42 protein-coding genes (1 of these 42 only partly in view) are annotated in these 49,478 nt (G+C 37.1%); 12 read left to right on the forward strand and 30 right to left on the reverse strand.

Annotation, left to right across the window (positions count from 1 at the left end; all coding sequences use genetic code 11):
- The 6 genes from pepN to BZK16_RS10400 all read left to right on the forward strand — a co-directional run.
- Positions 1 to 1,826 carry the 3' portion of an aminopeptidase N gene (gene pepN / locus BZK16_RS10375; RefSeq protein WP_077928817.1) on the forward strand. 706 nt of this gene lie to the left of the window's left edge, so only the last 1,826 of its 2,532 coding nucleotides appear in the window; the start codon falls outside the window, past its left edge; its stop codon occupies positions 1,824 to 1,826.
- On the forward strand, positions 1,823 to 2,368 hold the full coding sequence (locus BZK16_RS10380; RefSeq protein ID WP_077928818.1) for a nitroreductase family protein: 546 nt from the start codon (positions 1,823 to 1,825) through the stop codon (positions 2,366 to 2,368). Before pepN ends, BZK16_RS10380 begins: the two co-directional genes overlap by 4 nt.
- A gap of 2 nt (positions 2,369 to 2,370) precedes the next feature.
- The gene (locus BZK16_RS10385; RefSeq protein ID WP_077928819.1) at positions 2,371 to 3,144 is read left to right on the forward strand and encodes a TSUP family transporter; all 774 of its coding nucleotides are present in this window, start codon (positions 2,371 to 2,373) and stop codon (positions 3,142 to 3,144) included.
- A gap of 10 nt (positions 3,145 to 3,154) precedes the next feature.
- Positions 3,155 to 3,646 (forward strand): acyl-CoA thioesterase, encoded by a 492-nt coding sequence (locus BZK16_RS10390; protein ID WP_077928820.1) that lies wholly within the window; start codon positions 3,155 to 3,157, stop codon positions 3,644 to 3,646.
- A gap of 281 nt (positions 3,647 to 3,927) precedes the next feature.
- Positions 3,928 to 4,977, forward strand: coding sequence for a YeeE/YedE family protein (locus BZK16_RS10395; protein ID WP_077928821.1), 1,050 nt, complete (start codon positions 3,928 to 3,930; stop codon positions 4,975 to 4,977).
- A gap of 9 nt (positions 4,978 to 4,986) precedes the next feature.
- The gene (locus tag BZK16_RS10400) at positions 4,987 to 5,217 is read left to right on the forward strand and encodes a sulfurtransferase TusA family protein (RefSeq protein WP_077928822.1); all 231 of its coding nucleotides are present in this window, start codon (positions 4,987 to 4,989) and stop codon (positions 5,215 to 5,217) included.
- Between the two features lie 183 nt (positions 5,218 to 5,400).
- On the opposite strand, the gene BZK16_RS10405 is transcribed toward BZK16_RS10400, so the two are convergent.
- From BZK16_RS10405 to BZK16_RS10425, 5 genes are all read right to left on the reverse strand, one after another.
- Positions 5,401 to 5,946 (reverse strand): NADPH-dependent FMN reductase, encoded by a 546-nt coding sequence (locus tag BZK16_RS10405; protein ID WP_077928823.1) that lies wholly within the window; start codon positions 5,944 to 5,946, stop codon positions 5,401 to 5,403.
- Positions 5,947 to 6,099: 153 nt separating this feature from the next.
- On the reverse strand, positions 6,100 to 7,374 hold the full coding sequence (locus tag BZK16_RS10410) for an O-acetylhomoserine aminocarboxypropyltransferase/cysteine synthase family protein (protein WP_077928824.1): 1,275 nt from the start codon (positions 7,372 to 7,374) through the stop codon (positions 6,100 to 6,102).
- Positions 7,375 to 7,640: 266 nt separating this feature from the next.
- A complete protein-coding gene (gene hemW, locus BZK16_RS10415; RefSeq protein WP_077928825.1) occupies positions 7,641 to 8,774 on the reverse strand; it encodes a radical SAM family heme chaperone HemW in 1,134 nt (377 codons plus the stop codon).
- 12 nt (positions 8,775 to 8,786) lie between these two features.
- Positions 8,787 to 9,545 (reverse strand): NAD(+) synthase, encoded by a 759-nt coding sequence (gene nadE, locus BZK16_RS10420; RefSeq protein WP_077928826.1) that lies wholly within the window; start codon positions 9,543 to 9,545, stop codon positions 8,787 to 8,789.
- A complete protein-coding gene (locus tag BZK16_RS10425) occupies positions 9,535 to 10,632 on the reverse strand; it encodes a nicotinate phosphoribosyltransferase (protein ID WP_077928827.1) in 1,098 nt (365 codons plus the stop codon). Before BZK16_RS10425 ends, nadE begins: the two co-directional genes overlap by 11 nt.
- A gap of 507 nt (positions 10,633 to 11,139) precedes the next feature.
- On the opposite strand from BZK16_RS10425, the gene BZK16_RS10430 reads away from it, so the two are divergent.
- A complete protein-coding gene (locus BZK16_RS10430; RefSeq protein WP_077928828.1) occupies positions 11,140 to 11,919 on the forward strand; it encodes a YdcF family protein in 780 nt (259 codons plus the stop codon).
- A gap of 52 nt (positions 11,920 to 11,971) precedes the next feature.
- On the opposite strand, the gene BZK16_RS10435 is transcribed toward BZK16_RS10430, so the two are convergent.
- Entirely contained in the window at positions 11,972 to 12,409 is a 438-nt protein-coding gene (locus BZK16_RS10435) for a YqaA family protein (RefSeq protein ID WP_077928829.1), read from the reverse strand.
- A gap of 142 nt (positions 12,410 to 12,551) precedes the next feature.
- Positions 12,552 to 13,721, reverse strand: coding sequence for a 4-hydroxybenzoate 3-monooxygenase (pobA, locus tag BZK16_RS10440; protein WP_077928830.1), 1,170 nt, complete (start codon positions 13,719 to 13,721; stop codon positions 12,552 to 12,554).
- A 190-nt stretch (positions 13,722 to 13,911) separates the two neighbouring features.
- Between pobA and BZK16_RS10445 the strand changes: the two genes are divergently transcribed.
- On the forward strand, positions 13,912 to 15,090 hold the full coding sequence (locus BZK16_RS10445; protein ID WP_077928831.1) for a CynX/NimT family MFS transporter: 1,179 nt from the start codon (positions 13,912 to 13,914) through the stop codon (positions 15,088 to 15,090).
- Positions 15,091 to 15,133: 43 nt separating this feature from the next.
- Here BZK16_RS10445 and BZK16_RS10450 read toward each other — a convergent pair whose 3' ends face one another.
- The 9 genes from BZK16_RS10450 to BZK16_RS10490 all read right to left on the reverse strand — a co-directional run bounded on the left by BZK16_RS10450 (position 15,134) and on the right by BZK16_RS10490 (position 26,104).
- Entirely contained in the window at positions 15,134 to 15,382 is a 249-nt protein-coding gene (locus BZK16_RS10450; protein WP_077928832.1) for a hypothetical protein, read from the reverse strand.
- A 118-nt stretch (positions 15,383 to 15,500) separates the two neighbouring features.
- The gene (locus tag BZK16_RS10455) at positions 15,501 to 15,767 is read right to left on the reverse strand and encodes a hypothetical protein (RefSeq protein WP_077928833.1); all 267 of its coding nucleotides are present in this window, start codon (positions 15,765 to 15,767) and stop codon (positions 15,501 to 15,503) included.
- 130 nt (positions 15,768 to 15,897) lie between these two features.
- The gene (dctM, locus tag BZK16_RS10460; protein ID WP_077928834.1) at positions 15,898 to 17,181 is read right to left on the reverse strand and encodes a C4-dicarboxylate TRAP transporter large permease protein DctM; all 1,284 of its coding nucleotides are present in this window, start codon (positions 17,179 to 17,181) and stop codon (positions 15,898 to 15,900) included.
- Positions 17,181 to 17,855: a TRAP transporter small permease gene (locus tag BZK16_RS10465; RefSeq protein WP_077928835.1), complete on the reverse strand. Its 675-nt coding sequence runs from the start codon at positions 17,853 to 17,855 to the stop codon at positions 17,181 to 17,183. The genes dctM and BZK16_RS10465 overlap by 1 nt, the downstream gene beginning before the upstream one ends.
- 107 nt (positions 17,856 to 17,962) lie before the next feature.
- On the reverse strand, positions 17,963 to 18,913 hold the full coding sequence (locus BZK16_RS10470) for a TRAP transporter substrate-binding protein (RefSeq protein WP_233145279.1): 951 nt from the start codon (positions 18,911 to 18,913) through the stop codon (positions 17,963 to 17,965).
- A 367-nt stretch (positions 18,914 to 19,280) separates the two neighbouring features.
- Positions 19,281 to 20,510 carry an MFS transporter gene (locus BZK16_RS10475; RefSeq protein ID WP_077928837.1) on the reverse strand — a complete coding sequence of 410 codons (1,230 nt, stop codon included), beginning with the start codon at positions 20,508 to 20,510 and terminating at the stop codon, positions 19,281 to 19,283.
- Positions 20,511 to 20,523: 13 nt separating this feature from the next.
- A complete protein-coding gene (locus BZK16_RS10480; RefSeq protein WP_077928838.1) occupies positions 20,524 to 22,275 on the reverse strand; it encodes an ABC transporter ATP-binding protein in 1,752 nt (583 codons plus the stop codon).
- Positions 22,276 to 22,296: 21 nt separating this feature from the next.
- Positions 22,297 to 24,039, reverse strand: coding sequence for an ABC transporter ATP-binding protein (locus BZK16_RS10485; protein WP_077928839.1), 1,743 nt, complete (start codon positions 24,037 to 24,039; stop codon positions 22,297 to 22,299).
- A gap of 10 nt (positions 24,040 to 24,049) precedes the next feature.
- Positions 24,050 to 26,104: a TonB-dependent receptor gene (locus BZK16_RS10490; protein ID WP_077928840.1), complete on the reverse strand. Its 2,055-nt coding sequence runs from the start codon at positions 26,102 to 26,104 to the stop codon at positions 24,050 to 24,052.
- A 170-nt stretch (positions 26,105 to 26,274) separates the two neighbouring features.
- On the opposite strand from BZK16_RS10490, the gene BZK16_RS10495 reads away from it, so the two are divergent.
- Positions 26,275 to 26,874 carry a TetR/AcrR family transcriptional regulator gene (locus BZK16_RS10495; RefSeq protein ID WP_158076848.1) on the forward strand — a complete coding sequence of 200 codons (600 nt, stop codon included), beginning with the start codon at positions 26,275 to 26,277 and terminating at the stop codon, positions 26,872 to 26,874.
- A gap of 55 nt (positions 26,875 to 26,929) precedes the next feature.
- Here BZK16_RS10495 and BZK16_RS10500 read toward each other — a convergent pair whose 3' ends face one another.
- Together BZK16_RS10500 and BZK16_RS10505 are read right to left on the reverse strand one after the other, a co-directional pair.
- The gene (locus tag BZK16_RS10500; RefSeq protein WP_077928842.1) at positions 26,930 to 30,253 is read right to left on the reverse strand and encodes a pilus assembly protein; all 3,324 of its coding nucleotides are present in this window, start codon (positions 30,251 to 30,253) and stop codon (positions 26,930 to 26,932) included.
- A 330-nt stretch (positions 30,254 to 30,583) separates the two neighbouring features.
- Entirely contained in the window at positions 30,584 to 33,409 is a 2,826-nt protein-coding gene (locus BZK16_RS10505; RefSeq protein ID WP_077928863.1) for an FAD-binding and (Fe-S)-binding domain-containing protein, read from the reverse strand.
- A gap of 139 nt (positions 33,410 to 33,548) precedes the next feature.
- Between BZK16_RS10505 and lldD the strand changes: the two genes are divergently transcribed.
- Positions 33,549 to 34,679 (forward strand): FMN-dependent L-lactate dehydrogenase LldD, encoded by a 1,131-nt coding sequence (gene lldD / locus BZK16_RS10510; protein WP_077928843.1) that lies wholly within the window; start codon positions 33,549 to 33,551, stop codon positions 34,677 to 34,679.
- Between the two features lie 77 nt (positions 34,680 to 34,756).
- On the opposite strand, the gene BZK16_RS10515 is transcribed toward lldD, so the two are convergent.
- From BZK16_RS10515 to BZK16_RS10540, 6 genes are all read right to left on the reverse strand, one after another.
- Positions 34,757 to 35,077, reverse strand: coding sequence for a hypothetical protein (locus BZK16_RS10515; protein WP_077928844.1), 321 nt, complete (start codon positions 35,075 to 35,077; stop codon positions 34,757 to 34,759).
- A gap of 155 nt (positions 35,078 to 35,232) precedes the next feature.
- A complete protein-coding gene (locus BZK16_RS10520) occupies positions 35,233 to 36,216 on the reverse strand; it encodes a Bug family tripartite tricarboxylate transporter substrate binding protein (protein WP_077928845.1) in 984 nt (327 codons plus the stop codon).
- Between the two features lie 175 nt (positions 36,217 to 36,391).
- Positions 36,392 to 38,374 (reverse strand): TRAP transporter permease, encoded by a 1,983-nt coding sequence (locus BZK16_RS10525; RefSeq protein ID WP_077928846.1) that lies wholly within the window; start codon positions 38,372 to 38,374, stop codon positions 36,392 to 36,394.
- Positions 38,349 to 38,843: a DUF1850 domain-containing protein gene (locus tag BZK16_RS10530; protein WP_077928847.1), complete on the reverse strand. Its 495-nt coding sequence runs from the start codon at positions 38,841 to 38,843 to the stop codon at positions 38,349 to 38,351. Before BZK16_RS10530 ends, BZK16_RS10525 begins: the two co-directional genes overlap by 26 nt.
- Positions 38,824 to 39,861, reverse strand: a complete 1,038-nt coding sequence (locus BZK16_RS10535) for a TAXI family TRAP transporter solute-binding subunit (RefSeq protein WP_077928848.1) — start codon at positions 39,859 to 39,861, stop codon at positions 38,824 to 38,826. The genes BZK16_RS10530 and BZK16_RS10535 overlap by 20 nt, the downstream gene beginning before the upstream one ends.
- 218 nt (positions 39,862 to 40,079) lie before the next feature.
- Entirely contained in the window at positions 40,080 to 40,778 is a 699-nt protein-coding gene (locus tag BZK16_RS10540; protein ID WP_077928849.1) for a FadR/GntR family transcriptional regulator, read from the reverse strand.
- A 495-nt stretch (positions 40,779 to 41,273) separates the two neighbouring features.
- Between BZK16_RS10540 and BZK16_RS10545 the strand changes: the two genes are divergently transcribed.
- Positions 41,274 to 41,615 carry a DMT family transporter gene (locus BZK16_RS10545; RefSeq protein ID WP_077928850.1) on the forward strand — a complete coding sequence of 114 codons (342 nt, stop codon included), beginning with the start codon at positions 41,274 to 41,276 and terminating at the stop codon, positions 41,613 to 41,615.
- Between the two features lie 6 nt (positions 41,616 to 41,621).
- Positions 41,622 to 42,170, forward strand: coding sequence for a TetR/AcrR family transcriptional regulator (locus BZK16_RS10550; RefSeq protein ID WP_077928851.1), 549 nt, complete (start codon positions 41,622 to 41,624; stop codon positions 42,168 to 42,170).
- Here BZK16_RS10550 and BZK16_RS10555 read toward each other — a convergent pair.
- The 6 genes from BZK16_RS10555 to BZK16_RS10580 all read right to left on the reverse strand — a co-directional run.
- A complete protein-coding gene (locus BZK16_RS10555; RefSeq protein ID WP_077928852.1) occupies positions 42,167 to 42,676 on the reverse strand; it encodes a hypothetical protein in 510 nt (169 codons plus the stop codon). The genes BZK16_RS10550 and BZK16_RS10555 overlap by 4 nt on opposite strands.
- Before the next feature lie 135 nt (positions 42,677 to 42,811).
- Positions 42,812 to 43,315 carry a DUF4822 domain-containing protein gene (locus BZK16_RS10560; protein ID WP_233145277.1) on the reverse strand — a complete coding sequence of 168 codons (504 nt, stop codon included), beginning with the start codon at positions 43,313 to 43,315 and terminating at the stop codon, positions 42,812 to 42,814.
- A 162-nt stretch (positions 43,316 to 43,477) separates the two neighbouring features.
- Positions 43,478 to 44,632 (reverse strand): tetratricopeptide repeat protein, encoded by a 1,155-nt coding sequence (locus BZK16_RS10565; protein WP_077928853.1) that lies wholly within the window; start codon positions 44,630 to 44,632, stop codon positions 43,478 to 43,480.
- Between the two features lie 156 nt (positions 44,633 to 44,788).
- Positions 44,789 to 45,805 (reverse strand): nucleoid-associated protein, encoded by a 1,017-nt coding sequence (locus tag BZK16_RS10570; protein ID WP_077928854.1) that lies wholly within the window; start codon positions 45,803 to 45,805, stop codon positions 44,789 to 44,791.
- A 121-nt stretch (positions 45,806 to 45,926) separates the two neighbouring features.
- Entirely contained in the window at positions 45,927 to 47,369 is a 1,443-nt protein-coding gene (locus BZK16_RS10575; RefSeq protein ID WP_077928855.1) for a hypothetical protein, read from the reverse strand.
- Positions 47,370 to 47,426: 57 nt separating this feature from the next.
- The coding region (locus BZK16_RS10580) for a Tex family protein (protein ID WP_077928856.1) at positions 47,427 to 49,478 on the reverse strand (2,052 nt) is incomplete at its 5' end.

A 49,478-nucleotide genomic window follows, 5' to 3' on the forward strand; every position in this document is an offset into this window, starting at 1 on the left:
GCGCAATGAAATGGGATGAAGATCGCTTTGATTTAGTCTGCGATGTGGATCAATACAACATCGTTGCCATCCATGATTTCAATGGCGGCGCGATGGAAAATAAAGGCTTGAATATTTTCAATGCAAAATATGTATTGGCTAACTCAGAAATTGCAACAGATGCAGATTTTGAAACCATTGAGTCCATCATTGGCCATGAATACTTCCATAACTGGACAGGCAATCGCGTGACTTGCCGTGATTGGTTCCAATTATCTTTACAAGAAGGTTTAACTGTTTTCCGTGATCAAGAATTCACGAGCGATTTGCGTCACCGTGGTTTAAAACGTATTGATGATGTAAAAATGTTACGTGCGTATCAATTTCCTGAAGATGCAGGTCGATTAAAGCATCCAATTCGCCCAGAAAGTTATGTGGAAATGCGTAATTTCTACACAACAACAGTTTATGAGAAAGGTGCTGAAGTTGTACGCTTATATCAAACATTATTGGGTGAAGAAGGTTTTAAGAAAGGATTAACACACTACTTAAATAAATTTGATGGTACAGCTGCAACCTGTGATGATTTCTTAATATCTATGGCAGAAGCGAACCATGAAGACCTTTCAGGCTTTGAACATTGGTACAGCCAAGCAGGCACTCCACGAGTACAAGTTGCGAAAGAAATCACAGAGAATGGCATCAAATTAACATTTAAACAGCTATTATGCTCAGAAGGCTCAAACCTTCAACCACAATGGATTCCGATTCGCTTTGCTTTGATTGGTAGCGAAGATAAAATCATCTATGAAGATACTTTCATTCTAAAATCTTGGGAAGAAAGCATCACTTTGCCATGCAAAGAAACAAATGTTGCACTATCTCTATTCAGAGATTTCTCAGCGCCTGTGATTGTGGATTATCCATACACAGAAGAAGAGTTAATGAAAATTGCTTTCTTTGAAACTGATTACTTTGCACGCTGGGAAGCCGCACAACGCTATATTTCCGAATTGATTGCATCTGAACAAACTTGGGAAGAGAAACAAGCTAAGTTCATTGCGCCTTTCAACAATTTATTGCAAGAATGCCGTCAAGAACCTAGTTTCTATGCCCTATTCTTCACATTGCCTGATCCTATTTCAATTCAAAGCACAACTGCTGAAAAAGATTTAGCAAAAATTTGGGAACAACGTGGAAACTTGATCCAATATGCTGCAAAAACATATGAAGCACAATGGTTAGAGATTTATCAATCACAGATGATTGGCAATGCTTCAGCACGTGATCTGAAAAATAGCGTATTAAACTATTTAGCAACGTTGCCAAATCATGAAGTCACAGTTGCTAAGCAATATGAAGCTGCAACTAATATGACAGATCGCATGGCAGCATTGCGTGCTTCTGTATTGAATAATCACAGTACAGCTAAAACATTACTCACTAACTTCTTAGAAAAATATAAAGCTTATCCTTCAGTTGTGGACAAATGGTTTGCATTACAAGTATCTAGCCCATATATTACTTTAGAAGTATTGAATCATTTGCGTCATCATGGTGAGTTTAATTCCCACAATCCTAATCGTGTTCGTTCATTATTAGGTGCATTGGGCCAAAATAAAGTGGCATTGTATCAACAGCCACAATTGTTCTATCCTTGGTTATTGGACAACATCATGATGATTGACAAGATCAATCCTCAAGTCGCAGCAAGATTAGCAACGCCATTTTCACAATTAGATTTCTTAAAACAATCTGATCAAGATGCAATTCGCAACTTAGTGAAAGCACAACTCGCTAATCAGTTATCCACGAACCTTGCAGAACAGTTGAGTAAATCATTATGAGCATTAAAGACAGCATTCTAAAGCGCCGTACAACCCATCATTACAAGCCTGAACTTATTGATGATGCAATCATTGATGAAGCTTTAGCTTTAGTTGTGCACGCACCTAATCATCACCTTACTTTTCCTTATCATTTTTATAAAGTGAAAGGTCAAGTGCGTGATAGCTTACTTGCTTATGCTTATGATTCTTTTGCTCAAAAATCTCAAGAAACAGCAGAACAAAAGCTAAAGAAATGGTCATCCATTCCTGGCTGGTTATTAGTCACACAAAAGCGCTCTGAAGTAGATAAAACAGCTAAAGAAGATTACGCAACCATCAGCATCGCAATGTATATCTTAATGCTAGCTTTAGATGAAAGAGACCTAGGTGCTAAATGGTCAACAGCTTCGCTCTTTGAAACAGAAGAATGGTATCGAATCTGTGGCGTAGATGCAGAGAAAGAAGAAATTATCGGAATGCTTTGGTATGGCTATGCAGATAAAGAGCCTAAAACTTTCGTACGCCCAACCATTGACCAATATTCTTCCATCTTGGAGTAGATATGAGTTATTCAGATCCAACCGTTCTGCTCTTTGTTGTGCTATTTCTAGCAGCCATTTTGGCAGGCTTTGTGGACTCCATCGCTGGTGGCGGTGGTTTAATCACAGCGCCATTGATGCTAAGCATTGGCGCTCCACCACATATTGCCCTTTCAATGGGGAAATACATGGGTGTTTTTGGTACATCCATCGCGGCTTGGGCTTACATTAAACGGAAAGTGATTAATCCTAAAGAGTGGATTTGGTGCGCGGTCATGACTTTGACAGGCAGTTTCATTGGTGCACTATTTTTGTTGAGCCTAGACCCAAGTTTCATTAAAAAAATGATTCCGCCTTTGTTAATTGCTATTGGCATTTATATGTTGATTCCAAAATCTAGAAACTTTTTGGAATCAGAAGATAATACTGTCTCTAAACCAAAGCAGATTGCCTCTGGTTTAGGCTTAGGATTTTATGATGGTTTTATTGGCCCAGGCACTGGGTCATTTTGGACAGTTTTATATAACCGAATTTTTAACCAAGATTTTATGATTTCTTCTGGTGTTGCTCGCTTAATGAATAGCATGAGTAACATCGCTGCGCTTGTGATCTTTGCTGTTGCAGGTAAAGTTGCATGGGTTATGGGCGCTTTCATGGTGGTTGGATTTACGCTAGGTAGTTATGTTGGCGCTCGTAGTGCCATCAAATATGGCGAAAAATTCATCAAGCCACTTTTCATCACCCTTGTATTTATCATTGCAGGGCGATTAACATATATTGAGTATTTCACAAACTAAAGAGACCAAAATGAGTAATGTAGAAAGCACACTCGCACCTGAACGCGAATTAGAGATGACAGTTTTAATGACACCTGACATGGCCAACTTTTCTGGTAATGTTCACGGTGGTGACTTATTAAAACTACTCGACCAAGTAGCATACAGCTGTGCAAGCCGTTATGCTGGTCAATATGTCGTAACTTTATCTGTGGACTATGTTCTATTCAAAGAACCGATTCATGTGCAAGAACTATTAACATGTAAAGCATCCATCAACTATGTTGGTAATTCTTCTATGGAAGTGGGCATTCGTGTTGAAGCTGAAAATATCACGACTCGTAAAAAACGCCACACTAACAGCTGCTATATCACAATGGTTGCAGTTAAAGACGGTAAATCAACAAAAGTTCCGCCGCTTTGCATCGAAAACGAAGAGCAAAAAGAGCGTTGGAACAAAGCATTGATGCGCCGTAAAGCACGCAAACTTGCACAAGAGATGTTAGATAACAACGAACTCTAGTTCGCTTTTATGAATGACAAAAGCCCTTGAGATTTAATTCTCAAGGGCTTTTTATTTGCTCATTTTTTATTGATTGAAATTGCCAATATAAAGCCAAATTCGCCCCAAAATAGCCATAAAATTAATATCTCTAAATTATTTGTATATAATACAACAAGTTAAAACAATTCATATAAAAAATACATGTTATATACATAATAAATATTGCTTATGTATTTTTGGGGTGCTATAAATGATTTCCCCATAATTATTATGACAACTCATCATCCAAGGAGGAAATGATGCTAAGTGGCTTAATCATCGGTGCATTGTTAGGCTTTATTTTGCAAAGGGCACGCTTTTGTATGACAGGTGGATTCCGTGATATTTATCTAACAAGAGATCACACACTTTTATATGCATTCTTAATTGCTATCTCAATTCAAGCAGTTGGTGTTTATTTTTTGACAGAAACTGGTGCATTAACATTATCAGTTAAATCCATATCTCTTATCGGCGTGATTGGTGGAAGCTTATTGTTTGGCGTAGGTATCATTCTAGCAGGCGGATGTGCTACAGGCACTTGGTATAGGGCGGCTGAAGGATTAATTGGTAGTTGGATTGCTCTATTATTTTATATGCTCTCAGCAGCAACTGTAAAATACGGTGTACTTGCAGATACTTATAAGGAAATCAATCGTTACACAGCCATTAATAACTCTATGGCTCAAACATTGAATATTCCACAAGGTCTATTAATCGTTATATTAGTTGTCATCACAACATTCTTGGTCATTAAACATTTGCGTAAACCTCGCATAAAAGTACCAACATTGCCTGCTCAACGCACGGGAATATTACATGTGTTATTCGAAAAACGCTGGCATCCTTTTGTTGCAGGCGCAGCAGTTGGCTTATTAGCTTTTGCTGCATGGCCTTTAAGCTCTGCATCTGGTCGAATAGGTGGGCTAGGCATTACAACACCTTCTGCCAATATCATACAATTCCTATTAACAGGCAATGCAGGATTAATTGATTGGGGCGTATTTTTAGTCTTAGGAATTTTTCTAGGTTCTTTCATCGCAGCAAAAGTTAGCAAAGAATTCAAATGGCGAGTGCCAAGTAGCAATATCATTATCTCAAGTACTGTTGGCGGAATATTGATGGGCGTTGGCGCAGGATTTGCAGGCGGTTGCACCATTGGTAATGGTTTAACAAATACATCAATCATGATGTGGCAAGGCTGGTTAGGTTTAGTATTTACGATCATTGGCGTATGGATTACATCTTATTTTGTCTATGTCAGACCACGTTCTAAAACAACTCCTTCATTAATTAACATCACTCATTAGGAAATTATTATGGCATTGTATGAATTAAAATCTTTAGGAATGGTATGTCCATTTCCGTTACTTGAAGCAAAAGACAAAATCAAAGAACTATCCATTGGCGATTCATTAAAAATTGAATTTGACTGTACTCAAGGCACAGAAGCAATACCAAAATGGGCAGCAGAATCTGGTCATACTGTGACTGACTTTGTCCAAACTGATGTTGCAGCTTGGAGCATCACAATATTAAAAGAGAAGTAAAAGAAAAAGCTGTACTTGATAATAGTGCAGCTTTTTATTATGTATCTATAAACTTTGATTAAGNGACTGACTTTGTCCAAACTGATGTTGCAGCTTGGAGCATCACAATATTAAAAGAGAAGTAAAAGAAAAAGCTGTACTTGATAATAGTGCAGCTTTTTATTATGTATCTATAAACTTTGATTAAGCTGTTTTCTTAATCCACTCTACGTAATGTTTTACCCAACCTTGTAGATAAGTTTTTGTACTGTCATTGGTGATATTACCATCTGTATCGAATGAGCTTTCATTGAACTGCAAATAAACATCTGGCTGGCTTAATACAGCCATATCTAAAAATGTTAATACATTGCGTAAATGTTGTTGCGCTAATGCTGTACCTAATGCGCCTGGGCTTGTACCCAAAATACCCGCTGGCTTACCTTGCCATACGTTATTGCCATATGGACGAGAACCTTGATCAATAGCATTTTTCAAAACGCCTGGAATTGAGCGGTTATACTCTGGTGTAACAAAAATTACAGCATCTGCTGATGCGATCACTTGTTTAAAATCTAAGACTTCTTTTGGCGTATTCGCATCGCTATCTTGATTATATAAAGGAAGCTTGCTGATATCTGCAAATACTGCTGTGTAATCCGCTGGCAATAATTTACTGATTGCCTTAGCGAGTTGCTGATTGTATGAACCTTGACGTAAACTTCCGACAACAAATGCGATTGTTTTCACGTTGCTACTCCTTTATCAATAAGTACTGACTGATTATAGATCACGCTTGCCTGCATTGATAATCTTTTTTGTATTACTAGCTTATTGGGTCAAAAAAGCCTTTCTTAATTCACATAAGAAAGGCTGAATTTCAGTCAAATGCTAATATTTAGCTTATTTTCTTAATGCTTGGTCTAAATCTGCTTTAATGTCTTCAATGTTTTCTAAGCCTACAGAAATACGGATGAAGCCTTCTGAAATACCAATCGCTTTTAGCTCTTCAGCTGGCGTTTGGCGATGCGTTGTACTTGCAGGATGCGTCACAATTGTTCTCACATCGCCCACATTTACAGCATGAATGCCTAATTCCAAACCGTTGATAAATGCTTTACTTTTTTCTCTATCACCTTTAATGCCGAAAGCTAAAACGCCACCTGCGCCTTTTGGAAAATATTTTGTTGCACGATCATAATCAGGGCTACTTTTTAATAATGGATAGCTCACCCATTCAACTTCAGGATGAGTTTCCAACCATTCAGCCAATGCCAATGCATTTTTAGAAACATAATCCAAACGAATGTGTAATGTTTGAATACCTTGTAGAATTAAGAATGCATTGAATGGGCTCAATGTTGTACCGATATCACGCAATACATGTGCACGCGCTTTCACTAAGAATGCCAAGTTACCAAATGCTTCTGTGTAAACTAAACCATGATAAGCATCTTGTGGCTGAGTAAAGCTTGGGAATTTTCCATTTGCCCAGTTAAATGTTCCTGCATCCACGATAATGCCACCCAATGCATTACCATGACCACCTAAATATTTCGTTGCTGAATGGATTAAAATATCCACGCCATGTTTAAATGCTTTGAAAATCGCTGGCGGTGTAAATGTACCATCCACTACAAATGGAATATTATTCGCTTTCGCAATTGCTGCAAATTTTTCCACATCCAACACTTCAACTTTAGGATTACCAATGACTTCAGCAAATAGTAATTTAGTATTTGGTAATACTGCTTTTTCAATCTCTTCTTTGGATGCAGATTGATCTACATATGTCACATTAATACCAAATGGCTTCAATGTATTAGATAGCAATGAATAACTGCCGCCATAAATAGATTTAGATGACACAATGTGATCACCTGCTTCACAGATTGTTAAAATCGTTGTCAACAAAGCAGCAGCGCCAGATGCTACTGATAAACCACCGATTCCACCTTCTAATTCAGCCACAACATTGCCCAATGCATCGTTTGTTGGATTCGTTAAGCGAGAATAGATATTCCCTGCTGCTGCTAAGTTAAATAAATCCGCGCCATGATCAGCATCATTGAAATGATAGGCTGTTGATGTGTGAATTGGACGAACGATTGAATTTGTTTCGTCGCCTCTGAATCCTTGGTGAACGGCTAATGTTTCTAAATGTAATGGGCGTGTCATAATTATTTTCTCCTCAATAAACTCATTAATATAAAATTACAGCATAAAAAAACCGAAGGGACTTTCGTCACTCCGGTTGTATTCTGCATGTTGAAATTTGCGCTTTAGAGTGACTCAATCGAAAAGGAGAGTCACTCTTGCAAGTAACTCTCTAAAGCATCATCATTTCAACTACAAATAAAAATTTCATTTCCTGTTCCCAGATAGGTTTTACAGCATTTATATAAGCATATTAAAAATATGCCGTCAACTATTTAAATTAAATATTAATCTATGAATTCTGACAGCACATTATTTAAAAATAGAAAGCCTTGATCTGTCGTACTCAATTGACCATTTTCTCTGACAATCAATCCGCGTTTTTGCAATAAATTTAGTTTATCTTCAATCACAGATATTGGTAAAAATGTTCTTTCAGAAAAAATAGCTTCTTCAATCCCATGTTTTAAACGCAATACATTTAGCATGAATTCAAAAGGTAATTCTTCGTTGATCACTTCTTCAATCACAAGACGCTCACTCGCACTTTTCTTCAAATACTGCGTGGGATGCTTTTCAATAGAAGTGCGTAAAATACGGGATTCACCTTGCATTGTGACCTTGCCATGCGCGCCTGCGCCAATGCCAATATAATCACCAAATTCCCAATAATTGCGATTATGCTTCGATTGATGCCCTGCTTTTGCAAATGCTGAAACTTCATAATGCTGATAGCCATTAGCTTTCAATAAAGCATAGCTTTGCAATTGCATCTCTTCAATCAATTCACTTTCAGGCAATTTTGGCGGAAATTTATAGAAATAAGTATTTGGTTCCATCGTCAATTGATAATGGGAAATATGATCAGGTTTCAGATCAATCACACCCTGCAAATCACTTAATGCTTGCTCCACTGTTTGATCTGGCAATGCAAACATCAAATCACAATTGATATTATCAAAGCCTGCATCACGCGCGATTTGTACTGCTCTTTTGGCTTCATCACTTTGATGAATTCTGCCCAATTTTTTCAAATGAGCATCATTTAAGCTCTGAATACCAATCGAAATTCGATTGATACCAATTTCATGATAAGCCTTAAAATAGTTAGCATCCACAGTGCCTGGATTTGCTTCCATCGTGATTTCAGCATGTGGATCTAAAATGAGATAGCTACGCAATCCACTCATTAAGCGCGCCATATCATCTGGCTTCATCAAACTTGGCGTGCCACCGCCAATAAAAATTGTGCGAATGGTTCTACCCCAAATTTTAGGCACAATTTTGACAATATCTGCCAATAATGCATCCACATAATCTACTTCGTAGGAATCATTTTTTAACTGATGTGAATTAAAATCACAATATGGGCACTTCTGAATACACCAAGGAAAGTGTATGTATAAACTTAATGGAATCATATATCTCGTGGTTTAAAAATCTGCAAAGGCTTTCGGTACTTTTGGCATTTCGCGTTTATGTTGTGAACGATCATGCCAATGTTTAATGATAGCACTAGTTTCTTCAGAAACGCTTTCACCACGTAAAGCACGATTCATTTCAGCATAACTTAAGCCAATTTCGCCTTCATCTGTCTGTGATTCCCATAAACCACCTGATGGTTTTTTATCAATCACTGAATTTGGCACGCCCAAATAACATGCTAGATCATAAACATCATCTTTCATAAGATGAAACAGTGGAATCACATCCACACCACCATCACCATATTTAGTGAAATAACCTAGTTGCCATTCAACTTGGTTATCTGTACCTACAACCAATGCATTGCGTGCTTGTGCGATGGCATATAATGTCACCATTCTTAAACGAGCACGAACATTACCATCAATCACACGAGCATCATTGGCTATTTTGCCTTGTAGATTTGCTGCACCAACTGTTTGGTAAAATGTAGAATGCGTTGCTGATAAATCCACAGTTGTATGATCTAATTTACACACATCTAAAACACGTTTGGCATCTACTAAATCCTCAGCATTGCTGTGGCAAGGCATCATCACAGCAAAACTATTTTTTAAATCTGCTTTGGCAAGTAAACAACTCACAACTGCTGAGTCAACACCGCCACTTAATCCCACAACAAAACCATCTAAATTACGTAGTTTTCTCTCTTCATGTAACCATTCAATCAAATGATCCACGTAATTTGCGATTTTTTTATCCTTCATAAATAACCTTTTCTAGTTTTGGATTTGGCCAATAAGCTCGACCCGCTTTGGCTTGTGGCTTGCCATCTAATAGAACATTATCACCTGTGAATCCCACATTAATTTCTAACAAACTAGCACCTACGCCATAAACATTGATAGGCACATTATGCTTTTCAAATTCACTGATTTTTTCAGGCGTTAAACCACCACTGACAATGATATTCACATGTTGATAGCCTTCATCATCTAAAGCTTTACGTAATGCAAATACTAACTCTTTATTACAGCCACGAGGATCAAATTGCCCCAACAACTGAGGATTACGCATAAAGTATTGATCCACCATATTGCCTGATGTATCAATACGAACGCCTGCCAATTTATCACCTAATGCACGTGCAACTTTTAAGGAGTCTGTGATCACATCATTATGATAATCCACAAGAACTACTAAACGATCTTCTGGGAATGTTTCACGATAAGCTAAAGATGCCGCAACGATGTCACCATCAAATAATTGAATCAATGCGTGTGGCATTGTGCCGATGCCTTCTTTGCCCCACCATTCATTCATTGCATGCGTTGCTTGTGCTGAGCTTCCGCCGATAAATGCTGCATAACCATCGCCAGCTTGTTGGCTGAAATGATCATTACGATCTGCCATAAATAAGATAGATTTATTACCTGCTGCCTTAACTACTCTATGAACATTAGTAGCAACTGAACTGCGTCTTGCTAAGATGCCATCAATCAAGCCTTCTAAATAACCAAAATCTTCATATTTACCAGTGATTGTTAAAACCGCTTCAAAAGGATTGATCATATCGCCATCGTGCAATGCCGTGATTTCAAGTTGCTCTGGATTTCTAGCAAATGTATGCAAAAGTGCTATAGATTCATCAACACCGCAAACAATGACATGATCTTTACGCTGGAAAAATTGCATCGTAACAACACGATTTTTACAATATTTTTCTGCCAGCTCCGTTGTTTTTAAGAAATATACAGCTGAAAACCAGCCATCCTTAACACGTTCATCAAATTTAAATGTTTGATTTGTTAAACGTTTAATCTTTCCCTGTTGCTTCAACTCTAATTCTTTCATGGTCAGTGTCAATTTGATTAAGGTGAGCTATTATCGCATGTTTGTAAAAAATATCAAACTCATTGATCATTCAAACATTAGCGCCAAAAAGACTGTCATATTCTTCAATAGATTCACAGCTATCTGTTTGTTTTACAATAAAATTCTTAATATATCTTTGGCTGATATAGACTGCCATTATCAAATCTTCTATGAATGAGAATTTATACTACATTGCAGCTTTATGATGGGTCAAACAACTTGGTTTAACTATGATCCAAGGTAATTTTTGATTGCGCAAAAATTCATCAGGTTTTGTTTTTCAATCATCGCTTCGCCTAATGCTTTTTAAACACTTTAGTTTAATAAATTAAACTTAATATCATATAACTTAGAATTATGATAATGACAAACACAACAAAGATTGGCTGATAATACTATAAACCGTATAAATACACACAAAACACACATTATCTTCATTTAAAATTGCTAAACTTACCGCTTATATCATCATTTTAATAAACCATTATGAAAAAACTATTTCGCATTACACTACTGGTAACTGGCTCAATTTTCCTCATAGACGCAATTATATTGATTGCGTTAAAAAAAATTAATTTAGGCTCCATCTTACCTTTCTTGATTGGCTTGATATTTTGCTATCATGCAATTTATTATAAAAAAATCATCCAATATCTTGCCACAAACCCCAAACTTAAAAAATACTGGAAGCTTGGTTGGATTGGATTGACTTGCTGGTTTATTAGCCTATTCTTTTTCTTCATCTATATACACCAACAAAATCAACTCAAGGATGAAATCAAACATACAGATGCAATTATTGTATTAGGTGCAGGTATAGTGAATGATCAACCTTCATGGGCACTCGCTGAGCGTTTAGATAAAGCCTCACACATTTTTCATAGTACTGAAAATGCACTTATTATAGTGACTGGTGGATTAGGCATGAAACAGACACTAACTGAAGCAGAAGTTATGTCTTCATATCTTCAAAAATCACATAATATTCCAAGTGAAAAAATTGCTTTAGAGGATAAAAGCACAAGCACAGAATTAAACCTTAAAAATAGCCAACCCATTTTGAAAGAATATGGCTTAGATAATAATTCTGCTGTTGTGATTGTTACGAACGATTTTCATACAATCAGAGCGTCTGCAATTGCTAAAAAACTCGGTTTCACAAATGTATCAACAGCAGGTGCAATGACGCCGCTCCCCATTCGATATAATGCTTGGCTACGAGAATATTTTGCATTCATTAGTGGTTGGTTGTTAAATGAGTATTAAATAAAATACGTATTATAATTAATCCGAAAATAGAATTTTCAAATAAAGAAAATTAAATCAAACGATTGAATAACTCAGAACCGCCATAAGTCCATAGTAAAATCATCACTGCATAGCGAAATGTTTTACCAATGAATAAATAGATCATACACGGCACAATCGATAAACGTAACCAACCTGCTGCAATGGGCAAAGCATCACCAATGAACGGAATCCAAGAGAATAATAAAATAGAACTGCCATATTTTGTTAAATAGCGCTGGACTCGTGGCGATGGGAGTTTTTTAGGTGGAATCAATCGCCCTAAAAAATAAGAAAGGATTGCGCCTGCACTATTACCAATGCTTGCAACGATCCAAGCGATCAATGTATAGCCAGGATATTTTTCTAGAAATGCCATCAAAGTAACCTCAGAACTCCCTGGCAAGATAGTTGCCGAAGTGAAGCCCGATGCAAACAACAATGCTAAAGCAGTATAGATAGATCCCATATCCTAATGAATTTATAGTAAATTAATTTATTAGTATGAGTTGTCATTGAGATTATGACAAGCATTATCACAAGATAAAAAAGAGTGATGAACTTAAAATCAGCTGCATCACTCTCGGTTGGGACATTTAAATTAATTATGATTAATAAGGCAAGCCAACATAGTTTTCTGCTAAAGATAATTGAGCATATTCAGAATTCAATAAGTGCATGAACTCAGCGCGTCTCATCTTATCTGTAAATACATCATCTTGATCAAAATGATGCAATAACGTTGTCATATACCAAGAGAATCTTTCTGCCCCCCAAATACGTTTTAATGCTTTTTGTGAGTATTCTTCAATACCCGTTGCATCTTTCTCAACATAATGTTGAATGAATGCATCTGCTAAATATAGAACATCACTTGCTGCTAGGTTCAAGCCTTTTGCACCTGTTGGTGGCACGATATGTGCCGCATCACCTGCTAAGAATAAATGGCCATAACGCAATGGTTCAGAAACAAAGCTACGCAATGGTGCAATGCTTTTCTCTAAGCTTTCGCCCGTTTCTAAATGACGTGCTGCTTCAGGATATAAACGCTGACTCAATTCATCCCAGAAACGCTCATCCGACCAGTTTTCTACTTTCTCAGTCAATGGTACTTGCAGATAATAACGACTTCTTGTAGCAGAACGTTGACTACATAAAGAGAAACCACGCTCTGTATAAGAGTAAATTAATTCATCCGATACAGGTTTGGTATCTGATAACACGCCTAACCAACCAAATGGATAAACACGTTCATATTCTTTAATCACATTATCAGGGATAGATTTTCTTGAAACACCATGAAAACCATCACAACCTGCAATGAAATCACAATAAATCGTCATCGATTGACCTTGATACATAAAGGTTACATAAGGATCATTTTCCTTAATATTATGTAAGGTCACTTCTGTTGCTTCATAATACGTTGTTGTACCTTTTGCTTGGCGTGCTGCCATCAAATCACGCGTAACTTCTGTTTGCCCATAAACCACAACAGATTTACCAATCAACTTTTTAAAATCGATGCGATGATGCATATCTTCAAATACTAGCTCAATCCCATCATGAGGCAACCCCTCTTGATGTAGCCTTTGGCTTACGCCAACTCTATCCAATGCATCCACTGTCACACTTTCTAAAACACCTGCACGAATACGACCTAAAACATAATCCGCAGAACGTTGTTCTAGAATAATATTGTCTATTCCTTCTTTGGTTAAAAGCTCCCCCAATAATAACCCAGCAGGCCCAGCACCAATTATGGCAACTTGTGTCTTCATTCCTCTCTCCCTTTCTTAATCCATTGTGGTTTTGTAGGCACAATGTAATTATGCAACCTTTTTCAAAATAAACTATTACTAATTAGTAATAACTGATATCCCGTATATTGCTGATTGACATAACCTGTAGAAATATCTGATAGTTACTGTATAAAATTAATTTTTAAAAACTTCTGAAATTGCCATTTACATGATAAAAGAAAGAAATACACCATTGCCCAGTACGTTATATATGATTGGCTTCTTCTTAGTTGCTGCCAATTTGCGCGCGCCCATTACTGGGGTTGGCCCATTAGCAGATACTATTCAACAATATTTTCAAATATCTCCATCACTCATTGGCTTATTGAATACCACCCCTTTATTAATTTTTGGCTTATTATCGCCATTAGCTATCTTTGGGCAACGCATTGGCATTGAGCGCATGATACTCATTGCACTGATGATATTAATGATAGGAATATTACTGCGCTCACAAGGTAGTTTATCCATGCTGTTTATTGGCTCAATTGTATTATCGACAGGCATTGCAATTGGCAATGTTTTACTACCTGCTTTAATTAAGCGTGATTTTTCTAGTTACATCAGCCAAATGAGCACAGCCTACTCTATTACATTTGGACTGACAGCAGCCATTGCTTCAGGCATTACAGTACCTTTATCCATCATTTTGACAGGACAATGGCGAAGTGCATTAGCCATTTGGGCAATTTTGGCATTCATTGCCATTATATTTTGGTTACCTAATCTTAAACGCCATAATATTACGCCTAAAACTTCCATCAATACTCAACCTAAAAGCATAGCCATTTGGCGCTCGCCCATTGCTTGGCAAGTGACAGGATTCATGGGGTTACAATCACTGACTTTTTATGTCACGATTGGCTGGTTTCCCACGTATTTAAAATCTCATGATATATCATTAAGTGCTTCTGGCTGGCTACTTACACTGTTTCAAGTCATTTCATTATTTGCAGGGGCAGCGATCCCATTCATGATGCGCATTACTAAAGATCAGCGCATGATTGCTATCTTTGCATCATTATCATCTTTGACTGGTATTCTTGGGATTTTCTTCTTACCAAAGCTTGCCATCATCTGGTTTGCAATTGGCGGGATTGGTAGCGGTATCAGTATTATCTTAGCATTAATGTTTATCAGTTTACGCTCTAGCAATCATCAGCAAACAACACAATTATCTATCATGGCACAATCCATTGGTTATTTAATTGCTGCAACTGGGCCATTCTTATTTGGTCTATTATTTGAGATTTTCAATGCTTGGTCTGCATCTTTCACTGTATTCATTATTTTAGTGATATTACAAACAGTTTTAGGTTGCTTAGCGGGTCGAAATCAAACTATTTAAGCATAAATACGACAAAGCCAGTTCATAGAACTGGCTTTTTTGATTACTCTTCAGCTTTCCACTGATTATCCAATAATTGCTCTTGGATATTTTTCACAAACTCTTCTAAGTCTGCGCGAGTCATTTCCATACGAGAGCCATAACGCTCATTTTCGATGGAAGTTGCATGTTCAATCACGAACTTATCTTCGTCTTCTTTGATTAAACTGAATTCTTCAGCATTCTTGTCCATACATCTAAAACCCACCATTTGGATATTATTATAGACAACATTTTTATTCAGTTCTGACATAGTAAACCTCTTTCATCCGTTTAAAAACAGGCGACATTATAACTTCTTCGATTAAAAAAATCTGATTTTAATTTACAATGGCTAACATTGGGAGTTTCGTACAACTATTTTAATTAAACTAATGGATACTATTTTGCGCACCACCCACTGCGAATGCTAATAATATAAATACAATACCACCATATATAATTAAAATAATTCCTTTAGCAAGCACATGCATTTTACTCTCAATTATAGGCATTAGTGAAATAGGCGTTAGCAGTAATCCTATATAGATAATAAGCATTGTTTGAAACAATATACCCAAGTAGAAAAAGATTATATTTCCCCATATAGGAAAACTCAGCAATAAAAGAGCACGAAGTAACTTCTTAAAATCTTCCATTTATAATTCCTTTTTTATCATCAATTTATTGTTATTATTCTACTTCTACTCATACAATAAAAGCCCAATATATTCTATTGGGCTTTTAAATATAATCTACTTAATTATTAAATAATCATTTGATTAATTACTATTTCGCATTCAATAAATTTGGTAAACCTAAAGAAATGGATGGAATATAAGTAATCAATATTAAGAAGAATAATAAGATTAATAACCAAGGCATTGCTGCTTTGATTGTGCGTGTGATTGGCATGCCTGTCACAGCAGACGTTACGAACAAGTTCAATCCAACTGGCGGTGTGATTAAACCAATCTCCATATTCACAACCATAATGATGCCTAAATGAATAGGATCAATGCCTAATTCTGTCGAAATAGGGAAGAAAATTGGTGCCAAAATCATGATAACTGCTGAAGGCTCCATGAAGCTACCTGCAATCAATAACACAATATTTACAATCACTAAGAACATCCAAGGTGATAAGCCTTGTGCTGTTACCCAAGCTGCAATGGATTGAGGAATTTGCTCTGTTGTTAAAACATGTGCGAACAACATCGCATTGGCAATGATGAACATTAGCATCACTGTCATCTTGCCTGATTCCAACATCACTTTAGGGAAATCGCGAATACCCATATCTTTATAGATAAAGAGCGCAACCAATGCAGAGTAAACTGCCGCAACTGCTGCTGCTTCTGTTGGCGTATACATGCCTGAGTAAATACCACCCAAGATGATCACCATCAACAATAAGCCCCACAATGCGCGTCTAAAAGATGTAATCCACTCTTTAAACGTTGCTCGAGGTTGTGCTGGGAATTTCTTAATGCGCGCTACGATATAGATCGCAACCATCAAAGCAACACCCAATAACAGACCTGGCACAATACCTGCGATGAACATTTTACCTACGGATTGCTCAGTTGCCGCTGCATATACAACCATTACAATAGATGGTGGAATCAAAATCCCCAATGTACCTGCATTACAAACAATCCCTGCACCAAACTCTTTTGGGTAACCTGATTTAACCATGCCAGCAATTGCAATTGAACCAACTGCTGCAACTGTTGCTGGACTTGAGCCTGACAATGCTGCAAACAACATACATGCCAAAACTGCACCAATCGCTAAACCACCACGAACATGGCCAACACACGTATTTGCAAAGTCGATCAAACGGCGAGCAACGCCACCTGTTGTCATGAATGCACCTGCAATCAAGAAGAATGGAATTGCTAATAATGTTGTGTGCTCTGATGTTTCAAACATCTTAATTACCAAGCTGCGTGGTGAATCAGGGCTAAAGAACATAATCGTTAATGCACTGGATAAACCCAATGAAATTGCAACTGGCACACCAATTAACATTAAAACAAACAATAGAATGAATAAAAAGGCAATAGTCATTAGATCACTCCTTTCTCTTCATTGTGTTTAACATCTTCTAGCGCCAAAGCATCCGCTGCTTCATCCGCTAAACCTAAAGAATTTTGTTGATGAGTCACAATACGATAGCCAATTTCTAAATAACGCCACATTAATAAGAAGAAGCCGATCGGAACGATAATCGTCAACTGCCAACGCATAATGCCAAAACGATCCAAGCCTTCAGCCATCGTGCTTAAATTGTAGAAGTTCATCACCCAATCAATACTTGCATAAAGCATGATTGCACCGTATGCCAAACAAGCGCCTAATCCTAAATATGCCAAAATGCGTTGTGTCGTTGTATTAAAAACTTTAACCAATGCATCCACACCAATATGCCCGCCAACACGAACACCGTATGACATACAAAAGAAAATTAGCCACGCAAAACATGCTTTTGTGAATTCATTGGACCAGCTGAATGAGCTTGCCAAATCCATCATGTAATCACCAGCATCCAACAAGAAATTTTCTAGCTTTGATTCTTCTTCCCCTGCTACCCAATCTGCCAATTTATAAAATGGCATATAGAGATTGTTCAACATCGTATAAATAAATGTAACAAGCGTCATGGCTGTGAGGATAAAGACCATCATAAAGATTTCTGTCTTTTGCCACAATTTGTCCATGAAGCGATAAGCTTTAATAAACATTAGATTTCCTTCTTGATCTAGAACGCAATAAACCCCTGATATTTTTAATATTAGGGGTTTTCCCTGCCAAAGCAGCTAATAACTATTGCGAAAGATCATTCTCTTAATTATGGATTATTAGATTGAACAGCAGCTTCGATTAAATCTGCACCAATGTCGCCTTCAAATTTTTTCCATACTGGACGAACTGCATCACGCCATTGTGCACGTTCTTCTGGTGTCAATGTGATGATTTCTGTTGTGCCTGCATCCAAAATGCTCTTCTTAGCGCCTTCATTCAAAGCATTCGCTTGTGCGTTCACCTCCACAGTCACTTCAGCCAAAATCGCTTCTAATTCAGTGCGAACATCTGCTGGTAAACCATCCCAGAATTTTGTATTCGTGATCACCATGTAGTCCAAAGTACCGTGATTTGACTCAGTGATATTCTTTTGAACTTCATGAATTTTTTGTGAGTAAATGTTTGAGTATGGGTTTTCTGCACCGTTTACAACACCAGTTTGTAAACCTTGGTACATTTCAGCAAATGCCATTTTACGTGGGTTTGCACGCAATGCTTTGAACTGCTCTTCCAATACTGCTGATGCTTGTACGCGGAATTTCAAACCACGTGCATCTTTTGGTGTACGTAATTCTTTATTTGCAGACAATTGTTTCAAACCATTGTGCCAATAAGCCAAACCAGTGATGCCCTTATCTTTCATGCTTGTTAACAAGCTTTGGCCTGCTGGGCTATTTTGGAAACGATCAACGGCTGCCATATCATCAAAAATGAATGGTAAATCAAATAATTGGATTTTCTTCTGATAATGTTCAAATTTTGCTAATGATGGTGCCAAAATATGGACGTCACCCAATAACAATGCATCCATTTCTTGTCCATCACCATACAATGATGAGTTTGGATAAACTTCTACTTTAACTTTGCCAGGTAAACGCTCTTCTGCCAATTTCTTGAACATTTGAGCACCTTGGCCTTTTGGTGTTGAATCTGCAACAACGTGTGCAAACTTAATTACAATAGGGCTTTGATCCTGTGCATTTGCCATGCCTAACATCCCACATGTTAAAACTACTGGCGCGATTACCTTACTTAACAACTTATTCATTAAATTCATAATTTTACTCCAACCCTTTTTTAAATATTCTAAATGTTAATCCCCGACAATTCAGATAATCGACCTTGTTATATTATTTTTTGAGTCAATATCGAAAACGACAATATCATACAAAAAAGCAAATAAAAACATATTGGATTTTATTTTTTGAAAATTTCAATTGATAACATTATTTTTCATTGAGTTATACAAACAAATTACTACATGATTATTACAATATAGATAATAAAAATAATAAAAAAACCTCAAAGATTTTATCTTTGAGGTTTTTTCAATCAAATTATGTAATTTTTATGTTTACTGAACTTTACTCATTCACAATGAATATACGCTTGCAGAATAAGAGAATGAAAATCACCATCACTAAAGAAACAGCTGCTGATAATCCATAAACCCAGCCAAACCCAAAATGACTTGCTAATCGTAGCGATAAAAAGCTTGCGATGGATGCGCCTGTCATCATCACTGTATATTGTAAGGATGAATCGAGCGTTGCCATTTCCTTCCCTGCTTTATCCATAAATACTGCCATCACAGCAGGTAAAAGCAATGTATAACCGATGCTTAACACCATAATCTGCACAATGAATGCATTGTGATAAAACTTCGTTAACTCTTCCACAAAGATAAAAGAAGCCAACACAAATACTTGGGAGAACAAAATGCTGAAAATCATTGTGTAACGGCTTAAATGATGCATCATCCACCCTGAAATTGGGCTAGCAATCATACATAGAATTGGCAAATATACCGCTAAAATTGTTCCCACTTGTGCAGCATCAAAACCTTGGTCACTCAATACAGGAATGAATGTTGTAGCTGTAAATGCATAAGGCATACACGATAAAATTAGCAAAATAAACCAGCGCCAACCAGTTGTAGGTTGCAACCAATAAGTCCAAATGCGCTTCAATAAATCACGCCAAGGCACTACTTTTTTCTGAGTACTTTGCTGTAATGATGGCTCACGATAGAAATAGAGCTGAATAAGCATAATGCATGATAAAAATAACATTAATCCAACTGCAATATGCCAACCAAAATGCTGATAGAGATATAAAACTAAACCACCACCAATCATTCTGCCTGAACGTGCAGAAAGCACTTGCACAACACCACCAAAACCACGCTCACGATAACTCAAAATTGTGCTGTTTAAACCTAATGTTGCACTTGCAAGAAATATTCCCATAATACTGAGCACAAAACAGATCACCAAGAGCCAATTAAATTGTTCTTTAATATCAATCCAAAACAGTGCAAACAGAGCCAAGAAAATAATACTATTACTCAATAACAGCCAAAACCTAAAATGCCCTGATTTATTATTCACTTGGTAGCACTCAATAATGAGTGATACCAATACTTGCACCAATTCTATGGAAGCCAACAAATACAATAAACTCAGCTGATTTAAAGAAAATCCACTCTGTTTTAAGATCGTCACAATACTGATCATGTAAAAACCAACCAATGTGATCTTAAAATTGCCCAAGCTTAATAGCAGGAACCAATCTCTACGTTTGATAGAACTCATGAATTATTTCCTTTTAAACCACATGTTGAGTTTGCCAAAATTCATAGTAGCGACCTTTTTGGTTGATTAACTCATCATGCTTGCCTCGTTCAATGATTGCACCATCTTCCATTACTAAAATTTGGCTTGCACCCACAATTGTTGATAAGCGATGTGCGATCACTAAAATAGTTTTATTCACTAATAAAGCATCTAGCGCTCTTTGCACTAATAATTCATTTTTAGTATCCAAAGCCGCCGTTGGCTCATCCAGAATCAAAATCGGCGCATCTTTCAAAATGGCACGTGCAATCGCAATGCGTTGCTTTTCACCACCTGACAAGCTACTACCTAAATCAGATAAAACTGTTTGATAACCCAGTTTTGTGCGCATAATGAAATCATGGCATTGTGCTTTTTCAGCCGCTGAGATTACTTCTTCATCCGTTGCTGTTGGCCTTGCCATGCGGATATTATTCAAAATTGTATCTTGGAATAGATAAACATCCTGAAACACTACAGAAACCATGCTCATCAACTGGTTTTGTGTCATATCACGAATGTCTATGCCACCAATTTTTACAGCCCCTTTAGTGACATCATCATGGCGCAAAATCATACGTGTTAATGTTGTTTTGCCTGAGCCTGAATACCCAACTAAAGCTGTGAAAGATTTTTCAGGAATCGTGACATCAATATTTTGTAATGCAATCTTATCTTCGTTGTAAGCAAAATCCACATGATCAAATGTGATGTCATATTGTGTTGGCATATTTTTACACTCTTTTTCTGGTAAATCTTTTTGTGCCAACATGTGTTGTAGTTTTTCGCAACCAATCACAAAAATTTCCAAAAGCGATGACATTTGTACAAAGAAGTTCAATAAATCTGTCACACGCACAATGATCACCATTGCCGTTGCCAATAAAAAGAATGATGCACTATTACTTTGTACTAAAAAAATGCCTAATAACACAATGAGTATTAATCCCAACTGCACTGTGGATGTGATCATTAAGTTAGGGATTTCGCCTTTTTTCGTGCCATAAGCTTGAATTTTCGCAACATCGTGAGCAACTTCTGCAAATGTGCCTTGCTTATTTTGCACTTCACCTGTGGATTTTAATACATCTAAACCTTGAATGAATTCAATCGCCTCGCCTTTCAATTGTCCATTCGCTTCAGCTAAGATACTGAAACCACGGCGAAATGCTTTTCTACGCCAAAAGTACAAAGGAATTGCCATTGGGAAAACCAACAACATCACAACGGCAAATCGCCAATCGTAAATCACCACTGCAATGGCTGCTGAAATTGGCACAATCATCGCGTAAATGATCGTTGTCATTAACATAAATCCATAACCAGCGGCTTCATTCACACTTTGCACTAACACAGCGTTGATTTCGCCTGAACGCTGATTGCTCAAGCTTAATAATGGAATGCTGCGTAATTTTTCGCCCAATCGATGGCGCAATTCATGAATAGCTAAATTTGCATAACCTTTTGTATCATAGCTTTCTGAAAACAGACGGCAGATTAAACTTAATACTAATAAGACGATCACAACGGTTAAAGACTTGCCCCATTCGCCACCATTCACTAAAGCTTCAAAGAATGGATATAGCATCGTCAAAGATATGCCAAAAAAGATGGCAGAAAATACACCAAAAATGAGACAACGGACTAAAATCGGACGCTGTTTCCCTGCTGCCATCAGCAACTGATTCACAGTTCCCCAAACGCTATCCACACTTCTGGTTTCTTGATTAATATAATTTTTCATAATAATAAAATCACTTCCTAATTAATGGTTTTGCGTCATTGTCCAGTTTTGCGTTTGTTGGTAATCATTCCACAATTGCTGATAAGCTTTGTTATCCTGCAATAATGCTTGATGACTACCTTTTGCGATCACTTGGCCTTGATCCAAATAAACGATTTGATCTGCATCCACGATCGTGGATAAACGATGAGCGATCATAATCACAGTTTTATTCACCATTAGCTTTTGGAATGCTTGCATTAACAGTGCTTCATTTTTAGCATCCGAAAATGCCGTTGGCTCATCCAGCACCAAAATTGGACGATTCTGCAAAAATGCACGAGCGATGGTTAAGCGTTGCTTTTGCCCGCCTGATAATAACTGACCGCGCTCGCCCACTTTTGTTGCATATTGTTCTGGCAATGTCATGATGAAATCGTGAATGTTGGCAAGTTTTGCAGCTTCAATCACTTGCTCATTTGTTGCCTTTAAGCCATAACGAATGTTATCGGCAATAGAGCATGAAAATAAGAAACTATCTTGAAACACGAATGAACAGCGACTCATGAGATCATCTTGTTTCATATCACGAATATCCACATCGCCAATTTGAATGCTACCGCCTGTCACATCCCAAAATCTTGGCAAGAGATTAATCAATGTTGTTTTACCAGACCCTGAACTACCCACAATTGCTGTAAAGCTATGCTCAGGCACTTCAAAGCTCACTTGAGTTAATACTGCATTACCATCTTCTTCATAAGCAAAAAAAATATTGTCATAGCGAATATTATGTTTCGTTGGCGATTTTGCATCCGCATCTGTAGGTTCAGCTAAACCTGCCATTGCTTCAATTTCCCAAATACGCTCAATGGATGCACGGGATTTTTCCAATAAACTGTGTAAACCCATATAAGGATGCAAGCTTTCTACAATGCCAGCAGCCAACATGAAATACAGCACCAAATCAATGAAATTCACATAGCCTTTCACATAGAAAATTGTGCCGATCACTAATAAAAATATCTGCATCGGCATGGGTGAAAATAGTGTACGCGCTAAGCGATTACCTAAACCGATTTTGCCAAGCCATGCTTGCATCACATTGTTGTAATTTTCTAAGGATTGCTGATAACGGCCAAATGAGCTATCACCTGCATCAAATGCACGAACAGTGCTCATACCTTGCACATATTCAATGATTGCAGAGTTCACTTGCGCCAATGATTCCATGTATTGACGGCGGAATTGTCGACCACGACGCATTAAAATCTGTAATGCCACAAAAATTACCGCACAAAATGCAAAGACTGCCAAGGCAAACGGCCAATTGAAAATTAGTAATACAATGAAGATTAAAATTGGCGTCGCATAAGCTTCAGCTTTCAGTGGCGGTGCATCTGCAACATAAGAATGTAGCGCATGCACATCATCCAATAATACTTTTGCTAAACCGCCCGTGCCCACATTACGCACATAACCAATCGGCAATTGGCTAATTTTCGTAGCTAATCGTGCGCGCAATACTTCTTCTAATTCAAAAGCACCATAATGAGCCTGATCATGTGCTTTGATTTTCAATGTGTAATAAATGATTGAAAACAAAAATAATGCCGCTGTTAAACCATAAGCATAGCCAAACTTCTGCTCTGATAATGCCCATATGATTGCCAGCATCATCAACCATAATCCCATTTTCATCGCTTGTGCAACAGATGCCATAACAATGGATTTTCTCAACCAGCCCTGAATGGGCTGATAAATATCTTGATGTCGTAAACTCATATCTCTACTCTTAGAACTTAATTTCTGCTGTTAAACCGATAGAACGCTGGCGCTGTTTGATTGCTTCTCTTCTTTCATTTGCAGGGATGAATGTTGGGCGCTCTGAATTGAATACGTTATCTGCATAGAATGAAACACGCGCAGATTCAATGCCCGCCATTTCGAATGTATAGCCTGCATATAAATTCACTTGTGTGTAAGAAGAGATTTTGCCGTTATTATCGTTTGTGTAGTTGGAATAGTATTTATCTGTCCAATGCACATTACCGCCCATATCCCAATTATTGTGCTTGTAATGTGTGCCTAAGTTAGCAGTAAATTTAGGTGCTCGGCTTAATTCACGACCTTCAACACCACTGTTTGGATATTTTTTAATATCAGTTTTGAGGTAACTTAAGCCGCCATTAATCGTCCAATCTTGTGTTGCTTGGTAATTGGCAGAGATTTCAGCACCGTATGTATCCACTTTATCCGCATTACGAATCACAACTGAATTGGCACTTAAATAATATGGCAACTGCATATCTGTATATTGGTTATAGAATAAGTTTGTGAAGATTTCTAACTTATTATCCAACGTGCGAATGCGGTTATATAACTCATAGTTCCAAACTTGTTCAGATTCATATTCATATGCCACAAATGGCACATCAAATGTAATGCCCGCACCGCCAGGATTATAACCTTTACTTACTTTAAAACCTGTTGTGAAGTTTTCTGTGGGCTTCCAAGCAATATCTACTTTTGGTAAGAATACAGTTTCTGACTTATCAACACCCACAGTAATTAATGAACTTCCGCCATGGCGTTTATGATTTTCCTTTTCAACTCGGCCTGCAATGGTAATATCCCAAGTTTTAACAGGTGAATAAGTGACTTCTGCATAAGCTGCTTGCGTTCTTGTTTTATCTTTAAAATCATTGGATTTGCCAAATAACTTCACAGATTCATCCTGTTCACCTGAAAAGAAGAATAATCCCACTAAACCACGAATGGATTGATCACCATTATTGAAACGCATGATTGGTTCAATTTGCCACTCTTTACCATCCACAGTTGCAGGAATACCTTGAACATGGGCGGCACCAATTCTGTTATTTTTATATTTGGTATAAATCACTTTGTTGGAAAAGCCGATATAATCATTAGCTTGCCAATCCATATCCCAAATACCTGCAGAAGATGTTGTTTTAAACATCGGGCGCTCAGGTGTATAACGCGGTGCACCAGGATTTGTGGATGCTTCATTTTGTGGTGTACGAGATTTAATATTATTGAATGTTAAACGTGTGAAAAACTCTGGGAAATTAGATGGCGTATACAATAATTTTGCGCGTGTTGTCGTAGTTTGAATATCACGTGGGCTACCAACAGGCTCATAATCAATCAACTTCACATAGCTTTGGCGCATTTGGCGATCATAACTCACACGGAATGCCAATTCATCAGAAATGATTGGCCCAGAGATCACAGCTGAACCTTGGCGACTTTTTTGGTTACCTGCCAATAATTTTGCACCACCTTCCCAATCAAAGCTTGGGTCTTTGGATGTCATCACAATTGCACCCGCAATTGCATTACGGCCTTGTGAAAAACTTTGCGGGCCTTTAAATACTTCTATTTGCTCCATATCCCATAAGGATTGAGTAGCAAAAGCAAATTCATTATAAGTAGCTGATCTACCATCAGTCACCATATTTAAACGTGGGCGAGAACCTGCTAAAAATGCAACTGCGCCTTGTGCTGGACCTGAGCCATCCACACCACGAATAGCTGGCAAATCATTACCAACGCTACCAACATCCACCACGTTCAAAGTTTGTTTCAATAAATCTTTCACAGATTGAATATTGCCATCTGCTTGCATTTGGCTCACACCAAAAACTTCAGCACTTGCTGACGTTTCAAAATGAGATCGCCCTGCCTTCTCACCCACAACAATCACAGCGCCTAAATCTGTGATTTTATCTTTTGGGGTAATTTCTTCTGATGATTCATCTGCAAATGCTTGACCTGAAACTAAGACAGCCATCATTGCGATGACTATTTTTTGATGTTTGAACATGGAAAGATTCCTTTTAGTTAACAAATATTGCCTGATATTACAATTTTTGTAATACTATCACCATTTAATAACAATGCAAATGATTATTAATATCAAATAGAAATTATTTGAATTTAGGTTATATGGTTAATTTCGGTTAACATATGCCGATCAATGCAGATGGAAAGGTTATGAATCTAGACAATCAAACACGACAAACGATCATTCAAGCAAGTGAAAATCTGTTCAGCCAACATGGTTGGCAGCGTATTTCTATTGGGGATATTTGCGCTGAAGCTAAAATCAGCCGTGTCAGTTTCTATCGTTATTTTAAAAATAAGATTGAACTATTAAAAGAGATCATTACTCTACAACAAGTTAAAGTCAAAACTCGCTATACAGAAATTTTACGTGATGCTACAAATATTGAAGAGCTCATTAATGCAATTTTTAGTTACCAAGAAGAAGCTTTGAACCAATTTTTTACAGCACCTGTTTTAAAAGATTTTGACAACAATAAGAATCAAGAACTCCATGATTTCTTTACTAAAGAGCGCCAAAATAAATACATCTTCATGAACCATTTTTTTGAAGAATTACAGCGTAAAAAGATCATTGATGCTAATTATCCTGTGCCTTTAATTCATAATTATTTACGCATCATGGATGAGTTAATGTTCAGTGAACATGTACAAGCCATGTATTGTGGGGAGAAAAAAGAACTCCGCAAAGATATTCTCAAGCTGATTATGTTTGGTTTATCGGGCCCAAGCTTACATCAAGCTGAATAGACAATAAAAAAAGCTGAGCAAATGCTCAGCTTTTTTATTTACCTATACCTTATTATTAAAACAAAGTTTGAATACTAATGCGGCCTTTTTCAAGTGGCTTTAAAGGTGGGCGTTCTTCTTCTTCACAAATGACTTCTCCTGTAATACTTGTGGTACAAACGGCACCAGTCGAACCATCAACAGTTGTATGTGTACTATTATCTTTGCCCGTTAACTCTTCTAAAGTATCTTGAATAATTTTTTCTAACTGACTAACATCCGTCGTTGTATTACTGGTTGGTGACTCAGTAATTGAATCTCCCGTTGGTACACCTAAAGCATCATTAGTCTTTCCCTTATTACCGCTCAGTGTTCCTCCTCTAGCACCAGTAGCAACATCAAAGGCTAAAGTCTTACCAAATGCTAAATCAGCTAGGCACGGGTCATACAAACCATTATCGTCATAAGGCAAGTTTCGTTCAGAAACCCCCCATGTTGCAAATACTGCTGCTTGATTTCTACTATCATACTTTGGTGCTTGTACTAATCGCTCACCCGATTTAGTGCCATCTGCTATCAATCTCATGTACCAACCATCCAATCTTTTAGCACCGTCTTGATTCACTTTATCTACAGGTGTTGTGATATCTAAGTCATGCGTTGCAGTTGTACTATAATCAATATTAGCACCTTGTTTATAGTTCACTTTTCCTTCTTTTAAGTTATTTACTGATAGCAAAGGCAAAATGCCATAACCTTCCTTCAAATTAGCCACTGTTGCTGTTGATTGTGAATTGGTTAAATTTCTATCAGTAATACCATAAACAGAATGCTCAACTGCTGCATTATCACCGCGATCACGTTCACGATTATTCGCAACACCTGTGCCAAAATAAATGCCAAATAATCCTGTCTTATCATTTTTAATTACTAAAGGTTTAGCAGTAATTGCTGATTGATACTGTTTCGATGCATGTTGAGGTGCTTGGAAAAGATGTGTAACTTGAGTTTTATCATCATCCATAAAATCACCTTTAAAATCAATACGGTATAATGATCCTAAGTAATCTCCCACATAGATACGCTCTAACACTTGCCCTTTATCATCTGGGGAATTACGTACAGAAGCCGCGATTGCCATTGCAGAGATACCAGGAAGATCAATGGAATGTAATTTTTCACCCGTATAAGCATCTATAAAATAGAGCTTGGACTGATCTGCCATACCATTGCCAAATACAGCAACAATCTGCCCTTGATCTTCACCATTTTTATTAATAATACGATTAAAAAATTCAAAATCAGAAAATGTATAGCCTAAATTATATCCAGATGCAGGGTCTGCACCATCTATTTCAAACAATGGTGTCACTTGACTCATAATAGCCTGATTAGTATTGGTCGTTCCTTTTTTTGATACAGACCAATCTTTTACACTTTGTTCAGATGCTCCAAAAAGTCTGTAACCCACGATGCCTTGACCGCCAGTTCCCATACTCGTTAAGCCGACTGTTGCATAAATATTACCAATACCGGGCTGATATACCTTACCATCAGCAATACGTGTTTTTCCTTCTAATACCAATGATGCATTAGTATCTGGCTTTGTGATTTCCGGTAAATTTTTTACTAATAGCTGTGGAAAATATGCGGTATCTCTTTCTCCACCTTTATGAGTACCTGTCAAACCACGTTCTGCATTAATAAAGTTAATGAAACCATCATTATCAGCAATGACTACATAGTTTTTAGGCTGAAATTTTGCTTTATACAATAAATAATTAACCAGCTCTCCCATCAATTTTTTTGACATCATTTTTGGTAGCACATTAATATGCAAAACATCTTTATTTACCAACTGAATATCTGAATTTGTGATACTTCCCATGGGGTTCAATCTACCACGTAAACCGCCATTTGCAGCATTTTTATAGTCAGTTAACCAACGAATATAGTCGTTATCATACGTAACATTTGGGTTTTGTTTTTTCAATATCTTAGTAAATTGTGTTTTTGTAGCATTACTATTCAGCTCATTAATTTCTAAACCATTTTTTGTTGTGTTTAAAAATGTGACATATTTACCTTGATTAGGTTTAATGGTCTGATTCGTATCCCAAATAATAACTGTGCTCGTTTTTTTCTTACCATCTGGTAATACTTCATCAGTTTTATAAGGCACTACAGCACGTAAGCTACCAAATTTTTGTCTAAAATTATAAATAGTATCGTAACGAATCGCCCCCACTTTAGATAAGTCTACTTTGCCATTTTTAATAGGCGGCACGCCATCTAACACATCAGCATAGGTTTTATCATTTTTTGCAAATGAACTACTTGTACTACGAATAATGGATGCAAAGATAGTATCAAAAGCTGTAAGCAAATCTTCTGCTGAACCATTAGATCCTTGTGCAACCCCCAAATTCATCCCTTTACTAGGTACCGTTAATTGGAGATAAATAGGATCCTTGATTGGCTGATATAAACTCACACTATGTACTATTAAGTTCATTGGAATGGATAATAAATCTTTCCAATTTCTCCCTGCATCGTCTAATAACTTATCCTGCCACTGCCCGTTTTTAAAAATCAATTTTTGTGCGTCACGTAAATCAACTGCGGCCATCCTTTCGCCTAACTTAATTTTTTGTGCTGTACTATTAAAATTTATAGATAATCGCTGATTAACCCCATTATATTCACGTGTTCCATTACCACTGATATGAGTGGTTATAAAATCTTTTTCATCATCTTTTGCGATACCCCTTGCAACATATTCATTTGCTGCCCCATCTGTCATTAATATGATATGGCTTTGCTGGCAACGATAACGCAATGGAGTTGACAATTGTTCAGATGGATAATATGTAACTCTATTTTCACTAGCCGTACTGCTATTAGAGCCAAATTTATTAACTGGCAATCCTCTAAATAATTTAAAAGCTTCATACATACCAGAATAAACAGGTGTCATTCCTGGTGACTTGAGTATTTGCTTGGAAATAGGTGAAATTATACTATTTGTAAAAGTAGCATCATCCATGCCAACAAATTCTGAAGGAGGCAACGCAATTAAGCCTTGTCCATCTGTTCTTTGATCTAAAAAACTGACACCTAAATAAGCTCTATCTCTATATTTATAAAACAGGTTTTCAAAAGTATATTTCAATGCTTCAGATCTCTTAATCTTATTTCGTCTGTCTGCAGACCAAATATCTCTGGTACCCATTGATCCTGAATCATCTAAAACCATATGAATATTTGGCTTTGCTTGTGGTGTATTAAAAATAGGCTCATTGGTTGGTTTAAGGTTTTGACCATAAGCTTGAGATAGCAAGATATAGCTAACCACAGCTGCAATGCTGCCAATTTTATAAAAAGCTTCGTTATTCTTCATTATTTGCCTCTTATTTTAAGTTCAAATCGATAAATTAAATACTTAAACTTACATAAATTATCTTTTTATTACAAAATATCAATAAAATCATATACATATATGCACATATAATATATTTTTATTATTCTTTCTATGATTTAATATTTAAAAAATACAGCCCTGATCAAGATAAGCATAGGCATGCTTATCTTATTTTTAAAAAACATTCTTACTATAAGACATTGATTTAATGATCTTTATAATTTTATTCTTCTATCTTAACTTAACAATCAATAACAAATGTAATAATTGCTATTTATTGATCAATAGCAATTATGATAAAAATTCTAACTATTGCGAACAATGATTCAATAAAGCCTCAATGCTCTGATATTCAATGCCTGAATGCTCAGTTAAACCAATCTGACATGTACGGCTCATAGAAACACCATGATCACATGAATTTGGAATATTCTTCTTCAATAAACGTAAACCATTAGTATTCAATTCAGGTAATAACATCCCTTTATTCCCTGCATAACCACAGCATGCAATATTCGTAAAGCTCAAATCATCCGTACAAGCCTCTGCCAATTTTGTTAAAGCAGGCGCTGCTTTCATTTTGGTTGCAGAGCATGGAATATGCAAAGATAAATGTTCACGCTTATTCACGATGGTTAATTCTGGCAAAACTTTTTCAGCCAAGAAAGTCGCCGCATCATAAAGCTTAATTCGGCTATCCAATAAACCCTGATCCTGTGCTTCAAAGAGCTTTAAAGCACATGGTGCATTATCAATATAAACGGGGTATTCGCCATTTTGGCTTGCTTGCAATAAAGCATCATTCACGCGATTCACAGACTTTACATTCGCCAACAATTCCTTTGTGGATTCAAAAGGCTGACCGCAACATAAGCTTGTATAATTTTCAGGGAAAATGGCCTTAAAACCTGATTTCTTGAATAACGATAAAGTATGGTCAGCAACTGATACATGATCTGTCGTACCTTCTGCAAATGTACGATTCACACAAGAAACAAAATAAACCACGGATTGCTTTGCATCATCATTCATCAATTGAGTGATGGGCTTCACAGATTTCGGCAAAGATGCAGGTAAAATCGGAATGCCTTTGAATATTGAATGCATTTTTTGAGAAATTTTTGCACTGTTTTGACTACCAATTGCATGAGAAACATTGATCATGCCTCTTGCCACTTTGCTCAAACCACTAATGTGGGATTGTGCAAAGTTAGCGATATCCGGCTGGCGATTGGCAACTTTCAATGCTTTCATCATTTCGCCTGTATTAATTCCAATTGGGCAACGGGTTGCGCACATACCTGTTGTTGCACAAGTTTCAATGCCCATATAAGGATAAACTCGCTGAATGGATGCCAGTAACTCAGGGTTTTCACCTGTACGTACTAATTCTTGATGCTGGCGCCACAATACAATGCGCTGGCGCGGTGTTAAGGATAATCCATCCGATGGGCACGCAGGTTCACATAAACCACATTCAATACATTGATCAATGATTGCGTCAGCTTCTGGCATTGCTTTAAGGTTTTTCAAATGCAACGTTGGATCATCTGTGATGATCACATCAGGGTTAAAAATCCCTTTCGGATCAAAAATAGATTTAATGGCACGCATGATACCATAAGCATCTTCACCCCATTCTACTTTCACAAAAGGTGCAATATTTCTACCTGTACCATGTTCCGCTTTCAATGAACCATTAAATTCGACAGCAACAATTTGTGCCAATTCATCCATAAAGCAATCATATTTTTTAACCTCTTCTTCATTGTCCAATTTTGGCGTGAGAATAAAGTGCAGATTCCCTTCCAAAGCATGCCCCATGATCATACCTTCTTCATAGTTATGCTTTTTCAGTAAGTCTGTTAAAACTCGTACACCTTCTGCTAAGCGCTCAATCGGCACTGCTACATCTTCCGTGATCACATTACTGCCTTGCGGGCGACTGCCACCAATGATGGGCAATAAACCTTTACGCACACTCCAATAGAAATCCGTCACCACTGTATCTTTCGAGAATGAACTGTGCTCTGTTGCATGGTGCTCTTTCACCAAATTATTGATGAACTCAATTTGCTGATCGAGTAATAGATCATTTTCTGCTTTGGTTTCTATCAATAAGCAACCTGAATCATCAGGAATATCTGCATAGAAGAAATTAGGCAGATTCTTAGTAATGTGAGCACCCACACAACGAATGCTAAGTGCATCCAACAGTTCCACAGAATCTACTGTTGCGCGTTGGCGAAGTGATGTCACAGCATTACAGCAATTATCCAAATCATCAAAATAGATCAAAGCTGATGCTTTATGCTGATGATCCACCACTGTTTTATACGTAATTTCGCTGATGAATGCCAATGTACCTTCTGCACCAATGATTAAATGCGTAAGCATATCAATGGGATCAGTGAAATTCACCAAAGCATTGATGCCATAACCCGTTGTATTTTTCAGGCGATATTTATAGCGAATTTTCGTTTCTAATTCAGGATTATCACGAATCATTTGTGCTAAATTTTGGATAGATTCCAAGAAGCTCGCATGAGATTGCCTAAAGTTAGCAATGCTTTGATCATCGCTGGTATCCAAAATTGTGCCATCTGCAAGGATCAAGCGCATCGTATCCATTGTGTGATAGCTATTATCTTTTGTACCACAGCACATGCCACTCGAGTTGTTCGATGCTATCCCGCCAATTCTTGCAGTGTTAATTGTGGCAGGATCTGGCCCAATTTTTCTGCCAAATGGTTTCAAAGCTAAGTTTGCATTAGAACCAATCACCATCGGGCGCAATTTAACTTTTGCACCATTCTCCAAAATTTTTGTATCAACAAAATCATCACCCAGTAAAATTAACACGGAATCGGAGGATGTTTGCCCTGATAATGATGTGCCGGATGCACGAAATGTCACAGGAATTCGATGATCATAAGCAGTTTTAATGATGCTTAAAACTTCAGATTCATTTTGAGCACGGACAACAATCTCAGGAATATAACGATAACAGCTGGCATCTGTTCCATATGCAAAGCGCACTGCCAGTTCTGTATATATCTGTTTTTCAGGCAATACTTGCTTTAAAGCATTCTCAAACAAACCATAATCGCCCCGATTAATTTTTACATCTCCCATGATTGTTTTAGCCCCCCAGCCATACAATTTGATTTTTCCTGATTATTTGCGCTACATTTACATCAATGAATTAAATTATCAACACTGATAATGTAAAGCAAACACTTTTATCGAATAGGATTCCAACTGGAGAAATCACATGATCATTTCAGCATCAACCGACTATAGAAAAGCCGCAGAAAAAACCTTACCGCCTTTTCTATTCCATTACATCGATGGCGGTGCGTATGCAGAACACACATTAAAGCGCAATGTCTCTGATTTATCAGAAATAGAGTTAAAGCAATTAGTCTTGCGTGATATGTCCAACATCAGCACCGAAACTCAATTATGGGACGATACATTATCCATGCCTGTTATATTAGCGCCAGTTGGTTTAACAGGCATGTACGCAAAGCGTGGTGAAGTACAAGCAGCCAAAGCAGCTGCTAAACGTGGCATTCCTTTTACAATGTCATCTGTTTCTATTTGCCCGATTGAAGAAGTCACACCACAAATTGATCGCCCTATGTGGTTTCAACTCTATGTATTAAAAGATCGTGGCTTTATGAAAAACGTTTTAGAGCGCGCAAAAGCCAATGGCGTGACAACATTAGTATTCACAGTAGATTTACCAACACCTGGCGCACGTTATCGTGATGCACATTCAGGTATGAGCGGACCTAATGCCAATCTTCGCCGTATGATCCAAGCATTCACACATCCAACTTGGGCTTGGAATGTTGGTGTGCAAGGTAAACCCCATGACTTAGGCAATATTTCTAAATATTTTGGCTCTCCCATTGGCTTAGAAGATTACATTGGCTGGTTAACGAAAAACTTTGATCAATCCATTAGCTGGAAAGACTTAGAATGGATTCGTGAATTTTGGGATGGACCTTTAATCATTAAAGGCATTTTAGATCCAGATGATGCACGTGATGCAGTAAAATTTGGTGCAGATGGCATTGTAGTTTCCAACCATGGCGGTAGACAATTAGATGGCGTATTATCTTCAGCGCGTGCATTGCCACCGATTGCGGATGCTGTGAAAGGCGATCTTAAAATCCTTGTGGATTCAGGCATTCGCACAGGCTTAGATGTTGTGCGTATGATTGCATTGGGTGCAGATAGCGTAATGATTGGCCGTGCTTACGCTTATGCATTGGCAGCAGGCGGACAAGATGCTGTAGAAAACCTATTAACACTCTTTGAAAAAGAGATGCGCGTTGCCATGACATTAACAGGTGCAAATTCTATCAAAGATATTACAAGTAAGATTTTAGTTTAATTCTGATACAGCCCACCATCAAAAAAGCCAACTCAGCAATTGAGTTGGCTCATATTTCTAAAAGAAGCTAGACATATCTATTTTTTAGTTTCTTTCTCTAAAACAACCTCTTTACCACGTAAAACATTCCAAAATACAGATCTAAACATCCATAAGTTGATCAAAGCTAAAGCTGGCAAAAGCGTGATCAAGAAATATACGATATAAAGCTCCGACATCTCTTTTGCATTAGCAAGTAAGCTATCTTTATCAAACTGCATGAATATAACGCTACATGCTGTTGCGATGATGAGTAAGAAAAATGCAATGAACCATAATCTTCTCACCTGTTCTTTTTTCATAAATACTGCAGTTAAGATGTACACAACAACTGCGATTGCTACGACTATTAATACCATCTTTCAACTCCTAGTGAATTCTTTAATATGAATTCTAGCAAGATAAATCCATTAACGGTATAGATTATGAAGATTTTCTATTCTTCGTTCTTACTTGAACAAGCATATAATTCTAAGTGCTTAATACCATAATGAAATGCAACTAATCATGAGTATCATTTAAGCAGCCCAAATTTTTCTGAAACTATACGCAAATCTTGTATTTGTTTTTCAATCAGCACTTTCAACTCTTCACCTGTCACTGAAAATGGCAAAAAATCATATTCTGTTAGTAAAACCTGAAATTCTTGAGAGATCAATAACTCATTAAACTTCTCTTTCCACCAATTGTACTCATCTTCGGTAACATTTGGCCCCATATAAAAACCATGGATGATTGGCCAAACTACATCATAGCCTTGTTCTTTGGCAGTAGGAATATTACTGAGCCGTCCTTCCACTCTTTTATCTGCCAAAACAGCTAAAATACGAATATCTCCACTATCTAAATATGGTGTTGTTTCCGTAACACCTGAACTCATCACATCAATATCACCTTTATACAAGCTGGCAATGATTTCACCACCACCATCCAAAGGAACATAAGATATGTCTTGCATATTTAATCCAGCAGCTTTACTCAATAAGGCAATTTTTAACCAATCTTGACTACCAATCCCACCATTGCCACCCAAAACTACAGACTTAGGATCTTCTTGAAGCATAGCCACCAAATCATCTAAATCTCTAATATTAGAATCCGTTTTGACAGAGATAACACCATATCCTAGAGCAACTGCTGACAACCATTTAACACTGTTCTCATTATACGTACCAAATTTTCCTTCAGCGATATTCAGCAAAGAGCCTGAGGAAAAGGCGATAATAGTATTTACATCACTATTTCTCTCCGTAATGATATGTTGATAGGCATCTGCACCAATAGAACCAGGCATATAAACGATACGAATTGGGCGCATCACGACCACAGAATCCTTAAAGCCTTGTTGAATTAATTTGCATGTTAGATCAAACGCTCCTCCCATCTTGGATGGAACAATACATTCTGGCTGTCTTGCTTCCCCAAAACTTGCTGTTAATAATGATGAGACAACAACTAAAATCGCCCCAATAATCTTGTAAAGAATATTTTTCTCCATAAACCCTCCTCAAGGTTTGTCTTACCCTTATACGCCTATACAAGAATCTCCTCTAATCATCATTTTTTATAACAAAATCCTTAGCAACCCAATGAAAATAAATAATAACTCATTGTTATTATAACATAAAACAAAAACCCTGCTTTCGCAGGGTTTCCAATAGATCTCAAAAAAATTATATCGCGCTTAATCGTTTAGATTTTTGTAAGTTAAAGATTGCCATACCAGCCACCACAATCATCCCTGCAATATCTGTATATAATTCTGGAATGATTAACATCAAAGCGCCTGCTGCTAGAATTAAACGCTCAATCACATTCATGCGTGATTTAAAGTAACCTTCCACAGCCGCACCCAAGCTAATTACACCCACAATCGATGTCACAGCGATCATAATCATAGATAGAATTGGTGGTGCTGGGAATTCAGTGACATTCATGCTTGTTAAACCTGTTGTGTCGATGTAGAGCATCGCAGGATTATAAACAAACATAAATGGCACGATGAATCCTGCTAAAGCGAGCTTCAGTGATTGCCAACCCGTTTTCATCGGGTCACCACCCGCAATACCTGCACCTGCAAAAGATGCCAATGCAACTGGTGGTGTGATATTAGCGAACAACCCAAAATAAAATACGAATAAATGCGCAACCAATACTGGTACACCTAAACCAGCAATTGCTGGCGCTGCCATTGTTGCTGTGATGATATATGCAGGAATGGATGGTAAGCCCATGCCCAACACCATAGAAGCTAACATCGTTAAGAACAATGTTAAAAACAATGAATCTTTACCGATGCTAGTGATCATGGAGATCATGACGCTCGCAAAGCCAGTTAAGCTCACCGTACCAATAATAATACCCACAACCGCACATGCTGCCATCACTGGTAATGATTGCTTCGCACCAGAAATCAACGCATCCACAATGTCTTTAAAGCTCATTCGTGTTTCTTTTTTGAATTGGCTCACGATCACACTGATGATGATTGTATAAAATGCTGCAAAGTTAATGGGCACAGATTCGGATAAGAAATAGACTAAAGCAAAAATTGGAATCAATAAATGCCCACGTGCTAACAATACTTCTTTCACTTTCGGCAAATCAGCTTTTGGAATACCTTTTAAGTCATCCTTCCCTGCTCTGAAGTGAACTTGTGCAATTACACCCAAATAATAAAGCAATGCTGGGAAAAATGCAGCTAATGCGATCGTACTATATTTAACGCCCGTTGTTTCCGCCATGATGAATGCACTTGCACCCATGATTGGCGGTAAAATTTGCCCACCAACTGAAGCACTTGCTTCAACTGCACCTGCAAAGTTGGCATTGTAACCCACGCGTTTCATCATCGGGATTGTGAATACACCTGTGCCCACAACGTTACCTACAGCTGAGCCATTGATACTGCCCATAAAGCCACTAGAAATTACCGCAACTTTTGCTGGCCCACCTTGTTTATGGCCTGCCAATGCTAATGCTAAATCATTGAACAATTGCCCCATGCCTGATTTAGCTAAAAATGCGCCAAATAGAATGAATAAGAAAATGAATGATACAGAAGCACCAATTGCCGTTGAATAGATCCCTTCCATTTTGAGATACATCTGCCCAAAAATATCACCCAAATCATAAGGGCGCGTTAATAAGCGATCCGGCATGAAGTCATAATGACTGATGAATGGATAGATCAAAAATGTCAGCGCCAAAATTGGTAGAATCCAGCCCATCACACGGCGCGCGCCATCGATGACCAAAATCACCGTCATAATACCGAATGCAATATCTAATTTATTAGGAATACCACCACGAGTATTCATAATCCCATCGTATTCAATCCAAAGATAACCAAAGGATGCAAAGGCACAGCACATTAAAAACCAATCATAAAATGGCACTTTTGTGCGATTTTGTGAAGGATAAGCTGGGTAAATTAAGAAGATCAATGCCAAACCAATTGCCACGTGTGCAGCACGATACAACAATTGTGGAATGGGATAATAAGTGGTGACTAAATGATACAGCGAATAAAACAGTGCTAATCCCGCAATGAATAATTGAATATTGCGATTGGAAGGATTACGAACCAGAGATTCTCGATCAAATTTCTCGAGGATTTTCTGCCCTTCATTAATTTGAGGCTGTGAACTTGTCATAACAAGTGTCCTTTAAAAATATCCAAATAGAATGCTTGTGTGTAGATATCGTGATTTCAGAATAATCATCAAGGTATTGATGAATGGGAATGTCTCCATTAATAGTATTGAATGAGGATTCCACATTGCGCGAGATGATCCAATTAATTTGTGGCATGTTTAAATTAGGATTTGACTCAACAAAACCGTCTTGAGTTTTCAAGGGTTCGTTATAAGGTGTGCCTGCACCAAATGTTTTGAATTGTGATCGAAATAATCGAAGATGATCATCTTCTGCCTGATAAGTTTCCCGCCACATTTCTCGCTCAACAGAATGAATCCACTGCAATGTCAAAACATCTTCTCTGAAATCACATGAAAACCGTTCAGTTTTCAAATTTATAATTGTGAACCATGGATACAATGAAGCACCTAGTAACAGCATCATCACTGTTACTAGGATCATAAACTTACTGTTGATTTTGCTCATCGTAATACTTCTGAGCACCTGGATGAACTGGCGCAACCATACCTTTTTGAGCTTGTTCTAAAGAAACATCTTTCACAGCTTGGTGAGAATTTTGTAAACGATCCAAGTTTTCGAAGAATGTTTTTGTTAATTTATAAACATCATCATCACTCAATTTACTATTCACAACTAAAGCATTCATGATTACCGCTGTTGGGATTGCTTCTGCATTACCATAAGTATTGGTAGGAATTTCCATCGCCATAAAATATGGCTTATCTTGTGCGATTGTTGCGATATTTTCTGGGCTGATTGTTACTAATTGAAGGTCAAAACCTTGTGCCAATTCCATCAATGATGCATTTGGCAAACCACTTGTTAAGAATGCCGCATCAATACGGCCAGCACGAAGTGCATCCGCGGCTTCTGCATAACCTAAATAATCCACTTTCAAATCATCATAAGTAATACCATGACCATTCAATAACGAACGCGCATTCACTTCTACGCCTGAGTTTTGATCACCTACAGCAACACGCTTACCTTTCAAATCTTCGATTGTTTTAATGCCAGATTTTTGTGATGTTACGATCTGCACAAAGTTTGGATACAACACTGCAATTTGCTTCACAGAATCAATTTTCTTTTGGAATGGCGCTTCGCCATTGATCGCTTGGTTTAAAGCATCACTCATGACAAATGCCATTTCTGCTTTACCTTGGTCAATCAAGTTAATGTTTTCAACGGATGCACCTGTTGTTTGTGTTTTAGAGTTGGCTTTATATTTCTCTGAGTAGATCTCGCCCATTGTAGTCGCAATGATGTTATATGGGCCAGATGCACCACCAGTTGCGATTGTTACAAAGCGTGAATCTAGTTTATCTTCTGCTGTTGCTTTAGGTGCTTCTTTTGGCGCTTCAGTTGTTGCCTTTGGTGCATCATTAGATGCTGTTGCTGCTGGTTTTTCAGCTTCTTGTGAGCAAGCTGCCAATAATAATGTTAATAATGTACCTGCGATAATTTTCTTACGGCTATTCATACTCAAAATCCTCCCAAAAATATTGTAGTAATGCTATTTGATAGCTTTTTTTGAGAGCATCGTCAATGAAAATAAGATGAAAAATATTAATAATGATATATATTTTATGCAATATGTTGTTATTAAAGAGATTGTAAACTACATAATATTTTCATAGTAGACACAAAAATGCCCAATCTTTCATTGGGCATTATGTTGATCAGAAATCTCAACTGAAATTATAAATCGTGATACAACGCGATAGTTTTTTCGATATGATTTTTCATCAAAGTCACACCAAGATCAGCATCTTTAGCCACCAATGCATTATAAATTTCTCTATGCACATCAATAAAATGATCCACATTATCTAATTTACGAATGTTCGTACGTGTTTCATTCAAAGTTTCAAAGAAACGTTCAAAAATAATCATGACCATTTCCACCATCATATTATTATGGCTCGCCTTAACCAAAGCTAAGTGGAAACGTAAATCTTCTTTCGCTGCCGTTTTGCCTAATTTCACGCGTGCTTCTAATGCTAATAATGCCTCTTCAATATCTTGTAGGTCTTGTTTAGTCGCACGCTTTGTTGCCAATACAAATGCACGAGTTTCTAATCCTTCACGGATTTCCAAAAGATCAATAATGTCCTCAGGATGAATATTGAGAATTCGACTACGCAAGCGGCCTAAGATCAAATCTTTATCACTTCGTGTTAAAGTCAGTGCGCCGCCCATGCCATCTAAGAAAATATTTTCAGCTTTCAGAATATCAACTGCATGCAAAACTTCAGCTTCTGTGTAGTTTAATCGTCGTGCGATATCAGGGATAGAAGGCAGTGTTTCTCCTGGTAAAAAGCCACCAGACTCAATAGATTCCATGAAATATACAATCACTTCTTCATGTGGAATGCGTTTAATGGGTGATAGTTTCATAATACTCCTCCTACTGCGTTGATATTATTTTGTATTCTGTATCAAACTTTTTGTAGCCGTAAATTCATACTATCACTAATTTTGAGAATATCTCAATAGCTACGTCAAATGAATTTTATTAGTCATTATCTGAGCGATTGACTCCTATTCTGGATTATCAGACAATAACCGTCCACCAAGACTGTTTCACTTTAAAGAATATAATTATGNAGCCACCAGACTCAATAGATTCCATGAAATATACAATCACTTCTTCATGTGGAATGCGTTTAATGGGTGATAGTTTCATAATACTCCTCCTACTGCGTTGATATTATTTTGTATTCTGTATCAAACTTTTTGTAGCCGTAAATTCATACTATCACTAATTTTGAGAATATCTCAATAGCTACGTCAAATGAATTTTATTAGTCATTATCTGAGCGATTGACTCCTATTCTGGATTATCAGACAATAACCGTCCACCAAGACTGTTTCACTTTAAAGAATATAATTATGAATCTACTCATCGCTTATGGATTGCTTGCCATCGCCATTATTACAGAAGTTTTAGGTACAGCATTTTTAGTCAAATCCAATGGTTTCACTAAACTTGTACCCACAACAATCACTGTGATCTGTTACGTGCTATCTTTCTATTTATTAGCACAAGTGACTAAAACTTTGCCCATCGGGATTGCTTATGCAATTTGGGGCGGTGTTGGCATTGCCTTAACAGCATTGATTGGGCTGATAGCTTTCAAGCAAACCCTCGATATTCCTGCTATCATCGGCATATTGTTGATCGTCAGCGGCGTTGTCGTCATGAACGTATTTTCCAATTCTGTCACCCACTAAAGAACTATGACAAAACATTCAAATAATACTAAAGATACACTTTTAAAAAGTGCGATCGAAATCTTACTCAAAGCAGGCATTCAAGGTTTTACATTACAAGCTGTGGCTGAAAATGCGCAAGTTTCTAAAGGCGGATTGCTTCATTATTTTCCCAATAAACGGGCATTAATATTGGGCATCTACCAAGATATCATCGAGCGCTTTGAAGCTAAACTGAATCAACTCATCCAAGAGGATGAAATTGATTATGGTAGCTTCACCCGAGCATATTTGAAAACTATTTTGCTTGATACTAAAACTGGCATGCACTCGCAATTAGCAACGCTATACATTGCGCTCAGCAATGATCCGGAGCTCAGTATTCTATGGAAAAAATGGTTCGATGCTCAGCAAGAGAAGCATGCTAAAACCGATAATAATGACCAGTTACACATTATCCGCTTAGCTGCCGATGGCATTTGGTTCAACCATAATTTGGGCTCTCAACCGAAACTTGAAAATTCAGTGCTCATTGAACGGATGATTCAACAAACATATCCATTCGCTCAAAACTAACAGCTACCTGAACAGAGCCAGTTTTGATTAGAGAAATCATAAACCAATGAATCTACTGACATTCCTGGCTCTGGAAATTCCAAACTCGCCAAGTTCTGTCCTTCTCGTTGATAAATGAATTGTGGCACATTCATTTGGACTTTTTCATAATCTTCACTGATGTCCACTACATGTGGAAACTGCCCATTTTTCTTTTTATAATCATTCACAACAACAATGAACTGATCCACTTGTTGTTGAATATAAAAAGAGATTAATTTTGTGGGAATGAGCGCAGCAACAAAGATCACAACTGCATAAATTAGATTCTGCTTGTGATGTTTTAAGCGCTGTTGATATTTCGTGCCGAGCAACAAGATAATCATAAAAATCTGCCAAGCACCATAAACAAGCAAAACAACCACGCAAGCTGTATTCAATAGCCAATCACCATACGACATAAATGGCAACAGGAACAAGATCAGCGCAATGGTTGTCACGACAAGGCGATCAATTCTAGATGGCATAGTATTCACCTACAATATAACTATTTGATAAAAACAATAATATTAATAAGCATAGTAGAACTATAACAAAATAGATGAATAAAACAACTCACAAAAAAAAGCATGTCACAATGCTTTTTTTAAGATTTGAATGATTTATTTAGCTTTCACACGATGAACAATATCGATGTACTGTTTTTTATTAGTAGCCGTTGGATAAATTCGATAAGTATATTCATCAGGTTTCACCGTAATATTTTCTACATTACGCGTGAATAAGATATGCCCACCATCATCTTTAGCAACAATTGTTCTCACCATACCATCTGGGCTAAAGCTCCAATCACCTGCTAATTTTTGTTGACCTTCTGGCGTAAACATTACGAATGTGCCATCTTTCTTATATTCAGCTAAACCATAGAAATTTGTCACACGTTTATCTTTCGTAGCAACGTTACGACCTTTATTATCGATAGAATCTGTCGTTACCCATACTTTATCCACCATGACTTTTTCGTAATCATTCAATTTATTTGTGGATGCACACGCTGTTAAAAAAATTGCAGTTGCTGAGATTGCTAATGCTTTCTTTAATCCAATCATTTTATATTCCTTANNTGCAGTTGCTGAGATTGCTAATGCTTTCTTTAATCCAATCATTTTATATTCCTTATATTATTTTTATGTTACTACACCATAGTTAAATCGTTTCAAGATTTGTTTCAATGAATTAAGTTATTTTTAAACTCATCATTCTATGTATATTTACCTTAAATTATAAAATTGGCAACCCATTTAAAATATGATTAATAGTATTTCAACTTAATGGCTCAATTGATTACATGCTTCCTGATGTCCTAATTGGCATGATTGTTTGACTAATTGTTGAGCTCGTACTTTATCTTGTGCAACACCCAATCCACGTTGATATACAAATGATAAGTAATACAACGCGATTTTATCTCTCACATATTTAGGTGATTGCAATATTTCTATAGCATGATCATAATTTTTAGGAAAATCTTGGTTAAATAAATATAAATAAGCCAAGGTAATATTAGCCCTAGACCCTTCATGACTATCTGCAATTTGATACATCATAATCGCCTGATCAAAGTCTTTTTCTACCCCTAGTCCTTGTCGTAACAATTCAGCCAATTTGAAATAAGCATAACTATCACCTTGATCAGCAGCTTTGCTATACCACTGATATGCTGATGAATACTGATCTTCAGCACTTTTACCTAAGCGTGCATAATAATCACCCATCAATGAATAATAATCTATAGAGTTTTGTTCTTCGACTGGAATATTTTTAATTAATTGTTGAGCTTCTAATAAGTTTGAATTGTTTTCATCCTGTAATAATAGCTTGGCTAAAGGTAAACTAGCATCCGCATAACCTTGTGCTAAAGATTTTTCTAACCATGTACGTGCCAATTGTGGATTTCTTTCGACACCTCGACCATCTCTATATGCTCGACCTAAATTATATTGTGCAACTTCATCTCCTAATTCAGCAGCCTTTTTGTATAACTCTACTGCATACGTTATATCTTGTGGCACACCATCGCCTTTCATATATAAATTAGCTAAGTTATTCATGGCAACAATATTATTTTTCTGAACTAATAATTTATACCATTTGGCTGCTTCAGCCATATTTTTCTCAATGCCATTTTTTCCAAAAAAATATACTTCTGCGACTTTTATTTGTGCATTAGCATTGCCATTTTGTGCTGCTTTTTCATACCATAATAATGCCGTATAAAAATCCTTGTTTGCACCGTATGTTCCTTCTTCAAACATCTTGGCAACTCGCATTTGTGCACCAACATCGCCAGCTTCCGCAGCTTGTACGCTATTCATAAATTCAGCTCTTACTAATGCTACAGGATCATCTTTTTGATAAAACTTTGTATAGTAAACAAACCCACCTAATATTAATAAAACTGCCACAATCGCTAACTGTTTCATTTATTAACCTTATTAATTCTAAATATTTACATGATTTTGATGCCATGCATTCTATCAATTTATTTTTATAATAAACAAACTATTATTTAAATTTATTTATTTACAAATAAACCCCAGTATTTTGGGGTTATTTTATTATTAGCGATTAATCAATCCTTATGATTCCTCAGGCTCATAAACATCAAACTTAATAATTGCTGTAAAACCTTGCCCATCTTCCACGATTTCAATCTGATCGATGTAAGTATCTTTACTGCGAATCACAAGCTCAATGCCTTCTGCGATGCTCGCCTTTTGCATCGTATTTTTGGATTGTTCACGGAATTGATGACTTGGCACGCTGATCTCACGATCAATTGCAAAGCCTGCCTTATTTTGCACCGCATTAAACACACGATTGATCTCTTGCTCTTCCACATAAGGTTTCGAGAAGTTTTCTAGATCTTTAAAACGAATATCATCATGCTCTTCTAAATGGCTTTCTAAGCTTTTATTAAACTCCAAGCGCTGTTCTGGCGTTGCAATGCGCTTATTCAAACCACGCAAAATATCATTGCTTGCCTTGAGTTCTGCATGCTCCGTTTGCTTTGGCTTTAAACTCAAGAAATCATCATGCCAATATTTTGTGCGTCTTTTTTGGCTATCAATCGCTAACACAGATTCATCACTCGCAAAAATCAATGCCCCCTTTTGAATATCTCTTAAAGAAATGCCTTCCTTTTCGATGAACTCCAAAGTGCCGTTATTATCATAAATATCGAGATAATCATCTTTCGATTCCACTTTAAATAGCCCAAGCGCCTTGGTTTCTTTAGAGTTCATAAAGATGTTATCAAACAAGATAATAATAAAATCGCCACCCATGATATTTGGGTGATTCGTCATGCTATGCAGATGCCCTGCAATTTTAATTGATGCATCATGAAAATCTGCATCCGCTGTGAAAATCTCTTTCGCATAGCCTGCAATGACATCCGTTAAATCGCCTGCTTTAAATTCATAAGCATCTTCAAGCTCTGATAATGGCAATAAATAATGCTCTAATAATAGCGTTTCTAGCGATGCGCTTGGCTTCACACTCGCTTCTGAAAATACGCACGCTTCCTCGCGCCCAATATTCCCAACTTGATGAATGATGATTTTTTCTATTGTTGCTGAACTGATGTTTAACATTTTGTTTTCCGACTAACTTAAAAAGATTTTGAGCGTATTCAAAATTCAGGACTATTTATAAATAATCTCCTCCCCTAACTTCTATAAAGAAGTTAGGTATCACAAACCATTAAAATATTTTTTACACATCTAAATTAGTAGGTAAATTATTAAGCGAATTTTTAAAGCTAGTAATATTACTAACTTTGTTAAGCTGAAAGCATTTCTGAATTTCACTTAAGGAATTTTGAATTAGTATATTATGTGTTTTTTTCTCTAATTCTCTTGCCAATACATGAGTTCTAGTAGTTGTTTTTTTATGATGTAAATCACCAATAAACTCATGATCATCAAATAATTTACAGAATATTACAATTTCTGCATCAGTAAACTTTTCTATTATCATTTCATAATATGGAAGTGCATTTTCATCCACACCTTCTCTATAACCTAAACCATTTCCAATAAAACAAATAGATATAATTTTGACTAAATCAAATCTAGCTCCTTTTGGTATCGCTATCTGTTCTAAAGTTTTGTAAATTAATTGAGCATGAATAGCCTCATTATAAAAATTGTTACCTCCATAATGTGATGCCCGCAACTTTTGTAATTGGGAAATCAGCTCTTGAGATATGCTATCTTCATCTTTAAAATTATTACCATTAACAATAGAAAGGAATTTTTGTACTTGTTCTTTCTTTTCAATTTCTCCATTCACTCTATAATACCCATATTTTGCACCAATACGGTATTTAGTAACATCAGAAGCAGCTATCCATACTTTCGGTATTAACCCTTCTATGTTCTTTAAAGCAACTGCATTTTGAGTTAATGAAGTATATTGTCCAAAAATATTATTGAGGAAGTCATCTATACGCTCTTGGGGAAGTTTTACAAGCTCATCACAAATAGCTTCATAATCTAAAGCAGGTATATCAGATTGTCTAATATTTTCAAGCAATCGTTTTACCTGTACGACCGAAGATTCAAATTCAGCACATATAGCATTTTTCAGACAATGCTCTAAAAAACTTAAAATATCTAAGCCACTCAATTCTGTTGAATTGGGGTGCGCTGCTGACCCATGATTTCTAAAATAATTAACATTGGTTAATCTACGATGGCTCTCATTATTTAATAGCCCCATACGTCGACAAACTTCTAATAAATCATAATCACTAACACCTGATAAATCTTCTTCAGAATTTAATTTTTTATAATTATTATTTATGCTAACAGCAATACTATAAAAATAATTTATATCAAATTTAGCTATTTTTTGTCTTAAAACTACAATTGTTTCATTCCATAAATACGATAGTGCACCATCAAAAAGTCCAACAGCAACACACACAACAAATTTAGACATATAAATGGCTTTTTGTTTTTCATCTATTCCTAGTATTGAGATTGTTGACTCAAAAAGCTGTATAACTTTTGTCCTTTCATCAATAGGAGCCAATATATCGTCTGTTGGCAAATTATTGTATTGCAAAAAATTAGCTAAAGGCTCATGAATTGATTGAATGCTGGTTTCAATAGTCCCTGTATTAGTAGGCAATGGAATTAAAGAGTTACTCATTTATAAAAATCCTATTTAATAATTAAATAAAGTTATACATTTCTATGTAATAAAAATTTATTTCTTCAAGCCACCCAAAGCCGCAGCAAATGGATTATTGCTTGGGGCTTCTTTCACGTGTTTCTGATTAAAGCCCGCTTTGCGATCATTGCCTTTTGGTGCGTTGTTTCTCACTTGGTTAATATCATCCGATAAGCGCATTGTGAGCTGGATTCGATTGCGTGGCACATCCACTTCGATCACTTTAACTTTCACAATGTCACCAACTTTCACAACTTCATGCGGGTCTTTCACAAAGCGATCCGCCAACGCGCTGATGTGCACTAAACCATCCTGATGCACACCAATATCCACAAACGCACCAAAGTTCGCAACATTTGTAATCACGCCTTCGAGCATCATGCCTTCTTTCAAATCTTTGATAGTTTCAATGCCATCTTTAAATGTTGCAGTTTTAAATTCAGGACGAGGATCGCGCCCAGGTTTTTCAAGCTCTTTAATGATGTCCAACACAGTTGGTAAACCAAATTGCTCACAAGTATAATCGCTCGCTTTTAAGCTTTTGAGGAAGCTTGTATTACCAATCACTTGATCCATCGTCGTGTTGTTTTTCTCTAAGATACGCTCAACCACAGGATAAGCTTCAGGATGCACAGATGAACGATCCAATGGGTTATCACCAAAAATACGCAAGAAACCTGCCGCTTGTTCAAAGGTTTTATCACCCAAACGTGGCACTTTCTTCAATGCTTTACGGTTACTGAAAGCACCATTTTCATCACGATAAGCCACGATATTCTGTGCAATTGTTGCGTTTAAGCCTGAAATGTACGTCAGCAATGCTGATGACGCTGTATTTACATCCACGCCCACAGCATTCACACAATCCTCAACCACAGCAGTTAAGCTCTTATTCAATTGCGCTTGGTTCACATCGTGCTGATATTGGCCAACACCGATGGATTTAGGGTCAATCTTCACTAATTCCGCCAAAGGATCTTGCAAACGGCGTGCAATGGAAACCGCACCACGGAGCGCGACATCCATATCAGGGAATTCTTTAGCAGCGAGTTCAGAAGCTGAATAAACTGAAGCGCCCGCTTCGCTCACCACAATTTTCTTTAAGTTCGGAATGCGCTCGCACAATTCCTGCGCCAATTTGTCCGTTTCGCGCGAAGCTGTACCATTACCGATCGAAACCAATGTAAAATCATGCTTTTTACACAAAGCCTCTAAGATCGCCAACGCTTGATTCCATTGATTTTGCGGTGCATGTGGGTAAATCACAGCGGTATCGAGCACTTTACCAGTCGCATCCACACAAGCCACTTTACAACCTGTACGTTGCCCTGGATCTAAGCCCAAAATTGCTTTACTACCCGCTGGCGCCATCAATAGTAGATCTTTTAAATTTTTAGCAAATACTTTAATCGCTTCATCATCAGCTTCATCACGCATCTGCCCCAATTGTTCGAGTGCCAATGATAAGAATAATTTAGAGCGCCAACATAAACGAATCGTATCACTCATCCATTTATGCATATCTTTTAAGCCAAAATATTCTGCCATCATCACTTGTGGGATTTCTAAAGCGTTATCAGGCAAGATCAAATCCACATTCAATAAATCTTCTTTTTTACCACGCAATAATGCCAAAGCACGGTGTGATGGAATTGTTTTAATAGGCTCGCGGAATTCAAAATAATCTGAAAACTTAATCGCCGCTGTTTTCTTAGCTTCATCCACAGAAGCCACAATCACGCCTTCATCCCATACGAATTGGCGCAATTTACCCACTAAATCGGCTTGTTCAGACATATGCTCAATCAAGATAAAGCGTGCGCCATCTAGCACTGCTTTTTCATCTTCAAAGCCTGCCTCTTTATTAATGAATTGCCCTGCTAATGTTTCGGGATCAATGTTTGGGGATTCTGTCAAAATCGTCATGGCCAAAGGCTCAATGCCAGCCTCACGCGCGATTTGTGCTTTCGTTCTGCGCTTTGGCTTATAAGGGAGATAAATATCTTCCAACTCTGTTTTCGTTAATGTATTGAGTATTTTATTTTCTAAAACTGGCGTTAATTTATCTTGTGAACGAATGGATTCTAA

Origin of the sequence: Wohlfahrtiimonas populi, assembly GCF_002006795.1 — a bacterium.
Lineage (GTDB): Bacteria > Pseudomonadota > Gammaproteobacteria > Cardiobacteriales > Wohlfahrtiimonadaceae > Wohlfahrtiimonas > Wohlfahrtiimonas populi.

What these genes read in the sequence shown, in the direction of transcription:
- BZK16_RS10380 (WP_077928818.1), top strand. Translation starts at nt 1,823, where the DNA reads ATGAGCATTAAAGACAGCATTCTAAAGCGCCGTACAACCCATCATTAC.
- BZK16_RS10385 (WP_077928819.1), top strand. Translation starts at nt 2,371, where the DNA reads ATGAGTTATTCAGATCCAACCGTTCTGCTCTTTGTTGTGCTATTTCTA.
- BZK16_RS10390 (WP_077928820.1), top strand. Translation starts at nt 3,155, where the DNA reads ATGAGTAATGTAGAAAGCACACTCGCACCTGAACGCGAATTAGAGATG.
- BZK16_RS10395 (WP_077928821.1), top strand. Translation starts at nt 3,928, where the DNA reads ATGCTAAGTGGCTTAATCATCGGTGCATTGTTAGGCTTTATTTTGCAA.
- BZK16_RS10400 (WP_077928822.1), top strand. Translation starts at nt 4,987, where the DNA reads ATGGCATTGTATGAATTAAAATCTTTAGGAATGGTATGTCCATTTCCG.
- BZK16_RS10410 (WP_077928824.1), bottom strand. Translation starts at nt 7,374, where the DNA reads ATGACACGCCCATTACATTTAGAAACATTAGCCGTTCACCAAGGATTC.
- hemW (WP_077928825.1), bottom strand. Translation starts at nt 8,774, where the DNA reads ATGATTCCATTAAGTTTATACATACACTTTCCTTGGTGTATTCAGAAG.
- nadE (WP_077928826.1), bottom strand. Translation starts at nt 9,545, where the DNA reads ATGAAGGATAAAAAAATCGCAAATTACGTGGATCATTTGATTGAATGG.
- BZK16_RS10425 (WP_077928827.1), bottom strand. Translation starts at nt 10,632, where the DNA reads ATGAAAGAATTAGAGTTGAAGCAACAGGGAAAGATTAAACGTTTAACA.
- BZK16_RS10430 (WP_077928828.1), top strand. Translation starts at nt 11,140, where the DNA reads ATGAAAAAACTATTTCGCATTACACTACTGGTAACTGGCTCAATTTTC.
- BZK16_RS10435 (WP_077928829.1), bottom strand. Translation starts at nt 12,409, where the DNA reads ATGGGATCTATCTATACTGCTTTAGCATTGTTGTTTGCATCGGGCTTC.
- pobA (WP_077928830.1), bottom strand. Translation starts at nt 13,721, where the DNA reads ATGAAGACACAAGTTGCCATAATTGGTGCTGGGCCTGCTGGGTTATTA.
- BZK16_RS10445 (WP_077928831.1), top strand. Translation starts at nt 13,912, where the DNA reads ATGATAAAAGAAAGAAATACACCATTGCCCAGTACGTTATATATGATT.
- BZK16_RS10450 (WP_077928832.1), bottom strand. Translation starts at nt 15,382, where the DNA reads ATGTCAGAACTGAATAAAAATGTTGTCTATAATAATATCCAAATGGTG.
- BZK16_RS10455 (WP_077928833.1), bottom strand. Translation starts at nt 15,767, where the DNA reads ATGGAAGATTTTAAGAAGTTACTTCGTGCTCTTTTATTGCTGAGTTTT.
- dctM (WP_077928834.1), bottom strand. Translation starts at nt 17,181, where the DNA reads ATGACTATTGCCTTTTTATTCATTCTATTGTTTGTTTTAATGTTAATT.
- BZK16_RS10465 (WP_077928835.1), bottom strand. Translation starts at nt 17,855, where the DNA reads ATGTTTATTAAAGCTTATCGCTTCATGGACAAATTGTGGCAAAAGACA.
- BZK16_RS10470 (WP_233145279.1), bottom strand. Translation starts at nt 18,913, where the DNA reads ATGTTAGGCATGGCAAATGCACAGGATCAAAGCCCTATTGTAATTAAG.
- BZK16_RS10475 (WP_077928837.1), bottom strand. Translation starts at nt 20,510, where the DNA reads ATGAGTTCTATCAAACGTAGAGATTGGTTCCTGCTATTAAGCTTGGGC.
- BZK16_RS10480 (WP_077928838.1), bottom strand. Translation starts at nt 22,275, where the DNA reads ATGAAAAATTATATTAATCAAGAAACCAGAAGTGTGGATAGCGTTTGG.
- BZK16_RS10485 (WP_077928839.1), bottom strand. Translation starts at nt 24,039, where the DNA reads ATGAGTTTACGACATCAAGATATTTATCAGCCCATTCAGGGCTGGTTG.
- BZK16_RS10490 (WP_077928840.1), bottom strand. Translation starts at nt 26,104, where the DNA reads ATGTTCAAACATCAAAAAATAGTCATCGCAATGATGGCTGTCTTAGTT.
- BZK16_RS10495 (WP_158076848.1), top strand. Translation starts at nt 26,275, where the DNA reads ATGAATCTAGACAATCAAACACGACAAACGATCATTCAAGCAAGTGAA.
- BZK16_RS10500 (WP_077928842.1), bottom strand. Translation starts at nt 30,253, where the DNA reads ATGAAGAATAACGAAGCTTTTTATAAAATTGGCAGCATTGCAGCTGTG.
- BZK16_RS10505 (WP_077928863.1), bottom strand. Translation starts at nt 33,409, where the DNA reads ATGGGAGATGTAAAAATTAATCGGGGCGATTATGGTTTGTTTGAGAAT.
- lldD (WP_077928843.1), top strand. Translation starts at nt 33,549, where the DNA reads ATGATCATTTCAGCATCAACCGACTATAGAAAAGCCGCAGAAAAAACC.
- BZK16_RS10515 (WP_077928844.1), bottom strand. Translation starts at nt 35,077, where the DNA reads ATGGTATTAATAGTCGTAGCAATCGCAGTTGTTGTGTACATCTTAACT.
- BZK16_RS10520 (WP_077928845.1), bottom strand. Translation starts at nt 36,216, where the DNA reads ATGGAGAAAAATATTCTTTACAAGATTATTGGGGCGATTTTAGTTGTT.
- BZK16_RS10525 (WP_077928846.1), bottom strand. Translation starts at nt 38,374, where the DNA reads ATGACAAGTTCACAGCCTCAAATTAATGAAGGGCAGAAAATCCTCGAG.
- BZK16_RS10530 (WP_077928847.1), bottom strand. Translation starts at nt 38,843, where the DNA reads ATGAGCAAAATCAACAGTAAGTTTATGATCCTAGTAACAGTGATGATG.
- BZK16_RS10535 (WP_077928848.1), bottom strand. Translation starts at nt 39,861, where the DNA reads ATGAATAGCCGTAAGAAAATTATCGCAGGTACATTATTAACATTATTA.
- BZK16_RS10540 (WP_077928849.1), bottom strand. Translation starts at nt 40,778, where the DNA reads ATGAAACTATCACCCATTAAACGCATTCCACATGAAGAAGTGATTGTA.
- BZK16_RS10545 (WP_077928850.1), top strand. Translation starts at nt 41,274, where the DNA reads ATGAATCTACTCATCGCTTATGGATTGCTTGCCATCGCCATTATTACA.
- BZK16_RS10550 (WP_077928851.1), top strand. Translation starts at nt 41,622, where the DNA reads ATGACAAAACATTCAAATAATACTAAAGATACACTTTTAAAAAGTGCG.
- BZK16_RS10555 (WP_077928852.1), bottom strand. Translation starts at nt 42,676, where the DNA reads ATGCCATCTAGAATTGATCGCCTTGTCGTGACAACCATTGCGCTGATC.
- BZK16_RS10565 (WP_077928853.1), bottom strand. Translation starts at nt 44,632, where the DNA reads ATGAAACAGTTAGCGATTGTGGCAGTTTTATTAATATTAGGTGGGTTT.
- BZK16_RS10570 (WP_077928854.1), bottom strand. Translation starts at nt 45,805, where the DNA reads ATGTTAAACATCAGTTCAGCAACAATAGAAAAAATCATCATTCATCAA.
- BZK16_RS10575 (WP_077928855.1), bottom strand. Translation starts at nt 47,369, where the DNA reads ATGAGTAACTCTTTAATTCCATTGCCTACTAATACAGGGACTATTGAA.